The following is a 55,457-nucleotide window of genomic DNA, read 5'->3' on the forward strand; positions in this document are numbered from 1 at the left end:
TCAACGCGATCGAGGTCCCCGAAGGCGCCGGCCCCGAGCTGGAGAAGCGGTTCGCCGCGCGGCTGCACGCCGTCGACCAGCAGCCCGGGTTCCTCGGGTTCGAGCTGCTGCGGCCGGTCTCCGGCGAGACGCGCTACTTCGTGTACACGAAGTGGGAGACCGAGGAGGCCTACCAGGCGTGGGCGAAGGGCGGCCCGGCCGCGGCCGCGCACTCGGGCGAGCGCGCCAAGCCCGTGTCCACCGGGGCGAACCTGCTGGAGTTCGAGGTCGTCCTCGGTTCGCAGCCGGGTGAGTGACGCGCTCGACCGGGCCGCGGAGCTCCTGCACGGCGCCGGCGCGCTGCTGATCTGCGCCGGCGCCGGGATGGGCGTCGACTCCGGGCTGCCGGACTTCCGCGGCGGCGAGGGGTTCTGGCGCGCGTACCCGCCCTACGCCCGGCTCGGGCTGCGGTTCGAGGAACTGGCCGACCCGCGGCACTTCGCCGACGATCCCGGGCTCGCCTGGGGTTTCTACGGCCACCGGCTTTCGCTGTACCGGAAGACGGTGCCGCACGAGGGTTTCCGCCTGCTGCTCGGCTCCGCCCCGTCCGTGCGCGTCTTCACGTCCAATGTGGATGGACAGTTCCAGAAGGCCGGCTTCGGGCACGTCGCCGAGGCGCACGGCTCGATCCACCACCTCCAGTGCCTGGCCGGCTGCACCGGCGACATCTGGCCCGCCGACGTCGAAGTGGCCCTCGACGAGGAGACGATGCGCGCGGTGCCGCCGCTGCCCTCGTGCCCCCGCTGCGGCGGCCTCGCGCGGCCCAACATCCTGATGTTCGGCGACTTCTCGTGGGTGCCGGACCGCAGCCAGGCCCAGCTCGACGAGCTGACGGCGTGGCGCCGCACCGCGCGTGACCTCGTGGTGGTCGAGCTGGGCGCGGGCCAGGCGGTCCCGACGGTCCGCCGCTACGCCGAGCTGGCCAGCGCGGCGACCGGGACTCTGATCCGGATCAACCCGCGCGAGCCCGAGATCCGCCACGGCCGCGGCGTGTCCATCGCCGCCGGGGCGCTGGACACGCTGACCGCGCTCCTCGCCTAGGGCAACTGGACTTCGGCGAACACCGCGCGGTGGTCGCTGCCCGGGACGTCGAACACCCCGTAATCGCGCACCGCCGCCCGGTTGTCGACGACGACGTGGTCGATCGTGACCACCGGGGTGTGGTCGGCCGGCCACGTCGGCACCAGCGCTTCACCGCGGTCTTCCGCCGCGTCGGTGTAGCCGCGGTAGAGGACCGTGCGGAACGCCGCGTGGTCGAGCGTCGCGTTGAAGTCACCCGCCAGGATGCGCAGGCCGTGCTCGCCGGCCGCGCGGGAGAGGTCCTTGAGCTCGCTCTCCCACTGCGGGGTGTCGACGTCCGGGGAGATCGGGTGGACGGCGACGATCTCGAGCACCACGCCGTCGCCGAGGTCGGCCTGGGCGCCCGGCTGCTTCGCCGCGGAATCACCCGTCAAGTTGACCTCCGTCAGCGGGAAGCGCGACACGATCCCCGAGCCGGACGCGCCCCCGGCGGGGTGCAGCACCTGGTACGGCAACGTCTCGAACAGCCCGGCGGCGGTCAGGCCCTCGACCGCGCGGGGCGTCAGCTCGACCAGGTTCAGCACGTCGATCCGCTGCTCGCGCACCAGGTCGACGACGGTCTTCGGGTCCCCTTGGCCGTAGCGCAGGTTCGAGGCGAGCACGCGCAGTGTCTTGCCGTGCACGTCGCGCTGTTCGCCCGCCGAGAGCCGCGGCAGCACCAGGACGGCCGGCACGATCGCCAGCACCAGCGCGACGCCGCCGGCCCACCAGCGCCGCAACGCCAGGGACAGGCCGCCGAGCAGCAGGCCCGCGACCGCGACGTACGGCGTCAAAGCCAGCGCCACGAGCGTGTACCAGCCGCCGTCGTAGCCGATCAGGCGCAGCACGACCACGCTCGCCAGGAGCACCAGCGGCACCACCAGCAGGGCCGTGACCAGCGGGTTCTTCCGCCGGACGCGCTTCTCTTCCGCAACGGTCATGCTGCCGAGTATGCCCACGAGCCGGGCGCGGGGCCCGGGCGCCGACAACACCTCCACAAGATCTCCACCAGCCGCTGCCAGCGCCTGCCAGCGCGCTGTGCGCGGGTTGCCAGGCCGGCCGTCCACAGTGACGGCATGGCACACGCAATCCAGGCCGAGGGCCTTGTCAAACACTTCGGGGACACCAAGGCCCTGGATGGAGTGGACCTCGAGGTCCCCTTCGGCCAGGTCGTGGGCGTGCTCGGCCCGAACGGCGCGGGCAAGACCACCGCCGTCCGCATCCTGGCTACGCTGATGAAACCCGACGCGGGCAGAGCGACCGTCGGCGGCTACGACGTCGTCACCGACCCGGTCCGGGTCCGCAGCCTGATCGGGCTGACCGGGCAGTACGCCTCGGTCGACGAGGACCTCAACGGCATCGAGAACCTGGTCCTCATCGGACGGTTGTACGGCTACTCCCGCGCCCACTCGAAGACCCGCGCCGCCGAGCTCATCGAGCGGTTCGAGCTCACCGGCGCGGCGAAGCGGCCCATCCGGACCTACTCGGGCGGCATGCGACGGCGTCTCGACCTCGCCGCCAGCCTCGTCGGCCGGCCCGAGGTGCTCTACCTCGACGAACCGACCACCGGCCTCGACCCGCACGCCCGCAACGAGGTCTGGGAGGTCGTCCGCACCCTCGTCGCCGAGGGCGCGACGGTCCTGCTGACCACGCAGTACCTCGAAGAAGCCGACCAGCTGGCCGACAAGATCACCGTGTTCGACCACGGCCGCGTCGTCGCCGACGGCCGCGCCGACGAGCTGAAGCGCCGCGTCGGCGGGCAGACGCTGCAGGTCCGGCCGACCCAGCTGTCCGACATGGACGCCGTCAACCGGATCCTCGGCGACCTCTCCGGCGTCCAGCCGACCCGCGACGACTCGAGCGGGCTGCTCACCGCGCCGGTCAACGACCCGGTGCTGCTGTCCACCCTGGTCCGCAAGCTCGACGAAGCCGGGATCACCGCGGACGAGCTGGCGCTGCGTCTGCCCAGTCTCGACGAGGTCTTCCTCGCCCTGACCGGGCACACCGCCGAAGAGTCCACTGAGGACACCCGCGACCTCGAAGGGAGCCTGGCATGACGACGCTGGCGCTCGACCGCCCGGCCCCGCCGCGGCACATCAGCCCCGCCAAGGGCTTCGGCCACGCGCTTTCGCTGGCCTGGCGCGGCATCCTGAAGATCCGCAAGAACCCCGAACAGCTCGCCGACGTCACCCTGATGCCGATCATCTTCCTGGTGATGTTCGTGTACCTGTTCGGCGGCGCGCTGTCCGGCTCGACCGACGCCTACCTGCAGATGGTCGTCCCGGGCATCATCGTGATGAACATCCTGCAGGCGTGCCTGACCGTGGGCACGAACCTCAACACCGACATCACCAAGGGCGTGTTCGACCGGTTCCGCAGCATGCCGATCGCCCGGTCGGCACCGCTGGTCGGCGCGGTGCTCGCCGACGTCGTCCGCTACGTCGTCTGCCTGACCGTGCTGATGGTCGTCGCGACGATCATGGGCTACCGCATCGCGACCAGCCCCGGCGAGTTCGCCGTGGCGATCCTGCTGGCGCTGGCGTTCGGGCTCTGCTTCTGCTGGGGCTCGGTGTTCGTCGGCATGCTGATGAAGTCGCCGGGTTCGGCGCAGGCGCTCATGTTCGTCTTCATCATGCCGCTGACGTTCGGCAGCAACGTGTTCGTCCAGACGTCCACGATGCCGGGCTGGCTGCGGGCGTGGGCCGACATCAGCCCGGTCAGCCTGATGGCGAACGCGCTGCGCGGCCTGATGAACGGCGGCGCCGTCGCCGGGCCGCTGGCCGGGGCGCTGGCCTGGATGGCCGGTGCGGTCATCGTGTTCTTCCCGCTGGCCACGTGGGCGTACCGCCGGCGGGTGTGAGGCGCGAGGACACGGGGGTGACCCGCGCCAGGGGGAGCTGAAGGGGACGTCCGCGCGGGCGTCCCCTTCAGCCGATCGCGGTGTACATCTCCGCGATGGCGTCCTCTTTGGACATCGCGCGCACCGCCGCGACCACCTGGTCGTACTTCGTGTCGGAAAGCCGCGCGCGCAGGTCGGCGATCAGCTCGCGCACGTCCGGGTTGCCGAGGTCGAACCGGCCGCGGATCAGCGCCGACGTGCCCAGCAGGCGCGCCGACTCCTCGAACCGGCCCTGCCGGTCGCGCACCAGGGCCAGGAGCTCCACGGCGCCGGCGAGATCCGGCATGTCACCGCGGTCCCGCGTCGCGCGGATGGCCTTGACCACGTGCGCCTCGGCCGCGTCCGGCCGGTTCTCGGCCAGCGCCACCCGGCCTTCGAACGCGCTGACCCACTCCTCGCCCATGCCCTCCGGGAACGCGGCCTCCCACGTGAGCTCCTTGAGCCGGTCGAGTGCCGCGCGCGCTTCGGCCAGCCGGCCGCTGCGCAGGCACAGCTCGATCCGGCCGAACGCCAGGATCGCCTTCTGCTGCGGGTTCCCGATCTCCCGCCCGTAGCGCTCGGCGGCCTCCTGGTCGCGCCACGCGCCCTCGATGTCCCCGAGGCGGGCCCGTTCGACCGCCAGGCGCCACCAGTGCTGGACGACGTCTTCGTGCGACCGCAGCTCCATCGACAGCGCGAGCCCCTGCTGGTACACCTCGATCGCGCGCTCGCCGTCGCCGGCCTGCGAAAGCGCGTTCGCCTTGAAGCTCAACGTCATCGCCGTGCCCCAGCGGTCGCCGATCGCGCGGAAGCCGTCGTGCGCCCGGGTCCGCTCCCGGTCCGCGGCCTCGATGTCGCCGAGGTCCTCGCGCAGGAAGCTCTCCACCCAGTGGCCGCCGGAGCGCGTCCAGAGGTCGTCGGAAGCCTGCGCGCGGCGCACCTCCCGCATCGCCAGCTCGTGGTCACCACCGAGGAACGCGAGCATCGGCAGCGCCACGGACAGCCCCGGGTACTTCCCGGCGGCGCCGGTGCGGACGCACTCGTCGACCACCACGCGGACGTCCGCGAGCGGCAGCCGGGTCGGCACCTGGTGGAACAGCAGCGAGATCGCGCGGTAGGCCGCGTTGACATCCGGGGGCAGCCGGTCGCCGAAGGCGAGCACCGAGTCGATGAACTCCTCGGCCCGCTCGCCCTGCCCGAGGATGGTGAAGTACCAGAACATCCCGTTCAGCAGCCGCACCGAAGTGTCCACATCGGACTTCTCGATGGCCGCGCGCAGCGCGCCGGTGAGGTTGGCCGTCTCCGCCTCGTACAGGTCGATCGCGGCCAGCTGCGCCGCGGTGCGCAGCGACGCTTCCACCCCTTCGACCAGGTCGACGTAGTAGCGGGCCATCGCCCGCTCGAACGCGTCCCGCTCGCCCGACTCGGCCAGCCGCTCACCGGCGTAGGCCCGCAGGGTCTCGAGCATCCGGTACCGCGGCTCGCCACCGCGGTCCACGGCGTCCACAATGGACTTCTCGATGAGGGTGCCGAGCACGTACGGGACGTCCGCGGCCGGCAGCAGCTCGTCCGCGCAGACCCGCTCGACGGCGTCCATCGGCGCGCCGCTGGGGAACACCGCGAGCCGCCGCGCGAGCACCAGCTCCGGCTCGGTGAGCAGGTCCCAGCTCCACTCGACGACCGCGCGCAGCGTCCGCTGCCGCGGCAACGCCGTGCGGCTGCCCGACGTGAGCAGGCGGAACCGGTCGTCGAGCCGGGCCGCGATCTGGGCCGGCGTCATCGACCGCAGCCGCGCGGCGGCCAGCTCCAGGGCCAGCGGCATCCCGTCGAGCCGGCGGCAGATCTGCCCGACGTCGTCCACAGTGGACTCGTCGAGCACGAAGTCGGGCCGGACCGCGCTCGCCCGGTCGAGGAACAGCCGCGTCGAGTCCAGCTCGGCGGCTTCGGCGGGCGCCACGCGCTCGGCGGGCACGGGCAGCGGCCCGAGCGGGCAGAGCGCCTCGCCCGTGATGGCCAGCGGCTCCCGGCTGGTCGCGAGGATCCGCAGGCCGGGCACCCGGCCCAGCAGGTCGTCGGCCAGCGTCGCGGCCGCGTCGACGACGTGCTCGCAGTTGTCCAGCACGAGCAGCGCCTCGCCGCCGGCCAGCACCTCGACGGCGTGGCCCAGCAGGTCCGGCCGCCGCCGCACCTCGGTCTCGGTGCTGCGGATGTCGCGCACCTCCAGCGCGCCGAGCACCGCCCCGACGACGTCGCCGGGGTCGCGGACGCCGGCCAGCGGCACGAACCACACGCGGCCGCGCCGGTGTGCCGGGTGCCGCGACGCGGCCTCGGTCGCCAGCCGGGTCTTGCCCGCGCCGCCGGGACCGACCAGCGTCACCAGCCGGGCGCCGCCGAGCAGTTCGGCCAGCAGCTTGAGCTCGTCGTCGCGGCCGATGAACGTCGTCAGCCGGGTCGGCAGCCGGTCGGCCACCGGCGCCGGCGGCGCGAACTCCCCGCGCAGCGCGGCCAGGTGCACCTCCTGCAGCTCGGCCGACGGGTCGACGCCGAGCTGGTCGGCCAGGGTGGCGCGGATCCCGGCGTAGACGGCCAGCGCCTCCGACTGGCGCCCGGCCGCGCACAGCGCGCGGATCCGCGGCCCGGCGAGCCGCTCGCGCAGCGGGTCGGCGTCGGCCGCGGCGGCCAGGTCGGCGAGGACGCCGACGTGCTCGCCGAGCCGGATCAGGGCCTCGAACCGGTCTTCGGCCGCCTCGGCCCGCAGGTCGGCGAGCCGCCGGGCGGGAGCGGCCGCGAACGGCGCGTCGAGGACATCGGCGAGCGCACCGCCCTGCCACAGCGCGAGGGCCTCGGTGAGCAGCTCGGCCGCATACGCGTCCCGGCCCGCGGCCAGCTCCCGGCGGCCGTCCGCGGCGAGGCGTTCGAACCGGTCGGCGTCGACGTCGCCGGCGGCGACCCCGAGCCGGTAGCCGCCCGGGCCGGATTCGACCGCCACCGGCAGCGCCTTGCGCAGCCGCGAGACCAGCGACTGCAGGGCGTTGGCGGCGTCGGCGGGCGGATCGGCGCCCCAGAGCCCGTCGACGAGCGCGTCGGCCGGGACGGCGCGGCCGGCGTCCAGCGCGAGCCTGGCCAAGAGCATGCGGAGGCGGGCACCGCCGATGTCGATCGGGGTGCCGTCGTCCTCGGTCGCCCGCAGCGGGCCCAGCAGCGCAACGCGCATGCATCCAGCTTTCCAGACCCCGCCACGGCTCCGGGCGCGGATGGCCGGACCGGCACCGACGGAAGTGTTGACTTTCCGGACAAATGCGACGTCAGCCCGCCAGGGCCCGCGGTCCGGGCGCTACGTTGCGGTTTCAAGGTCACCCCAGACGGACAGGGAGCGTTCATGAGGGGACGGAAACCGGTCGTGCTGGCCGCCGCGCTGGTCACCGGCATCTGCCTGAGCGGCGGGGTCGCCGCCGCCGGGAACGACTGGGGCGCGCAGCCGGGCAGCGACGGCGCCGGCGACAGCTACTACCCGCAGGACGGCAACGGCGGCTACGACGTCGCCGACTACAACCTGAAGGTCGGCTACGACCCCGCGTCGCACCAGCTCACCGGGCTCCAGGACATCTCCGCCCGGGCCACGCAGTCGCTGAGCTCGTTCGACCTCGACCTGCACGGCCTGACCGTCGACTCGGTCGAGGTCGACGGCCGCGACGCGAAGTTCGCCCGGACCGGCGACCACGAGCTGGTCATCACGCCGTCGCGGGCGTTGCGGCGCGGCGACCGCTTCGGGGTCAAGATCGCCTACCACGGCGTGCCCGCCCCGATCAGCGACCCGTCGCTCGGCAACAACGGCTGGCAGTTCGCCCAGGCGGGCGGCGCGTTCGTCGCCGGGGAGCCGAAGTCGGCCACCACCTGGTACCCGGTCAACGACACCCCGCTCGACAAGGCGACGTTCCACCTCGCGATCACCGTGCCCGACGAGTGGGGCGTGATCGCGAACGGCCGCGAGAAGCCGTCGGTCAAGGCACCGGGCGGCGGCACCACGCACTTCTGGGCCGAGGAAACGCCGATCGTGCCGTACATGACGACGGTCGCGATCGACAAGTGGACCTTCGACCGCCGGCAGCGCGAGGACGGCACCCCGGTCGTCAGCGCGTTCGCCCCGGGCACCCCGGACTCGACCAAGCAGGCCGAGGGCCGGCTGCCGGAGATCCTCGACTTCCTCGAGTCGAAGTTCGGCAAGTACCCGATCGACGCCGCCGGCGGCATCTTCCTCAACGAGCAGATCGGCTTCTCGCTCGAAACGATGAGCCGCCCGATCTACTCCGCGGGCTGGGCCGGCACGGTGCCGACGATCGTCCACGAGAACGCCCACCAGTGGTACGGCGACTCGGTGGCGGTCGAGCACTGGAAGGACGTCTGCCTCAACGAGTGCTTCGCCTCCTACGCCGAATGGCTGTGGGACGAGGCGAAGGAGGGCGTCGACCTGAACAAGCAGTACGCGGACGACGTCAAGAAGGCGTCGGCGAACTTCTGGAACGGCAAGCTCTACGACATGGGCCCCGGCAAGGAGTTCACGTACGTGTACTCCAAGGGCCCGGTGATGCTGCACGCGCTGCGCAACTACGTCGGGCAGGCCGCGTTCGACCGGGTGCTCAGGACCTGGCCGGCGCTGCACCGCAACGGCAACGCGAACATGCAGGAGTTCCAGCAGTACACCGAGAAGGTCGCGCACAAGGACCTCCAGGGCTTCTTCGACGCGTGGGTGTACGGCACCGGCAAGCCCGCCGACCAGTACCTGTTCCCGGGTGGGCTGAAGCCCGCCGCCTGACGGGTAGGTTCGTGAAGGCCACCTCGCTCTTTCGAGGTGGCCTTCACGACGTCGGAGGTCGCATGGGCAAGGTGCTGGTGACGGGGTTCGCGCCGTTCGGCGGCGAGTCGGTGAACCCGTCGTGGCAGGCGGTTTCGCTGCTCGGCACGCGCCGGGACGACGTCGCCGCGGTCGAGCTGCCGTGCGAGTTCGCCGCGTCACTGCCCGCGTTGCGCGCGGCGGTCGTGACGCACCGGCCGTCCTTGGTGGTCTGCGTGGGCCAGGCGGGCGGACGTCTCGAGGTGACGCCGGAACGCGTCGCGATCAACCTGGTCGACGCCCGGATCCCCGACAACGCGGGCGCGCAGCCGGTGGACGTCCCGGTGGTCGCGGACGGGCCGGCGGCGTACTTCACGACGTTGCCGGTGAAGGCCTGCGTCGCGGCGATCCGCGCGTCGGGCGTGCCGGCGTCGGTCTCCCACACGGCCGGGACGTACGTGTGCAACCAGGTCTTCTACGGGCTGATGCACCTGCTGGCCACCGAGTTCCCGGCCATGCGCGGCGGGTTCGTGCACGTCCCGTTCAGCCCGGAGCAGGTGGCGTCGTCCGGCAAGGCCGCGCCTTCGCTGGGCGTGGACCGGATCGCGGCCGCCCTGGACGTGTTGGTGGACACGGCGTTGAAGACCACCGAGGACCTGGCCGTCAGCGCGGGCGCGGAACACTAGCCACCGCGGCCGGTCAGTTCCACGAACGCCGCCGGGCCGGGCACGTTGTGGTGGACGGTCAGGTCCGCCACCCGGTCGCCGGTCCAGGCGGGGGTGAAGCTCACGACCAGCGTGCACCGCCTCCCCGGGGCCACGTCGTGGCCGACGCACGCGCTCGCGTCCACCGCGAACTCGGTGCTGTCCAGTTCGGTCCCGGTGACCCGCAGCGCGCCGGCGCCGACGCTGCGGACCGCGACCGTGCAGGTCGTCGTCGTGCGCACCGGCGTCACCCCGCACGCGACCGACTCCGGGACGATCACCCGCGGCACCGCCGCGTCCGGGGCCGGCCCCACCGGGAACGTCGCCGGGCCGCCGCGCACGAGGTCGACCACCGTCACCCCGGTCACCGTCAGCACCAGCGCGCCCGCGGCCAGCAGCACGATCGCGATCGCCTTGATACCGCGAGCAGTGCCGTCCTTGGCGGTGAAGCCGGCGGCCGCCAGCACCGTCACCACCAGCGTCGAAACCAGCGTCGCGTTCGGACCGGCGCCGATCGCCGCCGGGACGAGCGTGCCGAGCAGCGAAGCGGCGACCGTGACGCCGAATCCGGTCCAGGAGAAGCGTTTCGCGTCGCGCAGCCGGCTCCGCACGGTCGGCGCGCGAGGCTTCGTGACTGTGCTCATGCAGGTAAGAGCACTGGCCGCCCCGGACAGGTACGACATTCGCCCGTTCGGCGGTACGGCGCCGCTCCGTGCTGCGGGCGTACGTCGTAGCGGGAATCGGTGAAGCAGACCGCGCAACTGCCTGGCAGGCGTTCAGAACTGCCGCTGCCACGGCGGCGGCACCGCGAGGTCCGGGCGCCCGGCGCCGAGCCGGACGTGCTGCAGGCCGAACGCCACGGCCGTCTCCGGCTGGCTCTGCGTCGCCGGCTGCACGCGCAGCTTCCGGGCCAGCAGGTCGGCCAGCAACGGCATCCGGCTGGGGCCGCCGACGAGGTAGACCCCGGCGAGGCGGTCGGGGGTCAGCCCGGCACGGTGGATCGTCGCTTCGAGGAGTTCCGCGCTGCGCAGCAGACTGGGTCGTACCAGCGCTTCCAGCTCCGCCCGCGTGACGACGACGTCGCCGAACGGCTCGGGCATCGGCACGGCCGTCTCGTGGTGGCGGGACAGGCTTTCCTTGGCGCCCTTGACGTCCTGCAGCAGGGCGCGCCGCTGACGTCGTTCGGACTTCGTGCGCGGGCGGAGCAAACCCTGCCACTGCGCCGGATCCGCGTAGGACACGGACCGTCCGATGTGGACGAGCAGGGCCTGGTCGATGTCGAGGCTGCCGATGTCGGTGAGCCCGTCCTCGGCGAGCACCGCGAACCCGTGCGGCGTCATGCCGACGACGGCGCAGTCGAAGGTGCCGGCCCCGAGGTCGTAAACGCCGACCGGCCCCCCGGCCCGGCCCCCGAGGGCGGCGTAGTGCGCCGCCGCGGCGACGGGCTCGGGAACCAGCCGCACGTCCCCGAACCCGGCCCGCGCCGCGGCGGCGCGAAGAACGTCCTGGCGGCGCGCGTCCCAGCCGGCGGGGTGCGAAATCCGCACCTGAGCGGGCGGGCGGCCGAGCTCACGCCAGGCTTCCTCGCCAACCCGCCGGAGGACGGCGGCGAAGGTGTCGGCGATGTCGAAGGTGTGCTCACCGAGCTGCAGGGAGCCCTCGTCGATCCGCCGCTTGGGATTGGCCTCGAACCGGCTGGGATCAAGCCGCGCCCGCCGTTCGGCTTCCAGCCCGGCAACGAGCAGCCCATCGTCGTTGACGCAGACGGCGGACGGCATGGTCACCGTCCCGTCGACCTCGACCGCCCACGGCGCCCGCCCGGCGGCCGACACCACGGCAACGGTGCTGGAAGTCCCGAAGTCGATCGACAGCACGTCCACGCAGGTTCCCCTCCCACGGGCATCGTCTCACGGCCCGGGAAGCTGCGGCCGATCAGGCGCAGACGTCGCCGGACGAGACGGTGACGTCGTGATCGTCGAAGTCGGCGACCACCCGCAGCCGCCCGCCGAGCGCGCCGACGTAGCGCCGAAGGGTGTCCAGCTCCATCTGGCCCGGATCACCCTGCTCCAGCTGGCTGATCCGCGGCTGGCTGACCCCCATCCGCCGGGCGAGCTCGGTCTGGCTGATGCCGGCGTCCTCCCGCAGCTGCGCCAGACGGAACCCGAGCACATAAGCCTGAGTGGCCTCGCGCGCGGCAGTACGGGCGGCCTCGACATCCCGCCCGGCCTCCCGGTCGGCGGCTGCCTTGTCCGCCTTCACGTCCTTCCAGGAACGGCTCATACCTCTCCTCGCTTCAGGTGCGCGCGGAAACGCTGCTCCGCGATCGGGATGTTCCGGTCGTACCAGCCTTTCCAGTTCCCGGCCTTGTCCCCGGCGACCAGGAGCAATGCGCACCGAACAGGGTCGAACGCGAAGAGAATCCTGATCTCACTGCATCCCGCGGACGCCGGTCGGAGCTCTTTCAAGTTGTGCAGGCTCGAGCCTTTGACCCGGTCGGCCAACGGCCGTCCGAGACGAGGTCCTTCACGGGCAAGCATGTCGATCGCCTCTTCGACCCGGTCCGCGGAGACCGGATCTTCACGACACAGCTTCGCGAACCACTGATCGACTTCGTCGTGAAGCTGGATCTCCCACTCCATCCGACGACTATAATGTACGCCTTATAGCGACGGATCGCCAGACGCAAGAAGGGCGGCTCCCCACTCGGGGGAACCGCCCTTCCTACGTGCCTAGAGCGTCACTCGCCTTCGGCTTCGCCGCTCTGTTCCTCGTGGCCGGCGCCGATGCTGACCGGCGGGGCGTCCGGGACCGAGGACGGCTTGCGCTCACCGCGGAAGGTGAAGTGCGCCTGGTCGTCCTTGTCCTCGGGGTTGCCGCTCCAGCCTTCGACGTCCACCAGGATGATCTGGCCCGGCTCGACCTCGCCGAAGAGGATCTTCTCCGACAGCTGGTCCTCGATCTCGCGCTGGATCGTGCGGCGCAGCGGCCGCGCGCCGAGCACCGGGTCGAAGCCGCGCTTGGCCAGCAGGGCCTTCGCCTTCGACGTCAGCTCCAGCTCCATGTCCTTGGCCTTGAGCTGCGTCTCGACGCGGCCGATCATCAGGTCGACCATCTCGATGATCTGTTCCTGCGTCAGCTGGTGGAACACGATGATGTCATCGATCCGGTTCAGGAACTCCGGGCGGAAATGCTTCTTCATTTCCTCGTTGACCTTTTGCTTCATCTTCTCGTACCGGGTGCCGGTGTCGTTGGACCCGGCGAACCCGAGCGAGACGGACTTCGAGATGTCCGAGGTGCCCAGGTTGGACGTGAAGATGAGGACCGTGTTCTTGAAGTCGACCGTGCGGCCCTGACCGTCGGTCAGGCGGCCGTCCTCCAGCACCTGCAGGAGCGTGTTGTAGATCTCCTGGTGCGCCTTCTCGATCTCGTCGAACAGGACCACCGAGAACGGCTTGCGACGCACCTTCTCCGTCAGCTGGCCGCCCTCTTCGTAGCCGACGTAGCCCGGAGGGGCACCGAAGAGCCGCGAAGCGGTGTAGCGGTCGTGGAACTCACCCATGTCGATCTGGATGAGCGCGTCGTCCTCGCCGAACAGGAACGAGGCCAGCGCCTTGGACAGCTCGGTCTTACCGACACCGGACGGGCCGGCGAAGATGAACGAGCCCGACGGGCGCTTCGGGTCCTTCAGGCCGGCACGCGTACGGCGGATCGCCTGCGAGACGGCCTTGACCGCGTCCTCCTGGCCGATGATGCGCTTGTGGAGCTCTTCCTCCATGCGCAGCAGCCGGGTGGTCTCCTCCTCGGTCAGCTTGAACACCGGGATGCCGGTCCAGTTGGCCAGCACCTCCGCGATCTGCTCGTCGTCGACCTCGGCGACGACGTCGAGGTCGCCGTCCTTCCACTGCTTCTCCCGCTCGCCCTTCTGGCCGAGGAGGGTCTTCTCCTCGTCACGCAGGCGGGCGGCCCGCTCGAAGTCCTGCGCGTCGATCGCGGACTCCTTGTCGCGACGCACGTTCGCGATCTTCTCGTCGAACTCGCGCAGGTCCGGCGGCGCGGTCATCCGGCGGATGCGCATCCGGGCGCCGGCCTCGTCGATCAGGTCGATCGCCTTGTCCGGGAGGAACCGGTCGTTGATGTACCGGTCCGCCAGGGTCGCGGCGGCGACCAGCGCCGAGTCGGTGATCGAGACGCGGTGGTGCGCCTCGTACCGGTCGCGCAGGCCCTTGAGGATCTCGATCGTGTGCTCCAGCGACGGCTCGCCGACCTGGATCGGCTGGAACCGGCGCTCGAGGGCGGCGTCCTTCTCGATGTACTTGCGGTACTCCTCGAGCGTGGTCGCGCCGATCGTCTGCAGCTCACCGCGGGCGAGCATCGGCTTCAGGATCGAAGCCGCGTCGATCGCGCCCTCGGCGGCACCCGCCCCGACCAGCGTGTGCAGCTCGTCGATGAACAGGATGATGTCGCCGCGGGTCTTGATCTCCTTGAGCACCTTCTTCAGGCGCTCTTCGAAGTCACCGCGGTAGCGGGAACCGGCGACCAGGGAGCCCAGGTCCAGCGTGTAGAGTTGCTTGTCCTTGAGCGTCTCGGGCACCTCGCCCTTGACGATGCTCTGCGCGAGGCCCTCGACGACGGCGGTCTTGCCGACGCCGGGCTCGCCGATGAGCACCGGGTTGTTCTTGGTGCGGCGGGACAGCACCTGCATGACCCGCTCGATCTCCTTGCCGCGCCCGATGACCGGGTCGAGCTTGCCCTCGCGGGCCAGCACGGTCATGTTGCGGCCGAACTGGTCCAGCACCAGCGACGAGGACGGCGTGCCCTCTCCGCGGCCGCCGGAACCGGTCTCGGTGGACTCCTTGCCCTGGTAGCCCGAGAGCAGCTGCAGCACCTGCTGACGGACCCGGTTGAGGTCCGCACCCAGCTTGACCAGGACCTGCGCGGCGACGCCCTCGCCCTCGCGGATCAGGCCGAGCAGGATGTGCTCGGTGCCGATGTAGTTGTGGCCGAGCTGCAGCGCTTCGCGCAGCGACAGCTCCAGCACCTTCTTCGCCCGCGGCGTGAAGGGGATGTGCCCGCTCGGGGCCTGCTGGCCCTGGCCGATGATCTCTTCGACCTGCTGGCGGACGCCCTCAAGCGCGATACCCAGCGACTCCAGCGCCTTGGCGGCGACACCCTCACCCTCGTGGATCAGACCCAGGAGGATGTGCTCGGTGCCGATGTAGTTGTGGTTGAGCATCCTGGCCTCTTCTTGAGCCAGGACGACCACCCGCCTCGCGCGGTCGGTGAACCTCTCAAACATGTGCACTCCCTCGACTGCTGCGCCGGCGGCCCTTGTCCATCGTGCTTTCACCGCGATGGATTCAGCACCGTGAGACCACTCTAGTAGCCAACTGGTCGCGCTGGCGTACCACTGGGGCTCTTCGTGGCCTTTTCCGCACCCGGTCGTGGCTTCCACCGGGTGCTTCCATCTTCAGGTTGCCCAGCACCTTTACGTCAACCCCAACGTGCGGGCGGCCACCCGGATTCCGCCATCCGCGCGGTGTCCGCTCACCGCGAACAGTCCGCAAGCTGGGAGTTCCCCGCTCGAGCACCACCCGATCGGCGCAGTATCGCCACTCAGTAAGGTTAGGCACGCCTAATATCGAGAGGAGAGCGGGTGAGTCAGCAGCGATCCTCCCGTGCCACGCGCGAGGTCGGCGACGGCCTCGCGTCGTCGCTCCTGCGGGTCTCCGGCCTGCGGGAACGCCCCGACCTGCGCCGCGACGTCCCGCCCGGCTGGATCCGCTGCTCGGAGCTGCTGGAGACGCCCGCGTACTTCGCCGAGTGGCGTGACCTCCTCGCCGGCTCGCTGCAGGCCTCGTACGGTGCCGCGCCGGCCCGGACGACGGCCGCCTGGGTGCTGACCTGGTACCTGTACGTCCCCGCGCACGTCGGCGCACTCCTGCTGCACCACGAGCGGCGGGTGCCGTCGCTGAAGCCCGCCGAGCTGGCGTTCCGGCTGGCCGACGACGGCCCGCACCCGGCCGGCACGGCCGTCCTGGGCACCGCGTTCCACTGCCTCCCGACCGACCCGGGCTCGGCCCGCCCGGAGGCGACGGCCGTCCGCGACGAGCGGGCCCTGGCAGCCGTCCTGCGGGCGCGCTACGTGGCCCACGCGACGCAGTTCGTCCGGGCCTACGCGCCGGTCAGCAGGCTCGGCCCGCGCGCGCTCTGGGCCGCGGCGACGGACGCGCTGGACAACGCGCTGTGGTGGGCGGGCGGCCAGGGCGGCACCCCCGAAGCCGAGGGCGCGGGCGTCGCCGACGCGGCACTGGTCCTGGACGAGCGGTACCCGCCGCTGACGTCGGCGTCGACGCTGCGCCTGGCCGAGAACCGCGAGTGGACCCGGCGGCGCGAGAGCTGCTGCTTCTCGTACCTGCTGCCCGGCGAGCCCGAATGCGACGGCTGCCCGCGCACCTGCCCCCGCTGACCGGTCAGGCCGGCCAGTGCGGGTCCCGGCCCGACGCTCCCAGCGCCCGGTCCAGCGGCGACGCGTCCCCGACGTCCACAGCGGGCCCGTAGACGCCCATCGACCGCGCCTGCTCGCCCATGGCCACCGCGGACTCGTACACCGCCGTCGCCGCCTCCGGGGCGCAGGACAGCTCCTGGCCGCTCGCCCGGGCCAGGTCCCAGCCGTGCAGGACGAACTCGCCCAGCACCATGGCGCCGACCACCGAGGCGGGCAGCTCCGCGGTCCCCAGCGCGGTCGTGCCCGTCCAGGCCGACGGCGCCCCGAAGACGTCCACGAGCGTCTCCGTCTGCTTCTCCAGCGCCGCGCGCCAGTCCGCTGTGACGAGCGCCGCCCCGGCTTCGCCGGTGGCCGGCGACGGCGGGTCCTCGCGCCGTCCCGCCGCGACCAGCCACGGGCCCCAGTACAGGAGGTGGTTGAGCAGCCCGCGGACGTCGTAGCCGGCGCACGGCGTCGGGGCGGACAGGTCGGCCACGGCGTGGGCGACCCGGAGGAACTCGGCCGCGGCGGGCCGCAAGAGCTCGGCAGTCATCCCCCGATCCAAACCACCGTGCGCGGCGTCCGTCTTGAAGGAACGCGACAGCTACCGTGGGCGCGTGGGTGAGCACCGGATCCCGCGCGGCATCGTGGCCGAGGCCACCGCGCGCACCAGATTCACGCTGACCAGGCACGCGCCCGCGCCGGAACTGGCGGAATTCGTCGACTACCACTGGGTGCTGCGCTGGGACCTGCGCGGCAAACCACCCCACGACCAGCGCGTGCTGCCGAACCTCGCCGTCCACGTGACGTTCTTCCCCGGCGCGTCGGGCGTGTACGGGCCCGCCCACGACGTCTTTTCCCACCGCCTCGAAGGCCGGGTCCAGGGCCTGGGCGTGCGTTTCCGGCCCGGGTGCTTCCGCGCGTTCCTGGACGGCCCGGTAAGTGACATCGCCGATCGGGCTGTCCCGCTCACGGACGTTTTCGGGCCGAAGGCGATCGAAGCCGCGGAATCGGTGCGGACCGCCGACGGCGACGCGCAAATGGTCCGTGCGATCGACAACTTGCTGATCGCAAATCCGGTCGAGCTCTCGTCGGCCGCGCGCGGCGCCGCGGAAGCCGTCGAATCAATCGCACGGGACCCGGGAATTACCCGGGTGGCGCAACTGTGCGCGGATACTGGACTGACCACCCGCTCCTTGCAGCGGTTGTTCGCCGAACACGTCGGCTGCCCGCCCAAGTGGGCGATCCGGATATACCGGCTCGACGAGGCGGCGCGGCGGATCGCCGCGGAAGGTGACCCGGATTACGCCGGACTGGCGGTTCGGCTGGGCTATAGCGACCAGTCGCACTTCATCCGCGATTTCCGGGCCGTGACGGGCCAGTCGCCCGGCGAGTACGCCAGGACGGCCCGCGCGGACGTCTGAGCGGTCCGGGGACGAAGAAAGCCGCCGGGTGAATAACACCCGGCGGCTTCGCCCGTGAACCCCGCTCGGAGGAGTTTCCCGGCTACCGGTGACCTGCGGATACCGGTGCGAACGGGAAGGATCCTCAGTTCTTCTTGTGGTAGGCGTCGACGACCTCGGACGGGATCCGGCCCCGGTCCGAAACCGCGTAACCGTTCTTGCGCGCCCACGCCCGAATGGCCTGGTTCTGCTCACGGTCGACGGCGGCGGGGCGCGCCGACCCCTTACCCGCCACCGGACGCACGGAAGCGCGCTTGCGGCCACCGGCACGGCGGGCGTGCTCGACATACTGGGCGAGGGCGTCCCGCAGCTCCTCGGCGTTTTCCGAGGAGAGGTCGATCTGGTAGCTGACGCCGTCCAAACCGAACTCGACCGTCTCTTCCGCCTCACTGCCGTCGAGGTCGTCGACCAGCGAGACGAGCACCTTCTGTGCCATCCGATTCCTCCTGCGGGGGACTTGCGCAATGATCTGGGTTACGGGGCGGGCCCCGCGACAGAAGACTTTGTCCAGAACATTACTACCCGCTTCCCGAGGGCAGCGCAAATCTCATTGCGGATACGACACTGCCGGGTTATTCGGGACGCACGAGCGGGAAGAGGATCGTCTCCCGGATACCGAGACCGGTCAGCGCCATGAGGAGCCGGTCGATCCCCATTCCGACGCCGCCGCTCGGCGGCATTCCGTACTCCAGGGCCCGGAGGAAATCTTCGTCGAGCCGCATGGCTTCGCTATCGCCCTGCGCGGCCAGCCGGGACTGTTCGGTGAGCCGTTCCCGCTGGATGACCGGATCGACCAGCTCGGAGTATCCGGTGGCCAGTTCGAATCCGCGCACGTAGAGGTCCCACTTCTCGGCCACGCCGGGCCGGGAGCGGTGCTGCCTCGTCAATGGCGACGTCTCCACCGGAAAATCACGGACAAACGTCGGTGCGTGCAGGTGATCTCCGACGAGGTGTTCCCACAGTTCCTCGACGAGCTTCCCGTGCCCGAGCTTCGGATCCACTTCCAGGCCCCTGGCCTGCGCGAATCCGTGCAGTTTGGCGGCGGGCGTCTCCGGCGTCACCTCTTCGCCGAGGGAATCGGACAACGACTCGTACATTCCGAGTGTGGTCCATTCGCCGGACAGGTCGTACTCCGAACCGTCGGGCAGGGTGACGACCAAAGTGTCCAGTGCCCCCAGCGCGGCCTCCTGGATCAGCTCCCGCGTCATCACCGCATTGGTTTCGTACGTCGCGTACGCCTCGTAGTACTCGACCATGGCGAACTCCGGCGAGTGCGACGAGTCGCTGCCTTCGTTCCGGAAGTTGCGGTTGATCTCGAAGACCTTCTCGATCCCGCCGACGACGCACCGCTTGAGGTAGAGCTCCGGCGCGATCCGCAGGAAGAGGTCCATGTCGAACGCGTTCGAGTGCGTGACGAACGGCCGGGCCGCGGCGCCGCCGTGCAGCGTCTGCAGCATCGGCGTCTCGACCTCGGTGAACCCGCGGCGGTGGAACGACTCGCGCAGCGACCGGACCACGCCGGCGCGCGTGCGCACGACGTCCCGCGCGCGGTCGCGCAGGATGAGGTCGACGTAGCGCTGGCGGATCCGCGTCTCCTCGGCCAGGTCCTTGTAGGCGTTCGGCAGCGGGCGCAGGGCCTTCGACGTGAGGCGCCACGAATCGGCCATCACGGACAGCTCGCCGCGCTTGGACGTGATGACCTCGCCCTGCACGAACACGTGGTCGCCGAGGTCGACATCGGACTTCCACGCGGCCAGCGCGTCCTCGCCGACCTTCGCCAGGCTGATCATCGCCTGCAGCTCGGTGCCGTCGCCCCCGCGAAGGCTCGCGAAGCACAGCTTGCCGGTGTTGCGCAGGAACATCACCCGGCCGGCGACGCCGACGATTTCGCCCGTGGCGGTGTCGGCGGGCAGCCCGGAATGCGCCGCGCGCACCTCGGCCAGCGAGTGCGTGCGGGGCACCTCGACCGGGTACGGATCGATCCCCTCGGCGAGGACCCGGTCGCGCTTCTCCCGGCGCACCCGCATCTGCTCGGGCAGTTCGTCTTCGGCGGGCTCGCTGGTGGAAGCGGGGTTTTCGGTCATGGCCCATAGGGTACGAACCCGGCCGCGCGCTACGCCAACCGGATTACCTTTCCTTTCCCTCCATTAACCTGGCCCGGTGAGTGATCCCACACCCGACATCCACGCCCGGCGCGCTTCTTCCTTCGGCAGCCGGGCGGCCGCGTACGCCGAGCACCGGCCCGATTACCCCCGGCAGGCGATCGAATGGGGCCTTTCGGGCGCGAGCGGAACGCCGCGGCGGGTGCTGGACCTGGGCGCCGGAACCGGCAAACTGACCCTCGGCCTGGCGGAACTCGGGCTCGACGTCACCGCGGTCGAACCCGATCCGGAAATGCGCGCCGAACTGGCCCGGACGGTGCCGTCGGCGACGTCGCTGCCGGGTCAGGCGGAACGGATCCCGTTGCCCGACGCCGACGTCGACGCGGTTTTCGTCGGCCAGGCGTTCCATTGGTTCGACGTCCCGGCGGCGATGACGGAGATCGGCCGCGTGCTGCGCCCGGGCGGCGTGCTGGTGCCGATGTGGAACTACGAAGACGATTCGGTCCCGTGGGTCGCGGAGTTCACCGCGCTCGGCCGCGAAGGGGCCCGCAAGCCGGCCCGCACGGACGATTTGCGGCAGTTGTCGCACCCGGGGTTCGGCCCGTTCGAAAGCGAACGGTTTCGCCATGCGCAACGCCGGACGGCGGAGAGCCTCCTCGAAACGATCGCGACGTATTCGATGGTGATCGTCTCGTCGCCGGAAGACGCGGCGGCACTGCTGACGCGGCTCCGGGAGTTCCTCGCCGGGAATCCCGCGACGGCGTACGGCGAGTTCGACCTCCCATTGATCACGTGGGCACTGCGCGCCAAGCGCCGTTAGGACATTTTTTGTCATGACGGCGTGCTAACTTCGGAAGCGACGTCCGCGGGCGTCCCGGACGAGCGCGTCGTACCCGGTCAGGACAAGACGGCGCAGTGTCTCGACAACACTGCGAAGGGTTTTCCCATGTCCTGGCTCGTTCTCGTCCTGTCCGGAATTCTCGAAACCGTCTGGGCGGCCGCCCTGAAGGGGTTCTTCCGGCCTGCTTCGGTCGTGACGTTCGTGGTCGCCCTGGTGCTGAGCATGAGCGGGCTGGCGTACGCACTGCGGGAGATCCCGCTCGGAACCGGTTACGCGATCTAGGTCGGCATCGGCACCCTCGGCACGGCGCTCTACGGCATCTTCGCCCTCGGCGACGCCGTGACGGCGGCGCGGATCACCTGCCTGACGCTGATCGTCGCGGGGGTCGCCGGCCTGAAACTGCTGCATTGACCTCGATCTGGGTCGAGGTTCGATACTGGCCGCATGCGCAGGAAATCCTTGGGGCGGGCCCTGATCTCGCTGACCTCGCTCGTGACGGCCGTCGGCCCGTACCGCGCCGACTGGAACGAAACCCACGTCCACAACCCGGCCTGGCCACCGCACGCGAAGTTCCACAACGGCCAGACGATGAGCCTGGGCCTCGCGCTCGGGGCCACCAGCCTGTGGCAGCTGTGGCGGCGGCCGACGCGCGCCGGCCTGGACGCGGGGGCCGTGCTGGCGTCGCTGTACTGGGTGACGCAGATTTCGGCGCTGGCCTACCCGGGCGCGAAGGCCGTCGACCCGCCGGGCGAGGACCGGTTCCCACAGGCCAAAGTGGCTTTCCCGGCTTTGGCGGTGACGGCGCTGGGGTACGTGCTGGAGCGGCGCAGGCTGGCCCGCGGCTGAGCCGGCCGGGTCAGGGGCGGATGTTGCGCTCGAAGACCAGCCGGAGGCCGAGCAACGTCAGGTCCGGCACGTGGTCGGTGATCGTCTCGGACTCGCCGATCACCAGCGGCGCCAGCCCGCCGGTCGCCAGCACGGCGACCGGTTCCGTGCCGCCGGGCGCCAGCTCGCGGACGATCCGGCGAACGAGCCCGTCCACCTGGCCGGCGAAGCCGTACAGGATGCCCGACTGCAGGCACTCCACGGTGTTCTTGCCGATCACCGACCGCGGCGGGACCAGCTCGACCTTCCGCAGCGCCGCCGCGCGCAACGCCAGCGCGTCCACGGAGATCTCGATGCCCGGGGCGAACGCGCCGCCCAGGAACTCGCCCCGGGCCGAGATGGCGTCGACGTTCGTGGACGTCCCGAAGTCGACCACCACGCACGCGGTGTCGTGGAGGTGGTGCGCGGCCAGCGTGTTCACCAGCCGGTCCGCGCCCACCTCCTTCGGGTTGTCCACCAGCAGCGCCACTCCCGTGCGCACGCCCGGCTCGACCACGATCTTCGGCACCTCCGCGTAGTACCGCGAAAGCATCACCCGCAGCTCGCGCAGCACCGCCGGCACCGTCGACAGCGCGCTGATGCCCGTCACGTCGTCCGCGTGCGGGCCGAGCAGGCCGCGGACCGTCAACGCCAGCTCGTCCGCCGTGATGCGCGCGTCCGTGCGCATGCGCCAGTCGCCGACGAGCGACTTGCCGGACCACAGCCCGAGCACGATGTTCGTGTTGCCGACGTCGACGGTGAGCAGCAAGCGGGTCAGCTTTCCGCGTGCAGCAGCGCGTCGAGGCGGCGGGCGTCCGCCGTTTCGGCGACCGGGAACACCGCGGTGTCGTCCTCCGGCGGCAGCGTCACCGTGCCGGACAACAGCCCGGACCCCTCGGGCGCGTAGCCCGGGTCGGCGTGCCGGTGGACGATCCGGTTGTCCGCGTCCACGAACACCACGCGTGGTTCGTAGGTCGCGGCCTCGGCGTCGTCCATCTGACCGTAGGAGATCAGGATGACCAGGTCGCCCGGGTGCACCAGGTGCGCCGCGGCACCGTTGATGCCGAGCACGCCGCTGCCGCGCTCACCCTTGATGACGTAGGTCTCCAGCCGCGCCCCGTTGGTGACGTCCACAATGGACACCTGTTCCCCCGGCAGCAGGTCCGCGGCCTCCATCAGGTCCTCGTCGACCGTGACCGAGCCGACGTAGTGCAGGTCGGCCTGGGTCACGGTGACCCGGTGGATCTTCGACTTGAGCATCGTGCGGTACATCGTGGACTCCTTATTCCCCTGCGTCCAACCGCTCCGGGTGCTCGACGGCCGCGCCGAGCAGGACCGGAACGTTGTCGATCAGCCGGGTACTCCCCACCCGGGCCGCGATCAACAGCCGTGCTTCACCATCGACGGGCGCCGGCCCGAGGTCGGTTCCCCTCAACTCCAGGTAATCCACCTCGACCGCGGGACGCGCGGCGAGGGTCTTCCACGCGGTCTCGAGGACCGCGTCCGCGCCGTCGCGGCCGACGAACGCCCCCGCGGTGAGGGCGGCCGACAGCACGACGGCGTCTTCGCGCTGCTCAGGCGTCAGGTAGACGTTGCGCGACGACAGCGCCAGCCCGTCTCGCTCGCGGACCGTCGGCACGCCGATGACGTGCGTGTCGATGTTCAGGTCCTTGACCATCCGCTTGATCAGCACCAGCTGCTGGTAGTCCTTCTCCCCGAAGAAGGCGTAGTCCGGGCGCAGCAGGTTGAACAGCTTTGCCACGACCGTCAGCACGCCGGCGAAGTGCCCGGGCCGGACAGCGCCTTCGAGCTCGTCGCCCAGCGGGCCCGGGTGGACGGTCACCACCGCGCCCTCGGCGTAGAGGGCGTCCGCGCTGGGCGTGAACCCGATCTCGACGCCGTCCTCGCTCAGCACGGCCAGGTCGGCCTCCAGCGGACGCGGGTAGGCCTCGAAGTCCTCACCCGCCCCGAACTGCAGCGGGTTGACGAAGATCGAGGTGGCCACGACGGCGTTCGGCAGCCGCTTCGCGCGGCGGATCAGCTCGCGGTGCCCGGCGTGCAGCGCGCCCATGGTCGGCACGAGCGCGAGCTTGCGGCCGACGCCGTGCAGGGCCCGGCTGACCTGGCTCATCTGCTCGGGCGACGCGAACGTGTTCAACGTGCCGCGGCTGAATTTCGGTGTGGTCACTGGTCTTGCTGCCCTTCGGCGGGATCGTCGAGGAGGTCGGTGAGGTCTTTGGCGGCCGCGGTGTCCAGCAGCCCGGCGGCCTCGGAACGCGCCACCGTGCGCTTGGCCAGCGCCCGGTAGGCCGGCGCCACGTCCGGCGCCCGGTCCGCCAGCACGGCGAGGTGCTTGCGGACGGTGCCGGCGTCGCCACGCGCGACCGGGCCGGTGAGGGCGCGGTCGCCGTGTCGCAGCACATTATCCAACGCCGCCGAAAGCAGTGGTGCCACCAGGCGTTCGGAATGCCCGATTCCCGCTTCCCGCAAGACTTCCGCGCAGTCGGCGACCAGCGTCATCAGGTGGTTCGCGCCGTGGGTCAACGCAGCGTGGTAGAGCGCTCGCGCGGAGTCGGGGATGCGGACGGGCTCGGCTCCCATCTCGACGGCGAGCGCTTCGCCGACGCTCCACGCGGCGTCGTCGTCGGCCGCCGCGGTGATCCCGATGCTGCACGCCGCCAGCCGCTCGAGGTCCTCCTCGCGCCCGGTGAACGTCATCACCGGGTGCAGCGCGAGCGGCAGCGCCCCGGCCTCGGCCGCGGGCGCCAGCACGTCGATGCCCTGCGCGCCGGAGGTGTGCACGACGATCTGCCCGGCCCGCAGCGACCCGGTCGCGACGAGCCCGCGGACCATCCCGGCGAGCGCGTCGTCGGGCAGGGCGAGCAGCACCAGGTCGGCCCGGCCGGCCGTTTCGTCGGGCGGCAGGAGGGGCACGTCGGGGAGGAGGCGTTCGGCGCGGGCCAGCGACGCGGCGGACAGACCCGACGCGGCGACCACGGTGTGCCCCGCCCGGGCCAGTGCGGCGCCGAGCACGCTGCCCACCCGGCCGGCGGACACGACACCGACCGCGAGGCGAGCGGGCCTCATCATGGCGTGCGCCTGTGGACGCTCATGGTTGGCAGACTCCCTCTGCTCTCGTTCCAGTCCCTTCCCGGGTACCGGACGAACGGCGCGAGACTAACTCGGGTGAGCGTGCGCCGTTGAGCCCGGGTGACAAGCTTCACCCGGACTGGGTCACCCGCGGGCGGCCTCGTCGGCGAGGCGCGTCGCCTCCGCCCGGGCGGACTTCAGGGTGTGCAGCAGCTCGCGCTGGCGCTGCCGGTCGGCGTCCGTGGTGAGCTCCCGCCGGTCCAGGAACGCGAGCTCGGTCACGCTCGCCTGGTACACCGCGACGGCCCTGGCGGCCCGCTTGCCGGACTGGCGTTTCGCCTGGCGGCGCCACGCGCGGCGGCCGGGCAGGCTGGCCAGCAGGTCTACCTCAGACGGCGCGATCCAGCGCTGCGCGGCCATGTGCGGCAGCGCGGTGGCGATGATGCGCTGCTCACGCCGTCGTTGCAGGACGACCAGGTAGAACACGCCGAGGAACAGCGGCAGCATGATCAGGAAGTAGACGGTGAGGAACTTCGACCCGCCGAGCAGCGCGGCGCTGTTCCACAGCGCGTGCAGGCAGACGGCGGCCAGGTAGCCGGCGATCGGCGCGAGCACCTTCAGGGCCTTCGCGGACGTCCGCACGGCGATGCCGATCCCGATGCCGGTGAGCACGGCGAACAGCGGGTGCGTGAACGGCGCGAGCACGCCACGCAGGAAGAACGCCGTGATGACGCCTTGGCTGTGCCCGTCGCCGAAGCCGTAGTCGGCGAACGCGCGGCCGAAGTAGTAGATGTTCTCGGTGAACGCGAACCCGGCGGCGCTGAACCCGGCGTAGACGACACCGTCCACGACGCCGTCGAACTCCTCGCGGCGGCGCCACACGATGAGCACCACGAACAGGGCCTTCGCGGCCTCTTCGACGATGGGCGCCGACACCAGTGCGGCGACGGTGTTGCCGCTGCCCTTGCCGAGCAGCTCGTCCCCGACGGCTTCGGCGGTGGTGTTGATGAGCAGCGCGGTGATCGTCGCGATGCAGGCGCCCCAGGCGAAGGCCAGCAACAGGAACTTCGCCGGTTCGGGCTCCCAGCGGTCCACCCAGAGGAACCCGGCGACCACGCCCGCGACCGGCACGAGCGCGGCGAGCACCCCGATGGTGACGGCGAGCGGGCCGACCCGCGCCGTCGCCAGGCCGAACAGGAACAAGCCGCAGAGGGCCACCACGATGAGCCCGAGCACCGGCAACAGCACGGTGATCCGGCGAGGCCGCCGTCCGCGATCCAGCCCTGTCGCGGGCGAGAGGGTTCCGCTCACAGCCGGTCACCCTACGCAGACGGGCCGGGAACGGATACGCCACCTGGCACGTTCAGGCGCCGATTCAGCCTGCCGGGCCACGTCGTGCCGGAACCTCAGTCTTCGGCGCGGCGACGGCGGCGCGGCGTCGAGCCCGTCCCGCCGTTGGCCGCGAGCAGTTCGCTGACCGACCGGCCCGCGGTGTGCGAACCGCTGCCCGGCGCCGGCTCGGCCGAACGGCGGCCGTTGCGGGCGTGCCCGTTGGTGCCGCCGTTGTGGCCGTTCTGCTCCACGTCCGCCGGGTCGACCGGGGCCATGTTGCGGCGCGACATCGACGCCCGCTCGGCGACCATGCCCTCCCACGCCGGGGGCTCGCCGTCCGGGCGACGGCGCCGGCCACCGGTGGGTTCGGGCGCGGGCACGGCGGGCAGCTGCTGCGAGTCGTCCGGCTTGCGGCGACGGCCACCCGAGCGGCCCTGGTAGTTGCGGACCGACTCCGGGAGCGTCGGGTTCGCCATCGGCGCTTCGCCGCCCGCGGCCTCGGCCGGCGCGCGGTGCGAACCGCCGTGCCGGGACACCGGCTCGTCGAGGATCGGCGACATGTCCGCCCGCGAGAACTGCTCCAGCCGCGAGGGACGGCCGTCGGCGGCCGGGACCGGCGTGGTCGGCGGCACCACCGGGGGCAGGTCGGTGCGCGACGGCTGCCGCTGCGCCGGGCTCTTGCCCGGCACCGGCGTCGTCGGCGGGACGACCGGGAGGTCGCTGCGCGACGCGGAGGCGTCCCTCGGCATCGGCGGCTTCGGCTCCGGCGGCTTCGGCCGGTTCGGGCGCTGCCGCTCGGCGAAGTCGTCGCGGTTCTGGAAGGCCGCGCTCAGGTCGGTCACCGGCCGGAGGTCCGACCGCGACATCTCCGACGGCCGCACCGGCGGCGCCGGACGGCCCGGCGCGGGCCGCGGCGGCTCGGGCGCCTTGCGCGGCTCGGGACGTGCGCCGTTCGGCTGGCCGCCGACGCGCGGCAGGTCCGGCCGGGACATCTCGACGCGCGGGATGTCCGGACGTGACACCTCCACCCGGGGAATCGCCGGCATCGACCGCTCGACCCGCGGGATCGCGGGCATCGACCGCTCCACGCGCGGGATGTCCGGACGCGACACCTCCACCCGCGGGATGGCGGGCATCGACCGCTCGACGCGGGGGATGTCCGGTCGCGAGACCTCGGCGGGCCGCATCGGCGGCCGCGCCGGGTCGACCCGAGGCAGGTCCGGCCGGGACATCTCGACGCGCGGGATGTCGGAGCGCGAAATCTCCGCCCGCCGCGCGGGCGGCGGCTCGGGACGGCGGATCTCCGTCTTCGGCTCCGGGGCGCGGCGGACCTCGGTCTTGGGCTCGGGCCGCGGCACCTGGCGCGTCGGCTCGGCCGCGGCCTCGGGACGGCGTTCCGGCTGCGCGACCTCGTCCGGGTTCGGCAGCCGCATCGGCTGCGACTCGGCCTGGCGGCGGGCCGCCTCGGCGCGCAGCTCGGCGGCCTTCAGCTCGCGCTGCGCGGCGTTCAGCGCCGGGTCGACCGCCGGCACCGGCGGGCGGCGGTCGCTCAACGGCTTCGGCCGCGAGATCTGCTGGGTGCTCTGCGCGGACACGTTCGCGGGCGCCTTCGGGGCCGGCTTCCCGCCGAAGCCCTTGCCCTTGCCGAGGCCCTTGCCGTTCGCGGGCTTGCCGTTCGACGCCTTGCGGCGGCGCTCGTCGAGCACGCGGTCGATCAGCTCGGTCGGGCGCTCGCCCTGCTCGGCGGGCTTCTTCCCGGCCATCAGCTGGGCCGGCTTCTTCTTCGGGGTGCCGTCGGTGACCAGGCGGTTCTCGTCGGAGAGCTTCCGCATCCGGGTGGCCTGCGCGGTCAGCGCGACGCGTTCGAGCAGCACCTCGCCGCCGAACAGCGACTGGAGGCTGTCGCGCAGCGCGGAAACCTCGGCGCGCAGCGCCTCGAGCTCCTCGCGGCTGCGGTCGTCGGCCGCACTGCGGCTCTCCGCCTCCATCTCGAGCTCGTACTCGCGCCGGGCCGCGATCTCGCGTTCCAGCTCCAACTCGTACACAGCCTGCGCCTCGGCGACCGCGTCCTCGCTGTGTGCCGCGTGCTTGCGGTACTTCACGGCGAGGAACGCGCCGATCAGGGCAGCCCAGAGGGCGGCGACGATCCCGAGACGGAGATAGCGGAGATCGTCGCTGAGCACCAGTGCGAGGGTGGCTCCGATGGCGAGGACAAAGCCGACGACAAGCCACGGCCTGCCCAGAAGGCGGCCGCGCGAGTCGTCACCCACGCCGGTCATGCCTGACACCGTACCTGCTCGTAATCCGAACGAGACCTACTCGGTCCCGCGAGCGGTGGGATTCCAGCGCTAACCGGTCGTCCCCCGGCTGTGCTCCCGATCTTGGTCACGAGGGGTCCGGCAGCAGTGCTCGAGCCACAAACCCGCTGCTACCAGGGCTGCGGAAGAGACCACGCCGACCACGCCGGCGCGGGTGTCCAGCATCGCCGCGACGAGTTCGTCACGTCGCGGAAAAAGATAAGCGAGGGCCGCCAGCCAAGCGCCGCCCATGAACGCCCCGGCGAGTGACGAAGCCTTCGCGAGGGCCACCGACCGGGCGATCCCGATCGCGGCGATGACCCGGCCGTTCTTGATCCGCGAGCGGATGGAGAACGCGAGCACGGCTTCGACCACGGCCAGCACGGCGAAGGTGACGCCCGCGAACGTCGGCAGCTGGGGCAGCGAGCCGTAGGCGACGAGGAAGAGCAGGTAGCCGAGAACCAGGCCGAGCAGCCCGGCCACCACCAGGTCCCGGGGCCGGGTGAAGTGCATGCGCCAAGCCTAGCGTGCGACGCTTGACTCTCCCCCGACTGGAGACTTCACCATGCGTCTTGTGGGCACCACCGCGACCTTCACCATCGGCGAGCTGGCCAAGCGGACCGGCCTGCCGGTCAAGACCATCCGCTTCTATTCGGACGAGGGCCTGCTGCCCCCGACCGAGCGGACGGACGCCGGCTACCGCCTCTACGACGCGGCGGCGATGGCCCGGCTCGAGCTGGTCCGCACGCTGCGGGAGCTCGGCCTGGGCCTCACCGACGTATCGGCGGCCTTGACCGAGCCGGCGACGGTCGGCGAGCTGGCGACCCGGCACGTCGCGGCGCTGGACGAGCAGATCCGGCGCCTGCGGCTGCGCCGGGCGGTGCTGCGCGCGGTGGCCAAGCGTGGTTCCGAACTGGAGGAAGTGAAACTGATGAACCGTCTCGCGTCGATGTCCGACGAGGAGCGCAAACGGCTGGTCGACGAGTTCTGGGACGAGATGGTCGCCGGACTGGAGATCGACGAGGAGTTCTACCGGCGGATGCGGGCCGGGAAGCCGGAGCTGCCGGACGACCCGTCACCCGAGCAGCTGGAGGCCTGGATCGAGTTCGCCGAACTGGTCCAAGACCCGGACTTCCGGGCGTTGATCCGCGGCATGAGCGAAACCCAGGCCCGCCAGATCCGCGAAGGCGACTTCGAGCAGCCGTCCTCGGCCTGGCGGGAGAACTGGAACGCGTGGACGGCCCGCGCCCAGGAAGCCGTCGACGCGGGAGAAAGCCCCACGTCCGAGCTGGGGCAAGCGCTTGCGGCGGAGATCGCGGCGGCGTCGGTCCGGCCGGACCAGGACCCGGCGTCGCCGGAGTTCCGCCACGAGCTGGCCGACCGCTTCGCCGCGAGCGGCGACCCGCGGGCCGAGCACTACTGGAAGCTGCTGGGGATCATCAACGGCTGGCCCCCGTTCCCGACCACCCGCCCGGCGGTCGGCTTCATGATCGAGGCCCTGCGCGGCTGACCACTCACGACAAGTCCGAAAGGAGCCTTCCGCACGCCGATTCGGGACCGCAGCTCGGCGATCTCCCCGGGCTCGAGGGTTGACTTACCCGAGCCGGAGATCCGTCTTGCGGACCGAGGCGAGGTCGTCGGCCGGGCGGGCGGCGAGCAGCTCGGCGATCGGGCCGTGGCCGGGCAGGAGCGCGCCCGGCTCGATCTCCGCCCACGGCACCAGCACGCTCGCGCGGTCCGGCGTGCCCGGGTGCGGCAGCAGCAGCTCCGGGTCGTCGGACGTCACGCCGTCGACCGTGACCACGTCGACGTCCAGGGTCCGCGGGCCCCAGCGCAGCTCGCGCACCCGGCCCGCTGCCTGCTCGGCCGCCTGGCCCGTGCGCAGCCACGCCCAGTGGTCGCGCGCCGGGTCGTCGACCACGCACACCGCGTTCAGGAAGTCCGGCTGGTCCTCGACGCCCCACGCCTTGGTCTCGTACACGCTCGACACCGCGACCAGCGCGGGCCGCACCGCGTCCAGCGCCAGCTCCAGGAAGCCGAGCCGGTCGCCGAGGTTGGAGCCGAGCGAAAGGACCGCGCGGCTCATCGGTCCCGCCGGACCGTGACGGCCACGTCGTCGAACGTCAGCGGGATCGGCGCGGACGGCTTGTGCACGGTCACCTCGACGGCGCCCAGCCGCTCGTCGCGCAGGACCTCGTCGGCGATCTTGCCCGCGACGCTCTCGATGAGGTCGTACGGCTCGCCCGCGACGATCCTCGCCGCCAGCTCGGCCAGCTCGCCGTAGTGCAGCGTCTTGGTCAGGTCGTCCGACGCGGCGGCCGGCCCGAGGTCGAGCCACACCGTGATGTCGACGACGAACTCCTGGCCGTCCCGCTTCTCGTGCTCGAACACCCCGTGGTGGCCGAACACCCGCAGGCCGGTCAGCGTGATCCGGTCAGACATCCGGCGATCCCTTCCACCAAGCGGCGGCCACCGCTACCGCGTCCAGCGACGCCCCGACCTCGTGCACCCGCACGCCCCACGCACCCGCCGCGGCGGCGAGCGCGGAGATGGCGGCGGTGGCGTCCTCACGACCGTCCGGCGGCCGCGGCGTACCGTCCTTTTCGGACAGCAGGCGGCCGAGAAACCGTTTTCGGGAAGCGCCGACGAGCACCGGGAAACCCAGCGAAAGCAGCGAATCGAGCCCGCGCAGCAACGCCCAGTCGTGCTCGGCGTTCTTCGCGAAGCCCAGCCCCGGATCCAGCACGATGGCGCTCTCGGCGACCCCCGCCGCGAGCGCTTCGTCCACTCGGGACAGCAGCTCGGACCGGACGTCGGCCACGACGTCTTCGTACCGCGCGAGGGCCTGCATGTCCCTGCTGTGCCCGCGCCAGTGCATCAGCACCCACGGCACGCCGGTCTCGGCGGCGACGCGCGCCATGTCCGGATCGGCCAGCCCGCCCGAGACGTCGTTGATCACGGTCGCCCCGGCCTCGAGCGCCGCGGCGGCGACGGCCGCGCGTGTGGTGTCGACGGAAATCCCGATGCCTTCACCGGCGAGAGTGCGGATCACGGGGATGACCCGCTTCAACTCGGTCCCGGCGTCCACCCGCGCCGCCCCCGGCCGGGTCGACTCGCCCCCGACGTCGATCAGGTCGGCACCGCGCGCCCACATCTCGCGGGCGTGCGCCAGCGCCTGATCGAGCCCGAGGTACCGGCCACCGTCCGAAAAGGAATCGGGCGTCACGTTCAGCACGCCCATCACGACGCACCGGCCGGGAGCGGGAAGCCCCACGCTCACCGGCGCGCCTTGATCAGGTCGAGCGCCTCGGCCCGCGAGGAAGGCGAGGTCTTCAGCTGCCCCCGCACGGCGGAGGTGGTCGTGCGGGCGCCCGGCTTCCGGATCCCGCGCATGGCCATGCAGAGGTGCTCGGCCTCGATGACGACGATGACACCCCGCGGTTCGAGCTTCCGCACGAGCGCGTCGGCGACCTGCGAGGTCAGGCGCTCTTGGACCTGCGGCCGCTTGGCGTAGAGGTCGACGAGCCGCGCGAGCTTCGAAAGCCCGGTGACCTTCCCGGCGGCGTTCGGGATGTACCCGACGTGCGCTACGCCGTGGAAGGGCACCAAATGATGCTCACACTGGCTGAACATCGGGATGTCCGTGACCAGCACGAGTTCCTCGTGGGACTCGTCGAAAGTGCGGTCCAGCACCGAGTCCGGCTCGGTGTACAGGCCGGCGAACATCTCTTGGTACGCGCGGGCGACCCGGGCGGGGGTGTCCTTCAGACCGTCCCGCTCCGGGTCTTCGCCGCACGCCAGGAGGAGCTCGCGGATCGCCTTCTCCGCCCGGTCCTGGTCGAAGACCGGGCGGTCGGCGTCACTGGGACTTTTCGGGTCCATCCGCGTCACGACGCTCCCCCTCGCTCTGCTGGTTGCCGGCTTGGTCGGCGAACCAGCCGTGCTCACGAGGGCGTTCTTCGCCACCGGGCCGCCACGACTGGCCCGGCTGACCGCCCGGCGAGGTCGCGGGCGTCCAGCCCGGAGGGGCGCCGTAGTTCGGGGGGCCGCTCTGGCCCGCCGGGCCGCCCGGGTAGCCGCCCTGCTGCTGGCCGCCGTAGTTCTGCGGCCAGTGGGCCGTGCCGTTGGGGCCTCCGTTCGGGCCGCCGTAGGGACGGCCGCCGTTCGGGTAGGCGCCCGGCGGCGGCGGGGCGTACGGGTTGGCGTTCGGGTCCGGGGCCGGCGCCGGGTACGGCGGGCCGCCGGGGAGGTCGCCCGCGCCCGGCGCGGTGCCGACCGGGGTCGGCTCCGGCTTCAGGACCGGCTTCTCCTTCTCCGGCGGGGGCCACGGCTCGCCGCGCTCCATCGCCAGCTCGCCCGGGGTCTTGATCGGCGGCTTGTCGGACGGCGTCCGCTCACCGAACTCGTTGAACACGGTGATGTGCGGGCGCTTCTCGACCGTCGCGAAGATCCGCTCCAGGTCCTTGCGGGTCAGCGTCTCCTTCTCCAGGAGCTCGATGACCAGCTCGTCGAGCACGTCGCGGTAGGTGTTGAGCACGTGCCAAGCCTCGGTGTGCGCCGTCTCGATGAGCTTGCGCACCTCCTCGTCGATCTCGTGCGCCACCTCGAGCGAGTAGTCCGCCTGCCGGCCGGCCGAGCGGCCGAGGAACGGGTCGCCCTGCTCCTGGCCGTACTTGACCGCGCCGAGCCGGGCGCTCATGCCGTACTCGGTGACCATCGCGCGGGCGATCTTCGTCGCCTGCTCGATGTCCGAGGACGCGCCGGTGGTGGGCTCGTGGAAGACGAGCTCCTCGGCCGTGCGGCCGCCCATCGCGAAGACCAGCCGCCCGATCATCTCGGAGCGGGTCATCAGGTCCTTGTCGTCCTCCGGGACGAGCAGCGCGTGCCCGCCCGTGCGGCCGCGCGGCAGGATCGTCAGCTTGTAGACCGGCTCGATGTCCGGCATCGCCCACGCGGCGAGCGCGTGCCCGCCCTCGTGGTAGGCCGTGATCTTCTTCTCCTTCTCGGAGATGATCCGGCTCTTGCGGGCCGGGCCGCCGACGACGCGGTCGACCGACTCCTCCAGCGCCACGTCGGTGATCACGTGCCCGTTCTGGCGGGCGGTGAGCAGCGCGGCCTCGTTCAGCACGTTCGCCAGGTCGGCGCCGGACATGCCGACGGTCCGCTTGGCCAGGCTGGTCAGGTCCGTGCCCTGGGCGATCGGCTTGCCCTTGGCGTGCACCTCGAGGATCGCCTTGCGGCCGCGCAGGTCGGGCGCGGACACCGGGATCTGCCGGTCGAACCGGCCGGGGCGCAGCAGCGCCGGGTCGAGGATGTCGGGCCGGTTCGTGGCCGCGATCAGGATGATGCCGCCGCGGGCGTCGAAGCCGTCCATCTCGACGAGCAGCTGGTTCAGGGTCTGCTCGCGCTCGTCGTGGCCGCCGCCGAGGCCGGCGCCGCGCTGGCGGCCGACCGCGTCGATCTCGTCGACGAAGATGATGCACGGCGCGTTCTGCTTGGCCTGTTCGAACAGGTCACGCACGCGGGACGCACCGACACCGACGAACATTTCGACGAAGTCCGAGCCGGAGATCGTGTAGAACGGCACGCCCGCTTCGCCGGCGACGGCGCGCGCGAGCAGCGTCTTACCGGTACCCGGCGGCCCGTAGAGCAGCACGCCCTTCGGGATCTTCGCCCCGAGTGCCTGGTAGCGCGCCGGGTTCTGCAGGAAGTCCTTGATCTCGTACAGCTCTTCGACGGCCTCGTCGGCGCCCGCGACGTCACCGAACGTCGTCTTGGGCATGTCCTTGTTCAGCTGCTTGGCCTTGGACTTGCCGAAGTTGAGGACGCGGTTGCCGCCGCCCTGGGCGTTGTTCATCATCCACATCAGCAGGCCCAGGACGAGGGCCAGCGGGATGGCGAAGATGAGGATCTGCGTCAGCACGCCCTGCTGGGTCACCTTGGTGGTGAACTTGATCGGCTGGCCGCCGTTCTTCGCCGCGATCAACGAGTCGTAGATCGGGCGGGTGGCGTCCGCCGGGTACTGCGAAATGATCTGGGTGACCTGCTGGCCGTCGACGTCGACGGGCTTGTTCAGCAGGAGCTTGAGCTGCTGTTCCTTGTCCTCGAGGCTGGCTTCCTTGACGTTGTTCGAGGAGATCTGGGAGTTCGCCACCGAGATGGGTGCCTGGGTGTACCCACGATCACTGTCGAAGATCGTGTTGTACGCGAACAACGCCAGCAACCCCGCGACGATCCACAGCAGTGGGTTCCTGAGCACGCTCTTCCGGTTCATACGACTCGGCCCTGGTGGCCTCGACCCTCCCTGGTTGGGCGGCTCCTGTGATACCCGCCATCACGATCTTGACAACCCGCGGTGCCTGGACACCCGTCCCATCAGGGTACCGTCCGCTGCCGCGTTCATCCCCTGTGAGCCTCTCGCAGGTCAACGGGCGATACCGCGCCCGGGTTCCCGCCCGGCGTCCGCGGTGGTCACGCTATCGCGTGCCGTCGGACACACTGCTCACCATCTCTCCCAGCCGCATCCGCAGCGTCTTCGGGTCGGCCGGGGCGACCGTGACCCACTCGCGGCCGTCCGTACCAGCGCGGGAGACGCTCAGGTAGCGCCCGGTGGCGGTGTCGAACCAGGCCAGCACCCGGGACCGTTGCTTGGCCCCGACCTGCGAACGGCTGTTCGCTGCCAGCTGACCGCCGCGCTGCCGCGGCTGGCCGGCGATCCGACCGTACGCCTCGCGCGGGTCGACCGTCGCGCGTTCGCTCAGCGGGGTGCGGCGGGCCCGGCCGCGGCGCCTGTCTTCTTCCTCACCCGGGTTCGACGGCAACGACACGGGCACCCGGATCGGGGCCGTGCGCAGCGCGTCGTCCAGCGGAAGTGTGATCGACGACTCGCTCCCGCGCGGGCCGGCGGGCAGCACCGCGATCACGGCGGACACCAGGCCGTCCGGTGGGGCGTCGCGCAACCAGATGCCGTCACCGTCCTGGATCGCGATGACGCCCGTGGTGTCGTCGGCCGCCGCGAGCACGCCGACCGTGGGCGCGTCGAACTGCGGGATGTGCAGCGCGTCGATGGTCAGCGGCGCGAACGCGAGCAGCTGCAGCGCGTCCTCGATCGGCGGCGCGAGCCGGCCGCGCGGGTCGCGGACGCCGCGCGCCTTCAGCTCGGCGTCGACGCGGTGGCGCAGCGAGACGCGCTCGTCTTCGGTCGCACCGTGCGACCGGACCAGCAGCGGGTACGGCAGCTCCCCGACCTGCGCCGCTTCCCAGAGGAAGTCGAACGCCAGCGGCGAGAAGAACTCTTGCATCACTACTCTCCCGGATCGGACTCTTGCTCAGCGTAGCCCGCACCACCGACAAAAAGTGATCATCGGCCGAGCACGCTCGGAGAAGCCGGAGCCCGATCTTGGCAGAGCCGACGCAGGGCGACGAGGCTGGGCGGAATGCCGTGAATGGGTCATTCATGGACATAAGGCGATGAATGACAGGTCCGGCGCGATCACCGACCGGTCGGCGCGAGGCTCGGCGGCGTCCAGGCCGCGCCAACCACCTCGACAGCGTCCTTGGAACGCCCTTCTCGTCCGGTCCGGTGCGTCAGACCGTGCTCGTCGTCGAGGCTCCGGCGAGCATCTCGCCGAGCCGGTGGCGCAGCGTGGCCGCGTCCGCCGGGGCGATCGTGATCCAGTCGCGGCCGTCGCGGCCCCGGGTGGCCTGGGTGAAGTAGCGGCCCGTCTCGGTGTCGAACCAGCTCAGCACCGGGGTCCGGGTCCGGCCGCCCATCCGGGAGCGGGCGTTGGCCGCGATCTGGCCGCCGCGCAGCCGCGGCTGCGCGTGCAGGCGGGCCAGCGCCTTGCGGTCTTCGTCGGCCGAGCTGCGCTCTTCGCCGTTGCCGCGGCGCTGCAGGAAGTCGACGCCGTGCGCGCCGACCAGCTGCTCCAGCGGGACTGTGATCGACTTTTCGGAGCCGCGCGGGGCGCCCGGGAGCAGCGAGACGATCGCGCTCGCGAGGCCGTCCACCGGGCACGGCTGCAGGTGCAGGCCGCGCCTGTCCTGGACCGCGAGCAGGCCCATCCCGCCCAGCACGCCGGCGACCGCGAGCAGCGGCTCGGCGTCCGGGGCGATCAGCTGGATGGCGTCCAGGCTCAGCTCGGGCTGCGCGAGCACCCCGAAGTAGTCCTCGACGTGCGGTTCCGGACGGCCTCGGCCGTCGGCCAAGCCACGCGCGGTCAACGCCTCCAGCGTGCGGCGGCGCAGCAGCGACCGCTCGTCCACGGTTTCGCCGTGCGACCGGACGCGCAGCGGGTACGGCAGCTCGCCCAGCCCGGCGGACTCCCACAGGAAGTCCACCTCGACCGGGGTGAGCAGCTCAGCGTTGGGCATCGAGCCACCCCCAAGGAGAAAACGGGCCGGGCACACCGTCGGCGTGCCCGGCCCGGAAGGATCAGCGGTCTTCGTCGTCCTCGGACCACGCGCCGATGACCGGCGGCGGGGTCGCCTGGTTCGCGCCGAAGGCCTCGTCCGGGTCCGCCTCGATGAGGAAGGACGCGTGCGTGTGCTCCTCGTCCTGCTCGCCCTGGGCACCGCGCGGGGCCATGCCGCCCATGCCGCCCGGGTTCATCGGCGGCGCGGCCTGCCCGCCGATGGTGCCCGCCGACGAGACGAGACCCTGCTGGGGCGCCTGCGCCGACGCGGCGCTCTGGCCCTGGCCTTCGGCCGACGCCAGGCTCGTCTCGTTCTCGGCCTTCGCCCCGGACTTGCTGCCCTTGCCCAGCGCGCGGGAGGCCAGCGCGCCGAGGCCACCGGCGGCACCGCCGATGCCGAGGCCCATGCCGATCTTGCCGAGCGTGCTGCCGCCGCCGGCCTGCCCGGCGCCCGGGGCGACGTGGCCCGCGCCGGTGTTCGTGCCCGCCGCCGTGCCGCCCACGCCGCCCGTGCCGTCGCCGCCGAGCGCCGCCGCGTCGTGGCCGAAGCCGCCGCCCGCGACACCGCCGTGGACGCCGTTCGGGCCGACCGCCGCGTGCTGCGCGTCGAACGCGCCGCCGTGGCCGCCGAAGCCCGAGGCGCCGGCGGTGAACACCGCGCCGCCCGCGCCGGACAGGCCCGAAACCGGACCGGTGCTGCCGACCGCGTTGATCGCGTTGAACGACACGGAGTTGTGCGAGCCCGTCGGCTTCATGCCGAGCGACTCCGGGCCGAAGCTCGGGGTCGTGCTGTCGACCTCGCTCATCGACTTCGTGTAGGCGTTGAAGAACGCGACCTGCTGCGCCTTGACGTCGTTGGCCGCGTCCGCCTGGGCCTTCTGGTCGGCGATCAGGGCCGCCGGGCCCCCGGCCAGCGCGGCCGCCATGGCCTGCTTGGGGTCGTAGTCCTTCGGGGCCGGCATCTTCTTGACCTCGGCGGCCGCGGCGGCCTGCCGGGCCAGCCGGTCGGACATCGTGTGCGCGGCGTCGGACGCCTGCGAACCCGAGTTGGCGATGGCCACCAGCGCGCCCTGCGCACCCGCGGCACCGCGGCCGACCCAGGCGTTGCCCAGCTCGGAGATCGCGTTGTACAGGTGGTCGGACGCCTGCTTCAGCTCGCTGCCGTGGTGCGCCCAGGCCTGCCCGGTCGCCTCGGCCGTGCCGGGGTCGTTGTTGTTGACCGCGCCGGCGTAGAGCTGCTGGCTGGCTTGGGCGTTCCAGTTCGGCGGGTTGGCGATCGCGCGGTCGCTGCCCATGTCGAAGCCGCCGGCGCTGCCGCGGGCGTTGTCGACGATGTTCTGCGACGCGGCGTTGTCGCCGAGCGGCACGATCGAGCCCTGGCCGGTCGAGCCCGGAGCGGTCGTCGCCGGCTGGTCGCTGTGGTTCGGAGCCATGACTTCCAAATCCCCCTTGTGGCTCAGGCGTTGCGGAACGGTTCGGCCGCGGCGTTGTCGATCTCGTGGTACCGCGACATCGCCGTGACGATGCCCTCTTCGGCCGCCGTGTACTGGTCGAGCAGGTTCTGCAGCGCGGACGCGTAGGAGTCGTTCCCGCCGTCCGCGCGCTGGACGAACTTCGCCGCCATCGCGTTGCCGACCGGGTTGTCCCCGAGCTTCGGCGGCTGCGCGAGCGTGCCCGCGCCGGCGAGCAGGGCCTCGACCGCGTCCTTGCCCGTGCGGATCTTGTTCAGCACGATCTGCGCGGCGTCGGGGTCGATCCCGACCTGGCCCGCCGCGGCGGCGGCCTTGAAGGCGTTCGCGTCGGCAGCGCTGCTGTTCCCCATCTGAGCTCTCTCCCGTTCCCCCGACCCGGTCACCGCGGGCACGAATGGTCTTCGCATAGGTTAACGCACGTGATCAGAGCCTATGACGCAAACTTCGTGCCCGGGGTTCCGCGGATCCGGTGGTTGCGGTGAACGGTCGGTGAACTAGGAGGTGTACACCTTCGGGTCCAGCGTGCCGATGTAGGGCAGGTCCCGGTACCGCTCGGCGTAGTCCAGGCCGTAGCCGACGACGAACTCGTTGGGGATGTCGAAGCCGATGTACTTCACCGGGACGTCCACCTTGACCGCCTCCGGCTTGCGCAGCAGCGAAACGACCTCGAGCGACGCCGGGTTGCGGCTCGCGAGGTTCTTCAGCAGCCACGACAGCGTGAGGCCGGAGTCGACGATGTCCTCGACGATCAGCACGTCCCGGCCGGCGATGTCCCGGTCGAGGTCCTTGAGGATCCGCACGACGCCGGACGACGACGTCGACGAGCCGTACGAGGAGACGGCCATGAATTCCAGCTGCGTCGGCAGCGGCAGTGCGCGGGCGAAGTCGGTCATGAACATGACCGCGCCCTTCAGGACGCCCACCAGCAGGAGTTCCCCCTGCCCGTTGGCCGGGTAGTCGGCGGCGATCTGCGCCGACAGCTCCGCGATCTTGTCCTGGATCTGCTGCTCGGTGACGAGCACGGAGGCGATTTCGCCCTCGTACACGGGTCATTCTCCTCGAGTGGTGGGTTGGGAGGTGATGCAGAGCCTGCCACGTGCCCGGCGCGCCTCCAAGTTGCCCGGCAGCCACACGCCGCCCTGACCACGCCACCGGGCGACGAGCTCGTCGACGGCCCGGAGGTGCCCGTCGGTGAGCTCGCGCACACCCGATTGCAGCAGCCACCTGCGGAGAACCCGCCGCCGCACCGCCGCGGGCTCGGGCGCGAGCACGCCGACATCCAGCCCTTCGGAGCCGCCCGCGCGGGTGAAGATCATGTCCGCCAATGTGTCCAGTGCCTCACTGTCCTCACGCAGTTGCGCGGCCGTGCGGGCGAGCGCGCCGGCGACGCCGCCGTTGAGGACGTCTTCCAGCAGTGGCAGCACTTCGGTGCGCAACCGGACGCGGGTGAAGCGCGGCTCGGCGTTGTGCGGGTCCTCCCAGGGCTCGACACCGAGCTCGGCGCAGGCGGCCCGGGTGGTCGCGCGCGGCACCGCCAGCAGCGGTCGGCCCCACGGCGGGTCGTGCGGCCGCATCCCGGCGACGCTGCGGGGGCCGGAGCCGCGCCCGAGCCCGAGCAGGACCGTTTCGGCCTGGTCGTCGAGGGTGTGGCCGAGCAGGACGAGCTCGTGTCCGCGCAGCGCGTGGTAGCGGGCCTTGCGCGCGGCGGCTTCCGGGCCGCCCGGGCCGGTGACGTCCGCCCGGCGCACCTCGGCGTCGTCCGCGCCGAGCGACTTCGCGGCCGCGGCGGCGTCGCGCGCGATCTTCGCCGAGCCCTCCTGCAGGCCGTGGTCGACGACCAGCGCGCGGACGCGGCGGCCCTGCCCGTGCCCCACGTACGCCGTGGCCTCGGCGAGGGCGAGGGAATCGGCACCGCCGGAGACCGCGACGCACAGCTCGGGCGGCGGCTCGACGGTCTCGAGGAAGGCGCGGACCGCCCGCCGGACCGCCGCGACCGCCGGCCCGGTCATCCGTGCAGGCGCCGGACCCACGCGGCCGGATCGGAGATCTCGGCGCGCGACGGCAGGGTGTTGGGCGATCGCCAGACGGCGTTGAAGCCGTCCATGCCGACGGCGTCCACGACGTGCTTCGTGAACTTCGCGCCTTCTTCGTACTGACGGATCTTCGCGTCGACGCCGAGCAGCGCGCGCAGCAGCCGGTCGAAGACGCCGCCGCCCTTGCGCCGGGCGGTGAACCGCGCGCGGATCGTGTCGACGCTCGGCACGACCTGCGGGCCGACGGCGTCCATGACGTAGTCGGCGTGGCCCTCCAGCAGCGTCGAAAGGGCCAGCAGCCGGTCGAACACGGCGCGTTCCTTCGGCGACTGGAGCAGCTCCGCGAGGTTGAGCTTCGGGCCCTGCTTGATCGCCTCGGGGAGGCGCCCGACCAGGTCGGCCAGGCTGTCGGAGCCACCGCCCGCGAGCCCGGAGACGAGCCGCTCGACCTCGTCGGCGAAGTAGTCGCGCAGCCACTTGACCGCGGTGAACTGCAGCCGGTGGGTGCACTCGTGCAGGCAGACCCAGAGCCGGAAGTCGTGGCCGGGGACCTGCATGGCCTGCTCGGCGGCGACGACGTTCGGCGCGACGAGCAGCAGCTGGCCTTCGCGCTCGGGGCCGCCGAAGGGGTCGTACTGGCCGAGCACGCGGCTGGCCAGGAACGCGAGCACCAGCCCGGTCTGCACGCCGGCACCGCCGGCCAGGATCGGGCCGAACGGCCCGCCCTGCTGCGGCAGCGCTCGCCCGGTGAGCGCGTCCAGCCCGGCCGCGGCCGAGCGCACCCAGCCGGGGCGGTCGACGACTTCGCCGGGCAGCAGCGGCAGGTCGAGGCCCAGGCTCGTCAGCTGCCGGACGTGCCCCTCGGCTTCGACGGTGAGCTCACGCAGGTCGGTGACGGCCGCTTCGGCCTCTTCGCGCGGGACCTGCGGGCCGCCGCGCACGAGCAGCGCGCCGGTCTGCGCGGCGAGCGCCCAGTCGACCATGGGCCGGGTCTCGGTTTCCTGACTCACCCTTCCGACGCTACCTGCCCGGGACGGGTTTCCGGCCACGATCTCCGCACGGTTCGGCGTCCGCGGCTACGAGCATCCGCACTTGCGGAGGCTCGTGGCCAAGGCGTCGATGGCGTCACGGCCCGGTTGCTGGTCCGAGCCGTTGGACATGAACGCGAACACCAGCACCCGGCCGTCCTGGTCCAGGACGAGGCCGGCGAGCGTGTTCACGCCGGTCAGGGTGCCCGTCTTGGCGCGGACCCAGCCGCGGCCCGCCTGGGACGCCGGGGTCTCGAAGCGCTTGTCGGCGAGGGTTCCCGAGCCGCCCGCCACCGGGAGGCCGGCCAGCATCGGGCGCAGCTTGGCGGTGTTCTCGTTCTTGCCCTCCGGTGCCGCCGCGGCCGCCATCAGCTGGGTCAGCAGCTTCGCCGGGATCTTGTTCTCCGTCGAGATGCCGCTGCCGTCGGAGAGCTTGACGCCACTGGTGTCGAAGCCGTGGTCCTTGAGCACCTTCAGTGTCGCCGCCGCGCCGCCGGCGAAGCTCGCTTCCTGGCCGGACGCCAGCGCGACCTGCCGTGCGAGGGCTTCGGCGAGGACGTCATCGGACAGCTCCATCGTGTCCGAGACCAGCTCGGTCAGCGGCGCCGACTTGACCTCGGCGAGCACCTTCGCGTCCTTCGGCGCGGTGGCCTGCCCGCCGGGCGACGCGCTCAGCTTCGACGCGATCGTCGACGCCAGCGCGCTCCCCGCGTTCGGCGCGCGCTGGGAGTTGTTGTTCTTCGGGTCCAGGCGCCCGGCGTCGGCCATGACCGACCCGATCTGGGTGGCGAACGTCGACGGCGCGTCGCCCGCGGCCCAGCCAGGCGCGGTCGTCGCGCCCTTGAACAGGCTGAGGTCGACCTGCACCTTCTTGACGCCGGGGTTGGCCTTCTTGACCTGCGCGACGAGGTCGTCGACGTGCGCGGCGCCCGGGTACAGCGGCGATTCGGTGCCCAGCGGCAGCCCGGTGAGGGTGACGTCGCCGCCGCCGACCAGGATCACCGTCCCCGGGTCGGCGCCCTGGACGATCTTCGTCGACAGCCGGGTGTTCGGGTCCAGCGCGAGCAGGGCGGCCGCGGAAGTGAGCACCTTCGTCGTCGACGCGGGGGTCACGGCGGTCGCCGAGCTGTGGTCCCACAGCGTCGTGCCGGTCACCGGGTCGACGACGCTCCCGTTGAGCTGGCCGAGGGCGCTGTTCGCGGCCGCGCCGGCCAGCGCGGACTTGACGCCGTTCGCGGTCGGCGCCTGCCCCGACGTGTCCGGCCCCTGCAGCTGACGTGTCGCCGCGGCCGGTTCCGGGCTGTCGCCCTTCGGCGCGTTCGGCGCCCACGGCAGGCCGAGGCGGTTCGACACCTTCGGCATCGCGGCCGCGATGCCGCCGCCGGCCAGGACCAGCAGGACGACCACGACGAGCGCGATGATCTTGCCCTTGCGCCGCTTCTTCTTCGGCGGCTCCTCGGCGGTCGCGGCCGGTGGCGTCGCCGGGGGTTCGGCGGGCGGTTCGCCGCGCTGCTGCGGCTGCTGCTGGAAGGCCCCGGGGAACTGGGTGGGCCGCTCGATCCCGACGGTCGCCTCGGCGTCGAAGCGCTGCCCGTCCGGTTCGATCCGCATCGGCCGGGCCAGCGAGCCCGCGGACGCCGGCGGGACGACCCCGCGCGGCGGCTCCGGCGGCAGCGCGGGCCGGCCGTCCGCCACGTCCACGCGCTGCGCCCACGGCGGCTGCGGTTCCTGGGGCCGCTGCGGCTGCTGGGGCCGCAGTTGCTGGGTCTCCTCGCCGCGGGGCTGCGGCTCATCGCGCCGCGGCTGCTCGTCCCGCCGCGCCTGGGGCTCGTCTCGGTAGGCCTGCGGCTCCTCCCGACGCGGCTGAGGCTCGTCCCGGCGTGGTTGCTCCTCCTGGCGCGCCTGCGGCTCCTCCCGGGGAGGCTGGGGCTCGTCCCGCCGCGGCTGCGGTTCCTCCGTCCGCGGCTGGGATTCCTCGCGGCGCTGCTGGTCAGCGCGCTGCAGCTGCTCTTCCCGGCGCTGCTGCTCCTCGCGCCACAGCTGCAGCTCCTCCCGCCACGGCTGCGACTCGGGCTTCTCGGTCTGAGGCTCTTCGTGCCGGTCCTGCTGCTCGGCAGGCCAGACGTTGCGTTCCACCGGCACCCACGGCGCCTTCTTGGGCGGCTGCTCGACCTCGATGAACTGGGTGTTCTCCGCGGTCGGGGCCGGCTCGGCGGGCTTGGCCCCGACCGGCTTGGGGTCGCGCGAGCCCAGGCGGTCGGCGAGGTCCTGCTTGGCGGGGGTCGGCGGCGGCGCGGGTTCTTCGGCGGGGACGTTCAGCCCCGGGATCGGCTCGGGCTCGACGTTCGGCGCGAACCACGACCCCTTCGGCGCCTCACTGCCTGTGACGTTGGGCACGCCCGGCCGGTCCGGAGGGCTCTCCGGCGGGTCGGGCAGCGACATCGGGGTGGTCTTCCGCGCGCCGGACGACGAGCGGTCTTCGTCCGACGAAGGCCACATCGGCTGGTCGTTTTCCGGCACCCACCACTCCTTCTCACCTGCCCCGGAAGGGGCCAAGCTCACATGCCGCGTGGCCGACATCGATGCGACCCCGCGGCAGGGCGTAGTCCACACTAGGAGACGTCAAGACAGTCATGAAGGTTGCCGCCCGCGACGCGGGGCACGCCCGGATATCGAGAAGCAGCGAGGACGCCGTGGAGTTCGACGTCACGATCGAAATCCCCAAAGGGGAACGCAACAAGTACGAGGTCGACCACAAGACCGGCCGCATCAAACTGGACCGGACCCTGTTCACGGCCACCCAGTACCCGGCCGACTACGGCTTCATCGACGACACCCTCGGCCAGGACGGCGACCCGCTCGACGTGCTGGTCCTCGTGCAGGAGCCGACGTTCCCGGGCTGCCTGATCCGCTGCCGCGCGATCGGCATGTTCCGGATGACCGACGAGAAGGGCCCGGACGACAAGGTCCTCGCGGTCCCGACGAACGACCCGCGCCTGGAGCACCTGCGCGACATCCACCACCTGAACGAGTTCCACAAGCTGGAGATCCAGCACTTCTTCGAGGTCTACAAGGACCTCGAGCCCGGCAAGAGCGTCGAAGGCTCGTCCTGGGTCGGCCGCACCGAGGCCGAGAACGAGATCGCCCGCTCGTACGAGCGCGAGAAGGACCGCCTGGCCAAGGAAGAGGCCGACGGCGGCCACTGAGCCCGTGAAAAGGCCCCCTCGGGATCGTCCCGAGGGGGCCTTTCTCATTCCCCGGTCAGTGCGCCATGGCGAGGGCGGGAGCGTCCTCGGCCTCCGCGCGCTGCTCCATCGCGGACTTGTCCGAGAGCGGCTTCTCCTTGAGGAACCACACCAGGACGAAGCCCACGGTCAGCACGATCCCGCCGACCAGGAACACCGTGCTCATCGACTCGGCGAAGCCCTGCAGGATCGGCCGGGCCAGCGTCGGGTCCAGCGAGGACAGGAACGACGTGTCGTTGACGTCCAGGCCGCTCTTCATCTGCTGCGCGAACTCGGGGTGCTGGGCCAGCGCCGACACGTAGGCCGGCGTGGTCATCGCCGAGCGGACGGCGTTCGCGATCTTGTCGGCGACCGTGCCGAACAGGATCGAGAGGAACACCGCGGTGCCCGCCGTGCCGCCGATCTGCCGGAAGAAGGTCGCCGCCGAGGTGGCGACGCCGATGTCCTGCGGGCGGACGTCGTTGGTCGCGGCCAGCACCAGCGTCTGCATCGAGGCGCCGAGGCCGAGGCCGATCACGAAGGCGATGACCATGACCAGCGCCAGCGAGGTGTCGACGGTGATCGTCGACAGGGCGAACAGCGCCGCCGCCATCAGGCCGATGCCGGCCACGGCGAACATCTTGTAGCGCCCGGTCTTCGAGATGAGCCGGCCGCTGGTCATGCTCGCGGTCATGATGCCCAGCGTCAGCGGGAGCATCTGCAGGCCCGCCTGGGTCGGCGTCGCGCCCTTGACGATCTGCAGGTACAGCGGCAGCGACATCATCGCGCCGAACATCCCGGCGCCCTGCACGACCGTGACGAGCGTCGACATCCGGAACACCGGCCGCTTGAACAGGCGCAGCGGCAGCAGGGCGGCGTCGCCCATGCGGCGCTCGATCCAGACGAAGGCGGCCACACCCAGCGCACCGACGACGTACATCGCGATCGAGGCGGCGGAGCCCCAGCCCCACTCACGGCCCTGCTCGGCGACGATCAGCAGCGGCACCAGGCCGGTGGCCAGCGCGACGGCACCCCAGTAGTCCACCTTCTGGTCGACGCGGGTGTGCGGGAGGTTCAGGACCTTGCTGACGACGACCAGCGCGGCGAGCGCGATCGGGACGTTGACCAGGAACACCCAGCGCCAGCCGGTGATGCCGGCGAAGGAGTCGATGCCGGCGAAGAAGCCGCCGACGACCGGGCCCGCGACGCTCGAGATGCCGAACACCGCCATGAAGTAGCCCTGGTACTTGCTGCGCTCACGCGGCGCGGTGATGTCGGTGATGATCGCCAGTGCGAGCGACATCAGGCCACCGGCGCCGAGACCCTGGAAGGCGCGGAACGCGGCGAGCTCGTACATCGACGTCGCCATGCCGCTGGCCAGCGAACCGACCAGGAACAGCGAGATCGCCGTCAGGTACATGGGCTTGCGGCCGTAGAGGTCGGACAGCTTGCCGTACAGCGGCGTCGAGAGCGTCGCGGTGATCAGGTAGGCGGTGGTCGCCCACGCCTGCAGGCTCAGGCCGTGCAGCTCGTCGGCGATGGTGCGCATCGACGACGACACGATGGTCTGGTCGAGCGCGGCGAGGAACATGCCGAGCATCAGCCCGGACAGGACGGTCAGGATCTGGCGGTGGGACAGTTTGCCGTTCGTAGCGGCTGCTCCTTCCGCCGTGGTGGTGTCGCTCATGGTGGTCTCCCTCGGTAAGCCTTCGTCGTAGTTGCTTGTACCCCTCAACTACTTGCCTCGGCCAAGTATTCCGCGGAAGCTTGTATGGTGCAATCAAGTTTTCTGTGAGCCCGGTCTCGTCCCGCGCTTGACGGCTTTCGCGACCACCGTGACCTCGGCGGACGGCACATCGAGGCCGGTCACGAAGGCGTAGAGAGCGCCCAGGTCACGGCACCAGACGGCGGCCATCAGGTTCGTGACCCCGGTCGTGGCGAGGGTGCCGTGGACCATCGGGTGGCTCGCCAGGGCCCGCCCGACCTCGTCGAGACGGCCGGGCGGGACGGTCATCCAGACGTTGGCGTCGATCTCCAGGCCCAGCGCTTTGACGTCCACGTTCGCGTAGGTGTGGAGCCGGCCGGCCGCGGCGAGCCGGTCGAGCCGTCGCCGCACGGTCGACTCCGGGGCCTCGGTCGCCAGCTCGCCCGGCCCGAGCCGGGCGTCGGCGGCCAGCCGGTGCAGCAGCCGCCGGTCGAGGTCGTCGAGGGTGACGTCCTCGCCGGACGGCGGCGGGGTCAGCGCGGCGACCTCGGCGTCGGAGAGCAGGCCGGTGCGCCACTGCGTCGCGTCGGAGAAGACGTGCAGCACCGAGTGGGCTCGCAGCTCGGTGACCGCGTTCGTCGACGGCAGCGCGTCGTGCACCAGCCGCCCGTCGAGACCCCCGAGGGCGACGGCGCTGATCTCTTCGCCGCCCGCGAGGATGTCGGCGAACAGGACATCGTCGCGCTTGGCCAGCCCTTCGGCGATCACCGACGTCCGGCCCCGCAGCACCTTGACCCGCAGGAGCATCGCCCCGCGCAGGCCGTGCGCCGGGTTCGGGACGCAGACCACCTCGAGGCGGCCGTCGGCACGCAGGCGGGCGATGACGCGGGTGACCGTGCGCGGCGAAAGATCGAGCACTTCGGCGATCCGGCCGGGCCCGGCGCGGCCGTCGAGCTGCAGGGCCGAAACCACCCGCTGTTCGATTTCCGTCATCAGGTGCACCATGCAGTCCAGTTTCGCTCATGCCGTAGTGCTGGAGTACCTCGCGCAGCCGTTCCGGCCCGATTCTGACCCCATGATGAAGTCCGTGATCGACATCGTGGAAACCCTGGCCGCCGACGTCCGGGCGCCGGAACGGCCGCCCGCTTCGCTCGAAGAACTGGGCACGACCTTCTCCGCCATCGACGACCCGCTGGCCGCCGACCTGCGCGCCGCGCTCACCGACCTCCGGCCGGGCGCGGGCTGGGCGGGCGAATTCGGCGACCTGCCGAGCGGCGAAGTCTGGGTGGTCGACGCGCTGGACGGCGCCGTCCAGCTGCTCCAGGGCCTGCCGCAGTACTGCGTCACCGTGACGCTGGTCCGCGACGGCGAACCCGAGCTGGCCGTGCTGCACTCGCCGTGGCTGCGGGAGACCTACGCCGCGCGGAAGGGCGAAGGCGCGACCAGGAACGGCAAGCCGATCGAGCCGTCACGCAAGAAGACGCTCGACGCGGTCGTCGCCGCGACCAGCCAGCCGCCGTTCGTCACCGGACAGCCGGGCGTGGCCCAGGCCGCCGGGCGATCGCTGACCGCAGTCCTCGAAGAGGTCGCCGCGGTGCGGAACCTCGGGCCGACGTCGTGGCAGGTCGCCGACGTCGCCGCCGGGCGGCTGGACCTCTTCTGGCAGTACGGCACGGACGCGACGAACCTCGCCGGCGCGGCGTTGGTCGCGCGCGAGGCCGGTGCGGTGGTCACCACCGCCGACGGCGCCCCGTGGACGCCGTCGGCCGGCAGTTTCCTCGCCGCCGCACCGGCTCTGCACCCGCTGGTGCGCGACGTCCTGCGTCAGGCGGAGTAGCCCGGGATCGGGAACGGCGCCAGGAACTCGCGGATCTCCGCGGCGATCGAGTCGAGCGAGGACTCGTCGGACGCGGCCGCCGCGGTCACCGTGCGGTCGATCCACTCCGCCACCTGCGGCTGGTGCTCCGGCTTCAGCCCGCGTGTGGTGATCGCGGACGTGCCGAGCCGGATGCCGGACGGGTCGAACGGCTTGCGCGGGTCGAACGGCACCGTGTTGTAGTTCAGCTCGATGCCCGCGCGGTCGAGGGCCTGCGCGGCCGGCTTGCCCGCGACCGCCTTGTTCGTCAGGTCGATCAGCAGCAGGTGGTTGTCCGTGCCGCCGGACACGAGGTCGTAGCCCTTCGCCAGCAGCGCGTCGGCCAGCGCCTTCGCGTTGGCGACGATCGTGTGCGCGTACTCCGAGAACGACGGCTGCTGCGCCTCGCCCAGCGCGACGGCGATCGCCGCGGTCGTGTGGTTGTGCGGGCCACCCTGCAGGCCCGGGAACACCGCCTTGTCGACGGCCTTCGCGTGGTCAGCGTCGGAGAGGATCATCGCGCCGCGCGGGCCGCGCAGGGTCTTGTGCGTGGTCGTCGTGATGACCTGCGCGTGCCCGACCGGCGACGGGTGCGCGCCGCCCGCGACGAGCCCGGCGATGTGCGCGATGTCGGCGACGAGCACGGCGTCGACCTCGCGGGCGATCTCGGCGAACGCCGGGAAGTCGATCGTGCGCGGGATGGCCGTGCCGCCGGCGAAGATGAGCTTCGGCCGGTGCTGGCGCGCGAGGTCGCGCACCTGGTCGAGGTCGACGCGGCCGGTCTCCTTCGCGACGGCGTAGCGCACCGGCGTGAACCACTTGCCGGTCGCCGAGACGCTCCAGCCGTGCGTGAGGTGACCGCCGTCCGGCAGCGCCATGCCGAGCACGGTGTCGCCGGGCTGCGCGAACGCGAGGTACACGGCCAGGTTCGCCGGCGACCCGGAGTACGGCTGGACGTTGGCGTGGTCCGCGCCGAACACGGCCTTCGCGCGCTCGATCGCGAGCTGCTCCACCTGGTCGATGAACTGCTGGCCCTCGTAGTAGCGCTTGCCCGCGTACCCCTCGGAGTACTTGTTGGTCAGCACGGTGCCGGTCGCCTCGAGCACGGCCTGCGAGACGTAGTTCTCCGACGCGATCAAGCGGATCTTGTCGTGCTGGCGCTTCGCCTCGTCCTCGACGAGCCCGGCGATCGCGGGGTCCGCCGCGGCGAGCGCGGTCAGTTTCGGCTGGTGTGTCATGGCGTACTCCGGCTCTGGAGTGGCCTTCACCCAGGCGCGCGGTGCCGGCCTCGTCGTTCGCTTCCCGGTGGTGCTCCACCTCGATGGCGCCAGTCGCTGCTGCGGGAAAGAGCCTAGTCCACGTCGCTGGCGGCCCGGCGGTGTTCGGCGCACCACTTGCGGGTGCACCCGGACGTCCGGTCGCAGAACGGCCGCGCGCAGGTCGCGCACCGCTTGACCCGCCGCCAGCCGCCGACCGTGACGAGTTCCGCGAGCCCCGCGGCCCCCGCCGCCAGCTCGCCCGTCTCCGCGCGGGGAGTCACGTAGACGATCCGCCACACCGCGCCGGTGTCGACGAGCCGCGGCCGCGCCCCCGCCTCCGCCAGCACGGCGTTGAGGCGGCGCGCGGCCGCGTGTTCATCGGGCAGTTGCGCGACGATGCCGCACAGCTGCGGATTTCCCTGGCGCAGCAACCGTTCCGCGACGCCGAGCTCGGGGTCCAGTGCGCGGAACGGCGGCACGACCGCGTGCTTGCGCACGTCAGTCCACGACCACGACGCCCATGGACCGGGCCGTGCCGGCGATCGTGCGCATCGCCATCTCGACGTCGGAAGTGTTGAGGTCGGGCAGCTTGCGTTCGGCGATCTCCCGCAGCTGGTCCTTGGTCAGCTTCCCCGCGACCTCGTGCCCGGGGCGCGAGGAACCCTTGTCCCCCAACGCCTTCTTGATGAGGAACGCGGTCGGCGGCGTCTTGAGCCGCAGCGCGAACGAGCGGTCCTCGAACACCGAGACGACCACCGGCACGATGTCGCCGCGCTGGGCCGCCGTCGCGGCGTCGTAGGCCTTCTTGACCTCGACGAGGTTGACCCCGGTCTGCCCCAGCATCTTGCCGAGGTCGACGACCGGGGCGTTCCCGGCGCTGAGTTCGAGGGTGACCTGGTGGGTGAGTTTCTTCGGAGCCATGCCCCGAAGCTAGGGTCTCCAGTTACTGGAGAGTCAAACCGGTTTCGTGCCCGCGCGGTGCCGCCGCGCCAGCTCCTGGTAGATCGCCGCGTTGTGCTCGACCCACATCCGGGCCGAGTCGGTCAGCGGCACGAACTTCTTCGCCGGGCTGCCCATCGCGATGACCTCGTCGGGCACCTCGGTCGCCGGTGTCACGGTGGCCCCGGCCGCGACCAGCGCACGCGCGCCGATCTTCGCCTTGTCGAGCACCGTCGAGCCGTTGCCGATCAGCGCCTGCTCCCCGATCGTGCAGTCGTGCACCAGGCACTGGTGGCCCACGGTGACGTTCTTGCCCACCTCGCAGACGCCGTCGTTGACGTGGATCACCGAGTTGTCCTGGATGTTGGCGCCCTCGCGGATGACGATCCGGCCGAAGTCGGCCCGGATCACGGCACCGAACCAGATCGAGGCGTCCTTCTCGACGACGACGTCGCCGATGAGGGTGGCGGTGGGGGCGATCCAGGCGTCCGGGTGGACCTGCGGGCTGAGCCCTTCGAACGAGAACAGAGGCATGCCCAGACCCTAAACCGCCCCGCGCCGTGACATCCGAGGCTTCGCCTCGGGCCGGGGGCCCCGCCGCCCGGAACCCCCGGAAACACCCCGGGGTCAGCCGGTGATCGCCGCGTTGATCAGGATGTCGACCGCCTGGTCGTTGCGGGTCGTCTGCGGCACGATCTGCGTGTCCCGCGGGTAGAAGCCCGGGTTCGAGCCCTTCGGGTACATCTCGAAGGTGAAGCTCCAGATCTTGTGCGTCGCCCACATCCAGTCGTTGACGCTGCCGTCGGTGATGTAGAGGTCGCTGGACTGCTCCGGCGTGTAGCCGTTGGTCGCGGCCATCTGCCGTCCCAGCGTCTGGAACTTCTGCGCCTCGGCCGCGGTCAGGCCCGGCGCCGTGTCAGCGTAGGTGTAGCCGAACGGCCAGAGCACCAGCTCGGAGTAGGTGTGGAAGTCGATGTGCGTCTTGATCTGCTGGACGCCGCCGACCACGCGCGAGTTCACCCAGTTCGAGACGGCGCGGGTTTCGGGCGCCGAGAACGCCGCCGTGCCGCGGTAGGTCTCACTGGACGTCGAGCCCGACGAGCCGCCGCAGCAGCCCCACTTGTAGCCCCAGTTGCGGTTGGTGTCGGTGCCGGGCCCCTGGCGGTTCTTGCGCCAGCTGTGGAAGGTGCCGCCGGAGATGTCGTACTCGGAACCGTCCGGGTTGACGCTCGGGATCACCCAGATTTCGGTGCTGTCCACGAGCCGCTTGATCGCGGGATCCGTCGCGTAGCCGCTGGTCAGCCGCTGCACGATGTGCAGGCACATCTCCGTGGTGAGGTGCTCGCGCGCGTGCTGGTTGCAGGTGAAGAGGACCTCGGGCTCGTTCTCGTCGGTCGCGGCGTTGTCGGAGATCTTGATCAGCGACAGCGCGCGGCCTTCGTACGACGTGCCGGCGCTGCCGAGCTTCGTCAGCGTCGGGTGGTTCGCGACGGTTTTCTGCAGCTCGGTCTGGGTTTCGGCGTAGGTGTGGTAGCCGGTGTAACCGGCCGGGAAGTCCTCGACGGCCGCGGCGCCCTGGGGCCGGTTCACCGCGCCGAGCGCTTTGACGCCGAAGCCGAGCGCGCGCAGCTGGGCCGCTTCGCCCGGGTTGGCGATGACCGTCGTCGTGCCGTTCGTGCTGTCGAGGATGTCGGCGCCGGTCGTCGCGACGTCGGTGCGTTGCTGGGCCGTGCCGGTGCCGGTCACCTCGTAGACCTGCGGTCCGGACGGCTGGGCGGCGGCCTGGCCGCCGGTGGCGAGGATCAGAAGGACGGCCGCGGCCGCCGCCGTGCACGTTCGTGGGCGCATCACGTCTCCTGCTCTCGAGGGTGCTTCGACCTTGGCGGGAGCCGGACGTAGTGCGCAATCCGTACGTCTACGGATCTTCAGGGCGTTGCTAGCCGTAGTTGGCGAAGCAGAGGGCCTCGATGTCGGCGCGCAGCGTGGCGAACGGCCGAGGCCGCACCCGCTGCTGGACGACCGTGCCGAGCAGGTAGGACAGCAGCGCGCGGGCCCGGGCCCGCGGGTCGTCGACGTCGAGCGGGGCGAGCAGCTCGGCCAGCAGCTCGGTGAGCGAGGTGAGCATGACGTCGATGGCCTGCGGGTGCTGGGCGCGGCCGGCCGCGATCCAGTACTCGAACCAGAGGAAGGCCGCGTTGGGGTTGGCGGCGAAGACGCGCAGGTACTCCTCGAGGACGGCGAAGAGGCGCTTGCGCGGTTCTTCGTGCTTCGCGGCAACTTCGCGCAGTCCCGCGGCGAAGGCGGTGATGTGCGCGGCCATGGCGCGGTCGATGAGGACGTCGATGTCGGCGAAGTAGTAGTGGATGGCGCTCTTGGTGAGCGGCCCGGCGTCGGCGATGGCCCGGACGGTGCACCCGGCGAGTCCGTCGCGCGCGAGGACGACCCGCGCGGCTTCGACGATCTGGTCCTGCTTGGCCAGCTGGTTGGGGGAGAGCCGGTCGCTGCGACCGGGGACTGCGCTCACGGTGATTCTCGTTACCTTCTTCCTGGACGGCAGCCCCGAATCCTAGGGCAGACGTCCTGCGGGTGACCTCGGGGTGAAAAACCGGATTGGCCACCCCGGTCCGTGCGGCGGACAATGCGCGGCATGGTGATCTCAGGGGACAAGGGGCTCAGCTCGGCCGCGCGCAGCCAGCTGGAGAAGGAAATCGCGAACCTGCGCGCGCAACGGGCCGCTCTCGCGCCGCAACCCGGCGAGCAGGAGCGCACCGGGGACGCGGCGGACCAGGCGGACGTGATCGACCGCGCGGAGTCGGCGGCCCGGCTGGACCGCCAGATCGCCGACTTGGCCGCGAAGATGGAGCACGGCGGCTACGGCAACGCCCAGCTCCCGGACGGCACGACGGTGACGCTCCGCTTCTCGGACGGAGACGAAGAGACGTTCCAGGTGGTCACGGTCCCGGGCGAAGACGCGGACGCGATCACCTCGGACAGCCCCCTGGGCCTGGCCCTGGTAGGAGCCAAGTCAGGCGACGAGATCACCTACAAAACCCCCAGAGGCGACGCAAAAGCCACGGTGGTCAAACTGGCCCCCCCGAAGTAGCCGAGCCCCTCAAAGGGCCCCCAGTCACAAGCTGGGGGCCCTTTGCCGTCCCAAACTTGACCCGTACGGGTGGTTCTCAGAAACAAAAACCCGCCCGCCCACCCAAGGCAACCACGGCAGGGGGTCCGGGGGCGAAGCCCTCCGGGCGGGGTGTGGGGGCTGCGCCCCCACGGGACAAGCGGAGCAAAAAACGGCCCCTGCCCTAGAGGGGCAGGGGTCGTCCATTTGCGGAGCCGCCTGGGGGAATCGAACCCCCGACCTATTCATTACGAGTGGAATTCGTCACCTTCTCGTCTGGCTACCAGTACCTGCACCTGCGGACCCAAGTCCGCGAGCGTCCGCAGAAGTCCACGAGGGGACACCCCGATCGTCACTCACTTTGCCCCTCAACGGCCTCCGAGTCACCTCACGAAGGCGCATCTCGTCCAGAGACCGACCGCAGCATCGGCTTGCCCCGACTCTCCAGGCGACGCATATCAGCGCGTCGCCGGCCGCTCGCCGATCGGACCGAGTTCCGGCGCCGCTCTCAACCCTCACGGGGGCGCTGGACGTCGCACTCGGCGATGATCACTCGTCATACAAGAGGCCGCTTTGAGCTTGTTCCAGCTCTGCTGCCCGTTCGACCAGTTCGGCAAGTCTGCGTGCGAAGAGGACCAGAACGGTCCGAGAGCGCTCCAGAGGACGCGGATACCCGGCTTGTGGGCGGACAGTCGAGCACGAAGCCTGGCGGCAGGCCAGTCACCCACCCAGAGCGCTAACCGTAGCCAGACCGGGTGACGCGAAGGGCCCGCAAGAAAGATCACTACTGCGACGTTCGAGTGGAAGTCGACGCGATCTGGTTCATACCAGTAACGAGTCAGGTGTCATGAGCGTTCCGCTTACCGTCGACTACCGAAGGGAGGGACGTGCCAAAAAAGGATCATGAACGCAACGGTCCGTTCACACGTGTGCTCAGGCATCGAGACTTTGGCTGGCCGCTTGCCGCACCTGACGGCCGCGCCGACGTCTCGCCCCTCAAGATGTCGCCGATCATGGATCAATGTAACAAACGAAGCCCTTCGCGTAACAATCTGATAACTATCATTCCCAGGAAACTCAAGCGCAACCCTAAATATGGCGATGTGAGCGGCGACACATGTACGATGATTTTGGAGCATATAGGACAAGCGTTCTGTATGGACAGGGAAGGCAGTCAGACGATGCGGATGTGGGCAGCATGAGCGCCGAGCACGAGGAGTTCGCTCGGCCTCCCGTGTCGGAAGTCAATTTAACCTTTTGGTTCGAGACGATCTACACCCTGTCCGCCCTGCATTTGTCGACCCTTCGCAATGCCTGGGCCAACGAGTTGCCACGAGTTGAGGAAAAAGCTCCTCTGGCGCCTTGGAATCCAACTGATTCAATAACATTCGTCGACGACAAATGGCCAATGCCGGCATGCATTTTTGCGTCTAAAGAGCGCGAAAAGCAGATACTGATCCAAGCCGATCGATTTGGCCTCACTTGGTACTTCACGCCAAACAATCGCTATCCAGGCTTTGCTGAACTAAGTCAAGACTTCAAGAAAAGGTTCGAAGAATTCACTGAGGCCTTGCGCGAATCAGGAAACGAAGATCCCGCATTGGTGCGCGCAACTATCGAGTACGAGAACTACCTCGATCTATTTGATTCGAACATTGTTTCGCGTCGGGTTGTCGCAGGCGAGCAGATCACCGAGGCCGACCAAGATGTGATCACGGAGGGCACGACGGCCGTCCGAAAGCACGTCTGCCCGACGGAAAAAAACTCAAACATCACCCTTCTTGTTGGCGTGGATTCGACACGACGAGGCGAGGGAATCAGCTTCGCCGCTAGCGCTCTTGACACCGCCGACAAAAACGATGATGGAAAAGCGCCAGCCACGCTCCTAACCATCAGCGGGCGGGCAGATCTCTCGAAAGGCGATGACCCAGCCGAGCGGTTGCAGCAAGCACACGACGAGCTATATACGCTCTTTACGCAGCTGTTCGATGATTCCTTGAAGTCTTCTTGGGGGGAGAGATGACGGTGCAAGGACTCGGAATCGTGATGCCGGCCGCAGCGCGGGACGCTACGGCTGCTTTTTGGGACGATCACAAGCATTTTCGCACCGCCGTCGCGGCAGTTCGCATGCGAAAGCATCGATATACTTCACTTGCTCAGCCAGAAGGCGGCCGGCACATCGACCCGAAGGCGGGGCCTGATGAACCCCTGCGAGCCAAGTTCCGCGGCCCCGGCAGGCACTCGATTTGGGAACACATCGAGTCGAAGGTTTCGCAGATTCTCCATAAATCACGAGTTCACGAGCTTGACGACGACTTTTCAGTTGATCGAGATGTGCTCACTCGGCTGATGCGGATTCTCTACGCCATCTGCGACTCTACATCCGTCTACCCCCATATTTCGCCTGACGGCGACGGTGGAGT

The 55,457-nt window shown here is 71.0% G+C and carries 53 protein-coding genes, 2 pseudogenes and 1 riboswitch (2 of these 56 only partly in view); of the genes and pseudogenes, 17 read left to right on the top strand and 38 right to left on the bottom strand.

What is annotated here, in order from left to right; genetic code table 11:
* Together ACYVLJ_RS04980 and ACYVLJ_RS04985 are read left to right on the top strand one after the other, a co-directional pair.
* Nucleotides 1-296, top strand: the 3' portion of a protein-coding gene (locus ACYVLJ_RS04980) for an antibiotic biosynthesis monooxygenase family protein (protein WP_125308236.1). Its footprint begins 16 nt before the window's first position; 296 of the gene's 312 nt are visible here — the last part of the coding sequence; the start codon falls outside the window, past its left edge; it ends in the stop codon at nt 294-296.
* Nucleotides 289-1,080, top strand: a complete 792-nt coding sequence (locus tag ACYVLJ_RS04985) for an SIR2 family NAD-dependent protein deacylase (protein WP_460437891.1) — start codon at nt 289-291, stop codon at nt 1,078-1,080. The genes ACYVLJ_RS04980 and ACYVLJ_RS04985 overlap by 8 nt, the downstream gene beginning before the upstream one ends.
* Here the strand turns inward: ACYVLJ_RS04985 and ACYVLJ_RS04990 are convergent.
* Nucleotides 1,077-2,096 (bottom strand): endonuclease/exonuclease/phosphatase family protein, encoded by a 1,020-nt coding sequence (locus ACYVLJ_RS04990; protein ID WP_460437892.1) that lies wholly within the window; start codon nt 2,094-2,096, stop codon nt 1,077-1,079. The genes ACYVLJ_RS04985 and ACYVLJ_RS04990 overlap by 4 nt on opposite strands.
* A 78-nt stretch (nt 2,097-2,174) precedes the next feature.
* Between ACYVLJ_RS04990 and ACYVLJ_RS04995 the strand changes: the two genes are divergently transcribed.
* Both ACYVLJ_RS04995 and ACYVLJ_RS05000 read left to right on the top strand, forming a co-directional pair.
* Nucleotides 2,175-3,155, top strand: a complete 981-nt coding sequence (locus ACYVLJ_RS04995; RefSeq protein ID WP_460437893.1) for a DrrA family ABC transporter ATP-binding protein — start codon at nt 2,175-2,177, stop codon at nt 3,153-3,155.
* Entirely contained in the window at nt 3,152-3,958 is an 807-nt protein-coding gene (locus ACYVLJ_RS05000) for an ABC transporter permease (protein ID WP_451969229.1), read from the top strand. Before ACYVLJ_RS04995 ends, ACYVLJ_RS05000 begins: the two co-directional genes overlap by 4 nt.
* A gap of 67 nt (nt 3,959-4,025) precedes the next feature.
* Here the strand turns inward: ACYVLJ_RS05000 and ACYVLJ_RS05005 are convergent, their stop codons facing one another.
* Nucleotides 4,026-7,190, bottom strand: a complete 3,165-nt coding sequence (locus ACYVLJ_RS05005) for an ATP-binding protein (RefSeq protein WP_460437894.1) — start codon at nt 7,188-7,190, stop codon at nt 4,026-4,028.
* A gap of 165 nt (nt 7,191-7,355) precedes the next feature.
* On the opposite strand from ACYVLJ_RS05005, the gene ACYVLJ_RS05010 reads away from it, so the two are divergent.
* Together ACYVLJ_RS05010 and pcp are read left to right on the top strand one after the other, a co-directional pair.
* Nucleotides 7,356-8,789 (top strand): M1 family metallopeptidase, encoded by a 1,434-nt coding sequence (locus ACYVLJ_RS05010; RefSeq protein ID WP_460437895.1) that lies wholly within the window; start codon nt 7,356-7,358, stop codon nt 8,787-8,789.
* A 62-nt stretch (nt 8,790-8,851) separates the two neighbouring features.
* Entirely contained in the window at nt 8,852-9,493 is a 642-nt protein-coding gene (pcp, locus tag ACYVLJ_RS05015; protein ID WP_460437896.1) for a pyroglutamyl-peptidase I, read from the top strand.
* Here the strand turns inward: pcp and ACYVLJ_RS05020 are convergent.
* From ACYVLJ_RS05020 to ACYVLJ_RS05040, 5 genes and pseudogenes are all read right to left on the bottom strand, one after another.
* Nucleotides 9,490-10,155: an Ig-like domain-containing protein gene (locus ACYVLJ_RS05020; RefSeq protein WP_460437897.1), complete on the bottom strand. Its 666-nt coding sequence runs from the start codon at nt 10,153-10,155 to the stop codon at nt 9,490-9,492. The two genes, pcp and ACYVLJ_RS05020, sit on opposite strands and share 4 nt — an antisense overlap.
* A 138-nt stretch (nt 10,156-10,293) precedes the next feature.
* A pseudogene (locus ACYVLJ_RS05025) lies at nt 10,294-11,391 on the bottom strand (Hsp70 family protein); the annotation flags it as partial.
* A 52-nt stretch (nt 11,392-11,443) separates the two neighbouring features.
* On the bottom strand, nt 11,444-11,791 hold the full coding sequence (locus ACYVLJ_RS05030) for a helix-turn-helix domain-containing protein (RefSeq protein WP_460437898.1): 348 nt from the start codon (nt 11,789-11,791) through the stop codon (nt 11,444-11,446).
* A complete protein-coding gene (locus tag ACYVLJ_RS05035) occupies nt 11,788-12,150 on the bottom strand; it encodes a type II toxin-antitoxin system RelE/ParE family toxin (protein WP_460437899.1) in 363 nt (120 codons plus the stop codon). The genes ACYVLJ_RS05030 and ACYVLJ_RS05035 overlap by 4 nt, the downstream gene beginning before the upstream one ends.
* A 98-nt stretch (nt 12,151-12,248) precedes the next feature.
* Nucleotides 12,249-14,807 (bottom strand): ATP-dependent Clp protease ATP-binding subunit, encoded by a 2,559-nt coding sequence (locus ACYVLJ_RS05040; RefSeq protein ID WP_451969239.1) that lies wholly within the window; start codon nt 14,805-14,807, stop codon nt 12,249-12,251.
* Between the two features lie 357 nt (nt 14,808-15,164).
* Between ACYVLJ_RS05040 and ACYVLJ_RS05045 the strand changes: the two genes are divergently transcribed.
* Nucleotides 15,165-15,977 (top strand): (2Fe-2S)-binding protein, encoded by an 813-nt coding sequence (locus ACYVLJ_RS05045; RefSeq protein WP_460437900.1) that lies wholly within the window; start codon nt 15,165-15,167, stop codon nt 15,975-15,977.
* A gap of 4 nt (nt 15,978-15,981) precedes the next feature.
* On the opposite strand, the gene ACYVLJ_RS05050 is transcribed toward ACYVLJ_RS05045, so the two are convergent.
* The gene (locus ACYVLJ_RS05050) at nt 15,982-16,548 is read right to left on the bottom strand and encodes a DinB family protein (protein ID WP_460437901.1); all 567 of its coding nucleotides are present in this window, start codon (nt 16,546-16,548) and stop codon (nt 15,982-15,984) included.
* Nucleotides 16,549-16,582: 34 nt separating this feature from the next.
* Here ACYVLJ_RS05050 and ACYVLJ_RS05055 point away from each other — a divergent pair, with 34 nt between their 5' ends.
* Nucleotides 16,583-17,419 (top strand): DUF6597 domain-containing transcriptional factor, encoded by an 837-nt coding sequence (locus tag ACYVLJ_RS05055; protein WP_460437902.1) that lies wholly within the window; start codon nt 16,583-16,585, stop codon nt 17,417-17,419.
* Between the two features lie 124 nt (nt 17,420-17,543).
* Here the strand turns inward: ACYVLJ_RS05055 and ACYVLJ_RS05060 are convergent, their stop codons facing one another.
* The gene (locus ACYVLJ_RS05060) at nt 17,544-17,894 is read right to left on the bottom strand and encodes a histone-like nucleoid-structuring protein Lsr2 (protein WP_451969247.1); all 351 of its coding nucleotides are present in this window, start codon (nt 17,892-17,894) and stop codon (nt 17,544-17,546) included.
* Between the two features lie 136 nt (nt 17,895-18,030).
* Nucleotides 18,031-19,542 carry a lysine--tRNA ligase gene (gene lysS, locus ACYVLJ_RS05065; protein WP_451969249.1) on the bottom strand — a complete coding sequence of 504 codons (1,512 nt, stop codon included), beginning with the start codon at nt 19,540-19,542 and terminating at the stop codon, nt 18,031-18,033.
* A 76-nt stretch (nt 19,543-19,618) separates the two neighbouring features.
* Between lysS and ACYVLJ_RS05070 the strand changes: the two genes are divergently transcribed.
* The 3 genes and pseudogenes from ACYVLJ_RS05070 (at nt 19,619) to ACYVLJ_RS05080 (ending at nt 21,247) form a co-directional block, all read left to right on the top strand.
* Complete coding sequence (locus ACYVLJ_RS05070; protein WP_460437903.1) at nt 19,619-20,380, top strand: class I SAM-dependent methyltransferase; 762 nt, start codon at nt 19,619-19,621, stop codon at nt 20,378-20,380.
* A gap of 35 nt (nt 20,381-20,415) precedes the next feature.
* Nucleotides 20,416-20,477: riboswitch (guanidine-III (ykkC-III) riboswitch) on the top strand.
* 29 nt (nt 20,478-20,506) lie between these two features.
* Nucleotides 20,507-20,812 (top strand): annotated as a pseudogene (locus ACYVLJ_RS05075) (DMT family transporter).
* Nucleotides 20,813-20,845: 33 nt separating this feature from the next.
* The gene (locus tag ACYVLJ_RS05080) at nt 20,846-21,247 is read left to right on the top strand and encodes a DUF6640 family protein (RefSeq protein WP_451969255.1); all 402 of its coding nucleotides are present in this window, start codon (nt 20,846-20,848) and stop codon (nt 21,245-21,247) included.
* A 10-nt stretch (nt 21,248-21,257) separates the two neighbouring features.
* Here the strand turns inward: ACYVLJ_RS05080 and ACYVLJ_RS05085 are convergent, their stop codons facing one another.
* The 7 genes from ACYVLJ_RS05085 to ACYVLJ_RS05115 all read right to left on the bottom strand — a co-directional run bounded on the left by ACYVLJ_RS05085 (nt 21,258) and on the right by ACYVLJ_RS05115 (nt 28,497).
* Nucleotides 21,258-22,034, bottom strand: a complete 777-nt coding sequence (locus ACYVLJ_RS05085; protein ID WP_451969257.1) for a type III pantothenate kinase — start codon at nt 22,032-22,034, stop codon at nt 21,258-21,260.
* A gap of 5 nt (nt 22,035-22,039) precedes the next feature.
* On the bottom strand, nt 22,040-22,537 hold the full coding sequence (gene panD, locus ACYVLJ_RS05090) for an aspartate 1-decarboxylase (protein ID WP_451969259.1): 498 nt from the start codon (nt 22,535-22,537) through the stop codon (nt 22,040-22,042).
* 10 nt (nt 22,538-22,547) lie between these two features.
* On the bottom strand, nt 22,548-23,453 hold the full coding sequence (gene panC, locus ACYVLJ_RS05095) for a pantoate--beta-alanine ligase (RefSeq protein ID WP_451969261.1): 906 nt from the start codon (nt 23,451-23,453) through the stop codon (nt 22,548-22,550).
* The gene (locus ACYVLJ_RS05100; protein WP_451969868.1) at nt 23,450-24,409 is read right to left on the bottom strand and encodes a Rossmann-like and DUF2520 domain-containing protein; all 960 of its coding nucleotides are present in this window, start codon (nt 24,407-24,409) and stop codon (nt 23,450-23,452) included. Before ACYVLJ_RS05100 ends, panC begins: the two co-directional genes overlap by 4 nt.
* A gap of 90 nt (nt 24,410-24,499) precedes the next feature.
* Nucleotides 24,500-25,603, bottom strand: coding sequence for a PrsW family intramembrane metalloprotease (locus ACYVLJ_RS05105; RefSeq protein WP_460438013.1), 1,104 nt, complete (start codon nt 25,601-25,603; stop codon nt 24,500-24,502).
* A gap of 158 nt (nt 25,604-25,761) precedes the next feature.
* Entirely contained in the window at nt 25,762-27,966 is a 2,205-nt protein-coding gene (locus ACYVLJ_RS05110; protein ID WP_460437904.1) for a DUF6779 domain-containing protein, read from the bottom strand.
* Nucleotides 27,967-28,035: 69 nt separating this feature from the next.
* Nucleotides 28,036-28,497: a DUF3180 domain-containing protein gene (locus ACYVLJ_RS05115; RefSeq protein ID WP_451969265.1), complete on the bottom strand. Its 462-nt coding sequence runs from the start codon at nt 28,495-28,497 to the stop codon at nt 28,036-28,038.
* 61 nt (nt 28,498-28,558) lie between these two features.
* Between ACYVLJ_RS05115 and ACYVLJ_RS05120 the strand changes: the two genes are divergently transcribed.
* Complete coding sequence (locus tag ACYVLJ_RS05120) at nt 28,559-29,494, top strand: helix-turn-helix domain-containing protein (RefSeq protein ID WP_451969267.1); 936 nt, start codon at nt 28,559-28,561, stop codon at nt 29,492-29,494.
* An 84-nt stretch (nt 29,495-29,578) separates the two neighbouring features.
* Here ACYVLJ_RS05120 and folK read toward each other — a convergent pair whose 3' ends face one another.
* From folK to dacB, 13 genes are all read right to left on the bottom strand, one after another.
* The gene (folK, locus tag ACYVLJ_RS05125; protein WP_460437905.1) at nt 29,579-30,070 is read right to left on the bottom strand and encodes a 2-amino-4-hydroxy-6-hydroxymethyldihydropteridine diphosphokinase; all 492 of its coding nucleotides are present in this window, start codon (nt 30,068-30,070) and stop codon (nt 29,579-29,581) included.
* A complete protein-coding gene (gene folB, locus ACYVLJ_RS05130; RefSeq protein WP_460437906.1) occupies nt 30,067-30,426 on the bottom strand; it encodes a dihydroneopterin aldolase in 360 nt (119 codons plus the stop codon). Before folB ends, folK begins: the two co-directional genes overlap by 4 nt.
* On the bottom strand, nt 30,419-31,225 hold the full coding sequence (gene folP / locus ACYVLJ_RS05135) for a dihydropteroate synthase (protein ID WP_451969871.1): 807 nt from the start codon (nt 31,223-31,225) through the stop codon (nt 30,419-30,421). Before folP ends, folB begins: the two co-directional genes overlap by 8 nt.
* Nucleotides 31,226-31,260: 35 nt before the next feature.
* Complete coding sequence (folE, locus tag ACYVLJ_RS05140; protein ID WP_451969271.1) at nt 31,261-31,866, bottom strand: GTP cyclohydrolase I FolE; 606 nt, start codon at nt 31,864-31,866, stop codon at nt 31,261-31,263.
* Entirely contained in the window at nt 31,844-34,258 is a 2,415-nt protein-coding gene (ftsH, locus tag ACYVLJ_RS05145) for an ATP-dependent zinc metalloprotease FtsH (RefSeq protein ID WP_451969273.1), read from the bottom strand. Before ftsH ends, folE begins: the two co-directional genes overlap by 23 nt.
* A 202-nt stretch (nt 34,259-34,460) precedes the next feature.
* On the bottom strand, nt 34,461-35,288 hold the full coding sequence (locus tag ACYVLJ_RS05150) for an ESX secretion-associated protein EspG (RefSeq protein WP_451969275.1): 828 nt from the start codon (nt 35,286-35,288) through the stop codon (nt 34,461-34,463).
* A gap of 283 nt (nt 35,289-35,571) precedes the next feature.
* Complete coding sequence (locus ACYVLJ_RS05155; RefSeq protein WP_460437907.1) at nt 35,572-36,357, bottom strand: ESX secretion-associated protein EspG; 786 nt, start codon at nt 36,355-36,357, stop codon at nt 35,572-35,574.
* 61 nt (nt 36,358-36,418) lie between these two features.
* Nucleotides 36,419-37,831 carry a hypothetical protein gene (locus tag ACYVLJ_RS05160; protein WP_451969277.1) on the bottom strand — a complete coding sequence of 471 codons (1,413 nt, stop codon included), beginning with the start codon at nt 37,829-37,831 and terminating at the stop codon, nt 36,419-36,421.
* 23 nt (nt 37,832-37,854) lie between these two features.
* The gene (locus ACYVLJ_RS05165; RefSeq protein ID WP_451969278.1) at nt 37,855-38,220 is read right to left on the bottom strand and encodes a hypothetical protein; all 366 of its coding nucleotides are present in this window, start codon (nt 38,218-38,220) and stop codon (nt 37,855-37,857) included.
* Between the two features lie 144 nt (nt 38,221-38,364).
* Nucleotides 38,365-38,916: a hypoxanthine phosphoribosyltransferase gene (hpt, locus tag ACYVLJ_RS05170; protein WP_451969279.1), complete on the bottom strand. Its 552-nt coding sequence runs from the start codon at nt 38,914-38,916 to the stop codon at nt 38,365-38,367.
* 3 nt (nt 38,917-38,919) lie between these two features.
* Complete coding sequence (tilS, locus tag ACYVLJ_RS05175) at nt 38,920-39,879, bottom strand: tRNA lysidine(34) synthetase TilS (protein ID WP_451969280.1); 960 nt, start codon at nt 39,877-39,879, stop codon at nt 38,920-38,922.
* Nucleotides 39,876-40,886 (bottom strand): zinc-dependent metalloprotease, encoded by a 1,011-nt coding sequence (locus tag ACYVLJ_RS05180; RefSeq protein ID WP_451969873.1) that lies wholly within the window; start codon nt 40,884-40,886, stop codon nt 39,876-39,878. Before ACYVLJ_RS05180 ends, tilS begins: the two co-directional genes overlap by 4 nt.
* A gap of 93 nt (nt 40,887-40,979) precedes the next feature.
* Complete coding sequence (dacB, locus tag ACYVLJ_RS05185; RefSeq protein ID WP_460437908.1) at nt 40,980-43,451, bottom strand: D-alanyl-D-alanine carboxypeptidase/D-alanyl-D-alanine-endopeptidase; 2,472 nt, start codon at nt 43,449-43,451, stop codon at nt 40,980-40,982.
* Nucleotides 43,452-43,624: 173 nt separating this feature from the next.
* Here dacB and ACYVLJ_RS05190 point away from each other — a divergent pair, with 173 nt between their 5' ends.
* A complete protein-coding gene (locus ACYVLJ_RS05190; RefSeq protein WP_451969875.1) occupies nt 43,625-44,137 on the top strand; it encodes an inorganic diphosphatase in 513 nt (170 codons plus the stop codon).
* A gap of 55 nt (nt 44,138-44,192) precedes the next feature.
* On the opposite strand, the gene ACYVLJ_RS05195 is transcribed toward ACYVLJ_RS05190, so the two are convergent.
* The gene (locus tag ACYVLJ_RS05195) at nt 44,193-45,842 is read right to left on the bottom strand and encodes an MDR family MFS transporter (protein ID WP_460437909.1); all 1,650 of its coding nucleotides are present in this window, start codon (nt 45,840-45,842) and stop codon (nt 44,193-44,195) included.
* A gap of 93 nt (nt 45,843-45,935) precedes the next feature.
* Nucleotides 45,936-46,853, bottom strand: coding sequence for an Lrp/AsnC family transcriptional regulator (locus ACYVLJ_RS05200; RefSeq protein WP_451969285.1), 918 nt, complete (start codon nt 46,851-46,853; stop codon nt 45,936-45,938).
* 82 nt (nt 46,854-46,935) lie between these two features.
* Between ACYVLJ_RS05200 and ACYVLJ_RS05205 the strand changes: the two genes are divergently transcribed.
* Nucleotides 46,936-47,697, top strand: coding sequence for an inositol monophosphatase family protein (locus tag ACYVLJ_RS05205; RefSeq protein WP_451969286.1), 762 nt, complete (start codon nt 46,936-46,938; stop codon nt 47,695-47,697).
* On the opposite strand, the gene ACYVLJ_RS05210 is transcribed toward ACYVLJ_RS05205, so the two are convergent.
* The 6 genes from ACYVLJ_RS05210 to ACYVLJ_RS05235 all read right to left on the bottom strand — a co-directional run bounded on the left by ACYVLJ_RS05210 (nt 47,685) and on the right by ACYVLJ_RS05235 (nt 52,437).
* On the bottom strand, nt 47,685-48,953 hold the full coding sequence (locus ACYVLJ_RS05210) for a serine hydroxymethyltransferase (RefSeq protein ID WP_460437910.1): 1,269 nt from the start codon (nt 48,951-48,953) through the stop codon (nt 47,685-47,687). The two genes, ACYVLJ_RS05205 and ACYVLJ_RS05210, sit on opposite strands and share 13 nt — an antisense overlap.
* A gap of 113 nt (nt 48,954-49,066) precedes the next feature.
* Nucleotides 49,067-49,471: a hypothetical protein gene (locus ACYVLJ_RS05215; protein WP_451969288.1), complete on the bottom strand. Its 405-nt coding sequence runs from the start codon at nt 49,469-49,471 to the stop codon at nt 49,067-49,069.
* Nucleotide 49,472: 1 nt separating this feature from the next.
* Complete coding sequence (locus tag ACYVLJ_RS05220; protein ID WP_460437911.1) at nt 49,473-49,895, bottom strand: uL11 family ribosomal protein; 423 nt, start codon at nt 49,893-49,895, stop codon at nt 49,473-49,475.
* A gap of 33 nt (nt 49,896-49,928) precedes the next feature.
* The gene (locus tag ACYVLJ_RS05225) at nt 49,929-50,447 is read right to left on the bottom strand and encodes a gamma carbonic anhydrase family protein (RefSeq protein ID WP_086853334.1); all 519 of its coding nucleotides are present in this window, start codon (nt 50,445-50,447) and stop codon (nt 49,929-49,931) included.
* Between the two features lie 93 nt (nt 50,448-50,540).
* Nucleotides 50,541-51,761, bottom strand: coding sequence for a M14 family metallopeptidase (locus tag ACYVLJ_RS05230; RefSeq protein WP_460437912.1), 1,221 nt, complete (start codon nt 51,759-51,761; stop codon nt 50,541-50,543).
* Nucleotides 51,762-51,849: 88 nt separating this feature from the next.
* The gene (locus ACYVLJ_RS05235; protein WP_451969293.1) at nt 51,850-52,437 is read right to left on the bottom strand and encodes a TetR/AcrR family transcriptional regulator; all 588 of its coding nucleotides are present in this window, start codon (nt 52,435-52,437) and stop codon (nt 51,850-51,852) included.
* Between the two features lie 123 nt (nt 52,438-52,560).
* On the opposite strand from ACYVLJ_RS05235, the gene ACYVLJ_RS05240 reads away from it, so the two are divergent.
* The 3 genes from ACYVLJ_RS05240 to ACYVLJ_RS05250 all read left to right on the top strand — a co-directional run.
* A complete protein-coding gene (locus ACYVLJ_RS05240; protein ID WP_451969295.1) occupies nt 52,561-53,016 on the top strand; it encodes a GreA/GreB family elongation factor in 456 nt (151 codons plus the stop codon).
* A gap of 1,216 nt (nt 53,017-54,232) precedes the next feature.
* Entirely contained in the window at nt 54,233-55,057 is an 825-nt protein-coding gene (locus tag ACYVLJ_RS05245) for a hypothetical protein (RefSeq protein WP_460437913.1), read from the top strand.
* On the top strand, nt 55,054-55,457 hold the 5' portion of the coding sequence (locus ACYVLJ_RS05250) for a hypothetical protein (RefSeq protein ID WP_460437914.1). The gene runs 214 nt beyond the window's last position; the window shows 404 of its 618 coding nt (coding positions 1-404); the start codon lies at nt 55,054-55,056; the stop codon falls past the right edge of the window. Before ACYVLJ_RS05245 ends, ACYVLJ_RS05250 begins: the two co-directional genes overlap by 4 nt.

This window comes from Amycolatopsis stemonae (genome assembly GCF_054781455.1).

Excerpts from the sequence above, each read along its gene's own strand:
- ACYVLJ_RS04995 (WP_460437893.1), top strand. The coding sequence starts at position 2,175 with ATGGCACACGCAATCCAGGCCGAGGGCCTTGTCAAACACTTCGGGGAC.
- ACYVLJ_RS05000 (WP_451969229.1), top strand. The coding sequence starts at position 3,152 with ATGACGACGCTGGCGCTCGACCGCCCGGCCCCGCCGCGGCACATCAGC.
- ACYVLJ_RS05005 (WP_460437894.1), bottom strand. The coding sequence starts at position 7,190 with ATGCGCGTTGCGCTGCTGGGCCCGCTGCGGGCGACCGAGGACGACGGC.
- ACYVLJ_RS05010 (WP_460437895.1), top strand. The coding sequence starts at position 7,356 with ATGAGGGGACGGAAACCGGTCGTGCTGGCCGCCGCGCTGGTCACCGGC.
- pcp (WP_460437896.1), top strand. The coding sequence starts at position 8,852 with ATGGGCAAGGTGCTGGTGACGGGGTTCGCGCCGTTCGGCGGCGAGTCG.
- ACYVLJ_RS05020 (WP_460437897.1), bottom strand. The coding sequence starts at position 10,155 with ATGAGCACAGTCACGAAGCCTCGCGCGCCGACCGTGCGGAGCCGGCTG.
- ACYVLJ_RS05030 (WP_460437898.1), bottom strand. The coding sequence starts at position 11,791 with ATGAGCCGTTCCTGGAAGGACGTGAAGGCGGACAAGGCAGCCGCCGAC.
- ACYVLJ_RS05035 (WP_460437899.1), bottom strand. The coding sequence starts at position 12,150 with ATGGAGTGGGAGATCCAGCTTCACGACGAAGTCGATCAGTGGTTCGCG.
- ACYVLJ_RS05040 (WP_451969239.1), bottom strand. The coding sequence starts at position 14,807 with ATGTTTGAGAGGTTCACCGACCGCGCGAGGCGGGTGGTCGTCCTGGCT.
- ACYVLJ_RS05050 (WP_460437901.1), bottom strand. The coding sequence starts at position 16,548 with ATGACTGCCGAGCTCTTGCGGCCCGCCGCGGCCGAGTTCCTCCGGGTC.
- ACYVLJ_RS05060 (WP_451969247.1), bottom strand. The coding sequence starts at position 17,894 with ATGGCACAGAAGGTGCTCGTCTCGCTGGTCGACGACCTCGACGGCAGT.
- lysS (WP_451969249.1), bottom strand. The coding sequence starts at position 19,542 with ATGACCGAAAACCCCGCTTCCACCAGCGAGCCCGCCGAAGACGAACTG.
- ACYVLJ_RS05080 (WP_451969255.1), top strand. The coding sequence starts at position 20,846 with ATGCGCAGGAAATCCTTGGGGCGGGCCCTGATCTCGCTGACCTCGCTC.
- panD (WP_451969259.1), bottom strand. The coding sequence starts at position 22,537 with ATGTACCGCACGATGCTCAAGTCGAAGATCCACCGGGTCACCGTGACC.
- ACYVLJ_RS05110 (WP_460437904.1), bottom strand. The coding sequence starts at position 27,966 with ATGACCGGCGTGGGTGACGACTCGCGCGGCCGCCTTCTGGGCAGGCCG.
- ACYVLJ_RS05115 (WP_451969265.1), bottom strand. The coding sequence starts at position 28,497 with ATGCACTTCACCCGGCCCCGGGACCTGGTGGTGGCCGGGCTGCTCGGC.
- folK (WP_460437905.1), bottom strand. The coding sequence starts at position 30,070 with ATGAGCCGCGCGGTCCTTTCGCTCGGCTCCAACCTCGGCGACCGGCTC.
- folB (WP_460437906.1), bottom strand. The coding sequence starts at position 30,426 with ATGTCTGACCGGATCACGCTGACCGGCCTGCGGGTGTTCGGCCACCAC.
- folP (WP_451969871.1), bottom strand. The coding sequence starts at position 31,225 with ATGGGCGTGCTGAACGTGACGCCCGATTCCTTTTCGGACGGTGGCCGG.
- folE (WP_451969271.1), bottom strand. The coding sequence starts at position 31,866 with ATGGACCCGAAAAGTCCCAGTGACGCCGACCGCCCGGTCTTCGACCAG.
- ftsH (WP_451969273.1), bottom strand. The coding sequence starts at position 34,258 with ATGAACCGGAAGAGCGTGCTCAGGAACCCACTGCTGTGGATCGTCGCG.
- ACYVLJ_RS05155 (WP_460437907.1), bottom strand. The coding sequence starts at position 36,357 with ATGCCCAACGCTGAGCTGCTCACCCCGGTCGAGGTGGACTTCCTGTGG.
- ACYVLJ_RS05160 (WP_451969277.1), bottom strand. The coding sequence starts at position 37,831 with ATGGCTCCGAACCACAGCGACCAGCCGGCGACGACCGCTCCGGGCTCG.
- ACYVLJ_RS05165 (WP_451969278.1), bottom strand. The coding sequence starts at position 38,220 with ATGGGGAACAGCAGCGCTGCCGACGCGAACGCCTTCAAGGCCGCCGCC.
- tilS (WP_451969280.1), bottom strand. The coding sequence starts at position 39,879 with ATGACCGGGCCGGCGGTCGCGGCGGTCCGGCGGGCGGTCCGCGCCTTC.
- ACYVLJ_RS05180 (WP_451969873.1), bottom strand. The coding sequence starts at position 40,886 with ATGGTCGACTGGGCGCTCGCCGCGCAGACCGGCGCGCTGCTCGTGCGC.
- ACYVLJ_RS05195 (WP_460437909.1), bottom strand. The coding sequence starts at position 45,842 with ATGAGCGACACCACCACGGCGGAAGGAGCAGCCGCTACGAACGGCAAA.
- ACYVLJ_RS05200 (WP_451969285.1), bottom strand. The coding sequence starts at position 46,853 with ATGACGGAAATCGAACAGCGGGTGGTTTCGGCCCTGCAGCTCGACGGC.
- ACYVLJ_RS05205 (WP_451969286.1), top strand. The coding sequence starts at position 46,936 with ATGATGAAGTCCGTGATCGACATCGTGGAAACCCTGGCCGCCGACGTC.
- ACYVLJ_RS05210 (WP_460437910.1), bottom strand. The coding sequence starts at position 48,953 with ATGACACACCAGCCGAAACTGACCGCGCTCGCCGCGGCGGACCCCGCG.
- ACYVLJ_RS05220 (WP_460437911.1), bottom strand. The coding sequence starts at position 49,895 with ATGGCTCCGAAGAAACTCACCCACCAGGTCACCCTCGAACTCAGCGCC.
- ACYVLJ_RS05225 (WP_086853334.1), bottom strand. The coding sequence starts at position 50,447 with ATGCCTCTGTTCTCGTTCGAAGGGCTCAGCCCGCAGGTCCACCCGGAC.
- ACYVLJ_RS05230 (WP_460437912.1), bottom strand. The coding sequence starts at position 51,761 with ATGCGCCCACGAACGTGCACGGCGGCGGCCGCGGCCGTCCTTCTGATC.
- ACYVLJ_RS05240 (WP_451969295.1), top strand. The coding sequence starts at position 52,561 with ATGGTGATCTCAGGGGACAAGGGGCTCAGCTCGGCCGCGCGCAGCCAG.
- ACYVLJ_RS05245 (WP_460437913.1), top strand. The coding sequence starts at position 54,233 with ATGAGCGCCGAGCACGAGGAGTTCGCTCGGCCTCCCGTGTCGGAAGTC.